A 57,671-nucleotide genomic window follows, 5' to 3' on the forward strand; every position below is an offset into this window, starting at 1 on the left:
TAGAGTTTGAGAAGCGACATTTACTGAGCCTGGAAAGTGTCTAGGGAATCCGGGGCGATTCACATGGTTGGACAAAGCCATGTAGAGCGCTTGAGCACGCTCCGGCTCCAGCTGCATGTGGGGTTGCAGTGGCGATACTTCGTTATTGCGACGGATATCCGCTATCAGCGCATCTCCAAAGGTAGGGTCAGCAGCAGGGTCTACGACATCGGAGAGATCGATACCCCGCATGTAGGCGAGACAAGCGTGGTAGAGGTAAAGGTAAGTCTGCACCATCAAAGGCCGCTCAAGCTTTGTGCGGCCATCTCGTGCCGGATACATGGCACATATGTCTTTGATGCTAGTAGCAGCGTCACTCAGGCGGCGCATCTCGTCTTGCCCCGCCTGAGTTGGCCAGACCTTGTAATGGTCTTCTTCGCGCTGGTAAGGGCCTGGGTTTCGCACCAAAGCATCGAGCATTTGCGGTATGGGGTTTTCTATCAGCTCACGCGCAGCGTGGCGAAAGGCGAGCAGCAAGAGTTGCAACGTGGTGGAGCGCTGCTGGCCATCGATCACTTCAAAGGCAGGCACTCTGCCAAAGCTGTTCGGCACCGGCGTCATCACAATGGAGCCCAAAAAGTGCTTCTGTAATGGCTTCAGTGCCGCAGTAGTCCCGGTTGATGCCAGCGCTTGTTGCTCCAGCACAGCATCTGCTCGGTCTTGGATGTCAATCCACAGAGGGCCGACCTGCTTCTCCAGCGTCCAGACATAACCCCTTTGAAAAATCGGGATCTGATACTGATGCGGTGTGCTGAATAGGCTAGTTACCGTAGCTTTGCTGGGTTGCATGCTGAATTCCTTATCTGCGTTTCAATAATCAGTAGCGTCAGTTGTCCTAGCCGATGTCGAGAGCAGGCAGCGCCCTGACGATTTTTTGAGTCTCCAGGCTGACGGTGACCACGCGCTGGAACAGCTCAAGCGGGTACTTGGGATTCCCCATGGTTTCGACGGCCCAGTCGTTGGCGTCGTTGACGATGCCGCTGGCTTTATCGGTGCGCACCGCTTGGCGCTCCATAACCCAGTCCAGCGCGGCCTTACCGTTGACCACGTAGTCCCAGGCCGCCTCGGGGATGCCCTTGAGGGTGATGCGATGGTTGTAGATGACGGTGGTCTTGTCGCCCTTCTTGGCGAACTTCATCTTCTCTACACGGTAGTCGGCATCGGTAAGCGCGCCCTTGGCCTCGATGGTCAGCGGGTACGGCTCGACGGTTTCGTAGTTCAAGTGGAGGTCGGCCAGGGCGCGGCCAGCTTTGCTGAAAGCCCAGAAGTCAGCGGCATTCTTCACCGCTGGAACGCGCGGTAGCTCCTTGCTCAGATTGTCGGCAAAGCGTTCGCGGTAGTCCGGCGAATGGAGGATGCCGTAGACGTAGTAAAACAAGTCTTCCTTGCTGAACTGCTCGCCGGGGTAGGCAGCCTGGAAGTGGGCCAAGCCGGCATCGGTGATGGCATCGCGGCGGCGTAAACCTCCTTCAACCGGCTCGGCAAACAGGTCGTCTTTTGAGGCTTGAGCAACTTCGTCGTAAAGGTATAGGGGAAAACATTGCGTACCATGATTTGGTTGAAGACTAAAAATCTGATTCACAATTAAAGGCGGCGAACTAGGGCCTTCTCCGCCACTTCCTAGAGTTATTATAAAGTTCTCAATCCCCGCATTCGGGAATATTTTTGGCATTTGATATACGCAGTTATTAAATTGCCTATCAAAATACATCCAGCTTTTAAGGAATGGCCGATAATAAGATTTTACAACGCCTTCAGGTCGGAATATGCCCCGCTTCTGCCGAACCAGGTCTTGCTTAACTTCACGAGTCCAACTTATCTTTGTTGAATTAAAATCCAGAAAATCATCTGGCTCAGGCCATTCTTGCTTCTTCAAGTCCGCACAAGCCATCCTGTAACGATCCACTTCGCTGTTGTAAAACGTGATCATTTCGTCAACAGTATTGATAAGCGAACTTTTAGATGCGTTATATACCCAAGCATCACGATTTGTTTTCACGCCATTTGAGTAATTCTCGAAAAGAGCAATTTCACTAGCGTCATTCTTGGCCCCCAACACAATGTGCAGAGCTAAGCTGTCGTCCCTCTGTTTGAGCCAGTCGCCATGCTCATCTGGGGTAATCTGCTGCCACTGCGCGATGCCGGCCACATTGGTAAAGGCTGCAATTTTCTCCAGCTTTTCCTCTCGACTCAAATAGTCGCCAATGTCGTAAAAGTAAATCTGGCCGTGAGTCTGTGCATCGGGATTCTTGACCAGCAACGAAATAGCAATAGGAGCACGGCTGCCGCTGCCGAAAATCTTGCCGCCTTCCTTCCGAGAGGTTTCGCCACTGGTACGCTGGTTGCCACGAAGATGGAACACATAAAGACTGGAAAATTCATCTACAAGGCACTTGCGCAAACCATCTGCGGTATTGGCCTCCACAAAGCCCGCGTTGGTAACAAAGCCGATGATGCCAGCATCACCAATACGGTCACTGGCCCAGCGAATCGCACGGATATAGCTGTCATACAGGGCGTTTTTGAGAGTTGCTTTTGAGCCAGCCGCATAGGTAGTACGAATGCGCCCATCAAGCGTTGGGTACTGAATATTGGCGTTGTTATCGTTAGCACTCGTCTGGCCAGCCGAATACGGCGGATTGCCCACAATCACCCGAATATCTAGCTCCTTCTGGCGCTTACGCCTAGCGCTGTTGTCCTCCAGCAGCGCGTCTACCAGGTCGTCCTTCTCGTACATCTGGAAGGTGTCAGTCAGGCAGATACCTTCAAACGGGGTGTACTCGTCGATCACTTCGCCATGGTAGGCCGCTTCGATATTGATGGCCGCGATGTAGTAAGCGAGCAGTACCAGCTCGTTGGCGTGAATCTCGTGCCGGTATTTGTGCGGCAGCTCGTCTGGCTTAATCAGGCCCGACTGGATCAGGCGGGTGATGAAAGTTCCGGTGCCGGTGAAGGGATCAATGATGTGGACGCCTTTGCTGCCCAGGGTTTGACCGAACTCCTGTTGCAGCAGGTGGTTGACGCTGTGAAGGATGAAATCCACCACCTCGACTGGGGTGTAAACGATGCCCAAGCGCTCGGTCATCTTGGGGAAGGCGTTGCGGAAGAACTTGTCGTATAGCTCGACGATGATCTTCTGCTTGCCCTGGGCGTTGTTAATACCGGCAGCGCGTTGACGCACACTGGCGTAGAACTTCTCCAGGGTATCGGCTTCTTTGGCCAGGTGGTGTTCGTGAAGCGCGTCTAGTACGCCTTGCATGGCCTTGGACATAGGGTTGTGGCTGGCAAAGCTGTACTCGTCGAACAGCGCATCGAACACCGGCTTGGTTACCAAGTGCTGGGCGAGCATTTCAACAATCTCGCCATCGCTGATGCTGTCGTTGAGGTCGTCACGCAGCTCGGCGGCAAAAGCGTTAAAGGCGGCTTTTTCCTGAGTGTTGGCCGGGTTCTCTAGGATGCCCTGGATACGGTCGATGTGGGTACGGGCGATCTTGGCGATATCATTGGCCCAGTCTTCCCAGTGGTGGCGGTTGCCACACTTGTCGACGATCTTGGCGTAGATGGCCTTCTCGATTTCACCCACTTCGTAGGTCAGCTCGGCCTGCTGAGTCATCTGGCCTTCGGCATCATATTTCGCGCGCTTCTCGCCAATGCCGTACTGGCCTTTGCCGGCCTTACCGTTACTGGTGCCGCTGGATTTCTTTGCCTTCTTCTCAGCTTTGTCGGTGATGGCGATGACTTCCATCTTGCGCGGGTCTGAGCCGATCAGGTCGAGCTTGTTAACCATGGCATCGAAGCTATCGTCGTGCGAGCGCAGTGCCTGGAGTACCTGCCAAACCACCTTGTAGGTCTGGTTGTCGTTGAGGGCTTCGTGAGGCTCCATGCCGGCAGGGATCACCACGGGAAGCACGACATAGCCGCGCTTCTTACCCGGTGCGTTGCGCATCACCCGGCCTACGGACTGCACTACGTCCACCTGGGAGTTGCGGGGGGTGAGGAAGAGCACGGCATCCAGCGCCGGCACGTCCACGCCCTCGGACAGGCAGCGCACGTTGCTGAGGATGCGGCAGGTGTGGGCCGGAGCTTCCTCCTTCAGCCAGTTGAGCTTGGCTTCCTTCTGGCTGGCATTCATTCCGCCATCGACATGTTCAGCCTCGCAGATCAGACGCGAGGCTTCCTCGATTTCCTCAGACTCCTGGTAAGCCTCCACCACCGACTGGAACATGCTGGCGATGTTGATGGAGCTGACTTTGTGCTTGGTGCCCTTGTAGTTGGGCGAGATGACCTGGCAGAAGGCCACGGCGCGCTTCATTGGCTCATCATCGCCAATGAGCTGCTCGTGTAGGCCTTGCTTGGCCAGCGCCTTCCAGCATCCGACGATCTTGGCGGCGTCGTCCACTTTGAGCTGGTTGTCTTCGTCCTTCAGTAAGTCTTGGAGACGGCGACTGATGGCGCTCTCTTCGACGGTGAGTACCAGCACCTTGTAGTCGGTGAGCAGGCCACGCTGAACTGCTTCGGAGAAGTTGATGACGAACAGTTCTTTGCCATATAGCGCTTCGTCATCCATCGAGCAGAGGGTGACTTCGCCGGATTCGGCCTTAACCTTGGCACTGTCACCGTAGATACGTGGCGTAGCGGTCATGTACAGGCGTTTGGCAGCGCGGATGTAATCGGCGTCGTGAACGCGCACGAAGGTGCTTTCGTCATCGTCGTCAAAGGTGGCGCCGGTAGTGCGGTGGGCTTCGTCGCAGATGATCAGATCAAATGCTGCAAGGCCATGTTCGTGCTGGGCGCGGCTGATCACGTCGATGGAGTGGTAGGTGGAGAACACCACGCTCATGTGCTCGGCATCGTGACGCTTGAGCATTTCCGCCGCGAGGCGATCTGCCTTGGTAGTCGCTGGGTAGCGCAGTTCGTGAGCGAAGACCTGCGGGGTATCCTCATCGGCCTTGCGCTTCTTGCCTACGTCGCTGTCGGAGCACACGGCGAAGCTGTGGAGCGGGGTTTCACTTTCCTGCGTCCATTCGGTCAGGGTCTGCGATAGCAACGACAGGCTGGGCACCAGGAACAACACTCGCTTGCCCTTGCCAGCCTGCTGCTCGGCAATTTTCAGGCTGGTAAAGGTCTTGCCGGTGCCACAAGCCATGATCAGCTTGCCGCGCTCGGCCTCTTTGAGGCCTGCTGCAACAGCATTCAAAGCGGTTTTCTGGTGATCCCGAAGCTGCTTGCGGGCCTTGAAAGAAACAGCCTGATTGGGTTGGTATTTGGCCCAGTCGATCTGACTGTCTTCCAGGGCTTGCAGGTCAATCTTGTTGATCGAAAGCTGCTGGCCCTGCAAAGCGTCTTCGGCGTGCTCGCTCCAGTTATTGGTGGTGGCAACGATGATGCGGTGCGAGAACGGCGCCTTGCCCGAGGCGGTGAAGAAGCTATCGATGTCCTTCTTCTGCACGCGGTAGTCCTCGGCATACAGCTTGCACTGGATGGCGTGGTACTCGCCGGTGCCCTGGGTGCGCGCCACCAGGTCGATACCAGTGTCGCGACCGTCCAGCCCCTGCTCCTTGGCCCAATCAGCGTACATCCACACCTTGTCGTACAGGTCACGGTAGGTGGCTTCGTTACGCAGGTAGGCGCAGATCAGCTCTTCGAAGTAGGTGCCTTTTTCACGCTCAGAAGCTGAAGCAGCGCGATAGATGTCGAGCAGGGAGGAGAGGGCGGTCACGAGGAATTCCTTTTGATTACTGCTAGCGCATATCTCTAGCGCTAAATTTCTCCAGTCTATCAATAGGCGTCTTTATGAGCAGCCAAAAGAAAACCCCAGCAGATACGAGATCTACTGGGGTTTGTCTGTGGCCACTAACTTTGGCCGAACCACTTAACTTTGGCCGAATGGGCAAATAACTTTGCCCACCTCCATCCCGGATCAGACGTCCAGGTTGGACACTGCCAGGGCGTTGCTTTCGATGAAGTCGCGGCGCGGCTCCACGGCATCGCCCATCAGGGTGTTGAACAGCTGGTCGGCAGCGATGGCATCCTCGATGGTCACCTTCAGCATGCGGCGCACAGCCGGGTCCATGGTGGTTTCCCACAGCTGGTCCGGGTTCATCTCGCCCAGGCCTTTGTATCGCTGGATGCTGTGCCGCTTGGTGCCTTCGGTCATCAGCCAGTCCAGGGCTTCCTTGAAGCTGCTGACGGGCTTTTTGCGCTCGCCCTTCTGCACGTAGGCGCCTTCTTCCAACAAGCTGTTCAGCTTGGCACCGAGATCGGTGACCGCGCGGTAGTCGTTGCTGGCGAAGAAGTCGCGGTTGAAGGTGACGTAGTTCGACAGGCCGTGGGCGACCATCTCGACTTCGGGCAGCCAGAGGTGGCGCTCGCGGTCTTCACGCAGGCTGACCTTGTAGGTCAGGCCGGACTTCTCGACAGCCTTCAGGCGCGCCTGGAACTGTTCGACCCAGGCTTGCATGGTGGCCTCGTCACCCAGCTTCTCGGCCTCGATGCGCGGCAGATAGATGAAGTGTTCGGTCAGGTCCTGCGGGTAGAGGCGGGACAAGCGGGCAAGGGTACGCATGACGCCACGGTACTCGTTGACCAGTTTCTCCAGCGCTTCACCGGACAGGCCCGGAGCGCCTTCGTTGACGTGTACGCTGGCATCTTCGAGGGCCGATTGGGTCATGTACTCTTCCATGGCCACGTCGTCCTTGATGTACTGCTCCTGCTTGCCCTTCTTGACCTTGTACAGCGGCGGCTGGGCGATGTAGATGTAACCGCGCTCGACCAGTTCCGGCAGCTGACGGAAGAAGAACGTCAGCAGTAGAGTACGGATGTGCGAACCGTCGACGTCAGCATCGGTCATGATGATGATGTTGTGGTAGCGCAGCTTGTCGATGTTGTATTCCTCGCGACCGATGCCGCAGCCCAGCGCGGTGATCAGCGTGCCGACCTCCTGGGACGAGAGCATCTTGTCGAAGCGAGCTTTCTCGACGTTGAGGATCTTGCCCTTGAGCGGCAGGATCGCCTGGGTCCTGCGGTTACGGCCCTGCTTCGCAGAACCGCCCGCGGAGTCACCTTCCACGATGTAGAGTTCGGAGAGGGCGGGGTCCTTCTCCTGGCAGTCGGCGAGTTTGCCCGGCAGGCCGGCGATGTCCAGCGCGCCCTTACGGCGAGTCATTTCACGAGCCTTGCGCGCGGCCTCACGGGCACGGGCGGCATCGATCATCTTGCCGACCACGGCCTTGGCTTCGTTCGGGTTCTCCAGCAGGAAGTCGGCGAAGTACTTGCCCATCTCCTGTTCCACGGCGGTCTTCACCTCCGAGGAAACCAGCTTGTCCTTGGTCTGCGAGCTGAACTTCGGGTCCGGCACCTTCACCGAAATGATTGCGGTCAGACCTTCACGGGCGTCGTCGCCGGTGGTGGCGATCTTGAACTTCTTCGCCAGGCCTTCCTGCTCGATGTAGTTGTTCAGGTGGCGAGTGAGGGCAGAGCGGAAGCCCGCCAGGTGGGTACCACCGTCACGCTGAGGAATGTTGTTGGTGAAGCAGAGGATGTTCTCGTTGAAGCTGTCGTTCCACTGCAGGGCAACTTCGACGCCGACGCCGTCTTCTTCACGCTGGCAATTGAAGTGAAAGACCTGGTTAACCGCCGTCTTGTTGGTGTTCAGGTACTCGACGAAGGCGCGCAGACCACCCTCATACTTGAATAGTTCTTCCTTGCCGGCACGCTCGTCGCGCAGGACGATGCCGACACCGGAGTTCAGGAAGGAAAGCTCGCGGATTCGCTTGGCCAGGATGTCCCAGCTGAAGTGAATGTTGCGGAAGGTATCCGGGGAGGGCTTGAAGTGCACCTCGGTACCCGAACCTTCGGTATCACCCACTGGGCGCAGCGCGAACTGCGGAACACCGTGGTGATAGACCTGCTCCCAGACCTTGCCTTCACGGCGGATGGTCAGGCGCAGCTCATGGGAGAGGGCGTTCACTACCGACACACCTACACCGTGCAGGCCGCCGGAAACCTTGTAGCTGTTGTCGTCGAATTTACCGCCAGCGTGGAGGACGGTCATGATGACCTCGGCCGCGGAAACCCCTTCTTCCTTGTGGATATCCACCGGAATACCGCGACCGTTGTCGCGTACGGTGATGGATTCATCGGTGTGAATGGTGATGCTGATTTCGCTGCAATAGCCCGCCAGCGCTTCGTCGATCGAGTTATCCACGACCTCGAAGACCATGTGGTGCAGGCCGGTGCCGTCGTCGGTATCCCCGATGTACATGCCCGGACGCTTACGTACGGCATCCAGCCCCTTCAGTACCTTGATACTGGAAGAGTCGTAGGTGTTCTCGCTCATTATTCACTCCCGATGGTAGTGTCCTGAGAGACGCGCCCATGTTCCACGTGGAACATCGACACCGGCGTTTCCGTTTGCCAGCCGTCTTTCAATAAGTGTGGGTCGACGCAGGTGATAAATACCTGGCAACCCAGATCTTCGAGAAGTCGGCACAACGACAACCGATGCTTCTCATCCAATTCGGAGGGGAGGTCATCCACCAGGTAGACGCATTGCCCGCGCTTGGCCTGGTTGATCAAGTGCCCCTGGGCGATCCGCAAAGCGCAGACCACCAGTTTCTGTTGGCCGCGGGAAAGAATCTCCGCGGCATTGTGCCCACCCAGACGAATCCTCAGATCCGCCCGTTGCGGTCCTGCCTGGGTGTGTCCGATCTGCTGATCGCGCAGCAGACTGGAAGACAGCACTTCACTCAGGTCGCGTTCCTTGTCCCAGCCCCGGTAGTAGCTGAGCGTCAGGTCATCGATCTGGATCAGCTCGGCCAGGGTCCGCTCGAACTGGGGCTTGAGAGCCTGAATATAGGACCGCCGATATGTGTCGATTTCGTCGCTCGCTGCGCACAATTCACGGTCCCACGCAGCTTGAGAAGCACCGTCCAGTTTACCATGTCGCAGCCACGAGTTCCGCTGCCTCAGGGCCTTCTGCAGTCTTTGCCAGGCGACCATGAAGCGTTGTTCCACGTGGAACACTCCCCAATCGAGAAACTGACGGCGAATTTTCGGTGCACCTTCCAGCAAACGAAAACTGTCCGGATTGATCAGCTGCAGGGGCAACGTCTCAGCTAACTGCGCAGCACTGCGCGCATTCTGCCCGTCGATACGAATCTGGAACTCACCCTGGCGATCTCGTGAAACCCCAAGGCTGCTATCGAAGCCGTTGCCCAGGCGCACCTGTCCGAAAACCGTGCAGGCCGGCTCTTCGTACTGGATGACAGGTTGCAGGCGCATGCTGCGGAAGGAGCGGGCGAGGCCGAGCAGGTAGATGGCTTCCAGCACGCTGGTCTTGCCGCTGCCATTTTCGCCGTAGAGGATGTTGATGCGGGGGGAGGGGGAGAAGGTCACCGGGTGCAGATTGCGCACCGCGGTGACCGAAAGGCGGGTAAGGGACATCGATACGCGTCAGAGGCGCATCGGCATGACGACATAGGCGGAATCGTCGTTGCCTGCTTCCTGCACCAGAGCACTACTGTTGGAGTCGGAGAGAATCATGCGCACCTGTTCGGTCCCCATGACGCCCAGCACGTCCAACAGATAGCTAACGTTGAAGCCGATTTCCAGGTTGCCCCCGTTGTAATCGACCTGTACTTCTTCTTCCGCCTCTTCCTGCTCCGGGTTGTTTGCCTGGATTTTCAGGAGGCCGTTGGAGAGTTGCAGGCGAATGCCGCGGTACTTCTCGTTGGACAGGATCGCGGTACGGCTGAAGGCTTCACGCAGTACCTGGCGATCCCCAATCACCAGCTTGTCGCCCCCCTTGGGCAGTACGCGCTCGTAATCCGGGAACTTGCCGTCCACCAGCTTGGAGGTGAAGGTGAACTCGCCGGTGGTCGCACGGATGTGATGCTGGCCGAGGACGATGGACACTTCGCCGTCCTGCTCGGTGAGCAGGCGAGCCAGTTCGAGGATGCCTTTACGCGGCACGATCACCTGGTGGCGATCCTGAGCCTCCGGCACACCATTGCTCAACGAGCACATGGCCAGACGGTGACCATCGGTCGCAACGGCGCGAAGTGTGCCGCCGCCCACTTCCAGCAGCATGCCATTGAGATAATAGCGAACGTCTTGCTGGGCCATGGCGAAGCTGGTGCGGTCGATCAGCCGACGCAGCTTGCTCTGCACCAGGCTGAAGGTCAGCGAACCGGGGCCTTCTTCCACAGTGGGGAAGTCATTGGCCGGCAGGGTGGAGAGGGTGAAGCGGCTGCGGCCGGCTTTCACCAGGAGCTTCTGCTCGTCGACGCGGATGTCGATCACGGCATCGCTGGGCAGGCTCTTGCAGATATCCATCAGCTTGCGCGCCGGCACGGTGATTTCACCCGGCTCAGCAGCGTCTTCCAGGGTGACGCGACCTACCAGCTCGACTTCCAGGTCGGTGCCGGTCAGCGACAGTTGCTGGCCTTCGACGACCAGCAGGACGTTGGAAAGAACCGGCAGCGTCTGGCGGCGCTCGACAACGCCAGCGACCAGTTGCAGGGGTTTCAACAGAGCTTCGCGTTGAATAGTGAAATGCATGGTCTAGTCCCTTGCCTCGTGAGGCTGCGTCAGGTGGTCAGAGTACGCAGCAGGTTCTTGTAGTCCTCGCGGATATCCGCGTCGGATTCCTTGAGTTGAGCGATCTTACGACAGGCGTGCAGCACCGTGGTGTGATCCCGACCGCCGAAGGCCACGCCGATCTCCGGCAGGCTGTGGTTGGTCAGCTCCTTGGAGAGTGCCATGGCCACCTGACGAGGACGTGCTACCGAGCGCGAGCGGCGCTTCGACAACAGGTCGGCGATCTTGATCTTGTAGTACTCGGCGACGGTGCGCTGGATGTTGTCGATGCTGACCAGCTTGTCCTGCAGGGCCAGCAGGTCCTTCAGCGACTCACGGATCAGCTCGATGGTGATCGGCCGGCCCATGAAGTGGGAGTGGGCGATAACGCGCTTGAGCGCACCTTCCAGCTCACGCACGTTGGAGCGAATACGCTGGGCGATGAAGAACGCGGCGTCGTGCGGCAACTCGACCTTGGCCTGCTCGGCCTTCTTCATCAGGATCGCCACGCGGGTTTCCAGCTCCGGCGGCTCCACGGCCACCGTCAGACCCCAGCCGAAGCGCGACTTCAGGCGCTCTTCCAGACCTTCGATTTCCTTCGGGTAGCGGTCGCTGGTCAGGATGACCTGCTGGCCACCTTCAAGAAGGGCGTTGAAGGTGTGGAAGAACTCTTCCTGGGAACGCTCCTTGCGGGCGAAGAACTGGATATCGTCAATCAGCAGCGCGTCGACCGAACGGTAGAAACGCTTGAACTCATTGATGGCATTCAGTTGGAGGGCTTTGACCATGTCCGCGACGAATCGCTCCGAATGCAGGTACACGACCTTGGCGTTCGGATTCTTCTTCAGCAGATGGTTACCCACAGCGTGCATCAGGTGGGTCTTACCCAGACCGACGCCGCCATAAAGGAAGAGCGGGTTGTAGCCGTGCTTGAGGTTGTCTGCCACCTGCCAGGCCGCCGCGCGGGCCAGCTGGTTGGACTTGCCTTCAACGAAGTTCTCGAAGGTGAAAGTACGGTTGAGATAACTGGTGTGCTTCAGCGCACCTTCTACCTGCACGTTGCGTTCAGTACGCACCGCGGTGGCAGGCATCGCAGCCGCAAGCGGATCGATGCCTGGGCTCGATTCATCGAGATCCGCGATGGACTGCACAGGAGCCGCCTGAACCACCTGCGGTTCGGGCATGACCAGAGCCGCTGGCGCCGCAGCAACAACGGTTGCGGCTACGGCCGCAACGGGAGCTGCCTGCACGGTCACTTGCGGTGTCGGCACCAGAGCCGGTCGTGGTGTGCGACTGCGGCGGCTGCCAATCAACAACGAGATTGCCGGGATCTGGCCGTTACCACGCTCGCTCAACAGCTCGAGCATGCGGCCCATGTACTTTTCGTTGACCCAGTCGAGTACGAAGCGGTTGGGTGCATAGACGCGCAGTTCCTCACCTTCGGCCTCAACCTGCAGCGGTCGAATCCAGGTGTTGAATTGCTGGGACGGCAGCTCGTCGCGCAGAAGCTCCACGCACTGCTGCCAAAGTTCCACGGACACGGATATCCCCCAAAAGAAGTCGCAAAGCGAAACAGACGCCTATTGTATCCCCGCCAGAGCAACTTATCCACAGTTAAGCATGCCGGGATGCAAGCAAAATCAAGGCGTTAATGATTTTACCGGCGGTCGGTTAGACGTGACCTGAACCTTGTGGATAACAGCTTGATGAGGCGGGGGATGACACGGTTGATGGTTCTGTGGAAAAAATCCCTGTGGAAAAAACTACATTCCATACCCAGCTTTCCAACCGCCTCCGCACAAGACACCCACGCCTTCCCGACAGGGTTATCATTCGTTGAAACCCGCTTATCCCTATGCCTCCGATTAGTTATCCACAGGCAGAGGCCTGCCTAAACACAATCACTGCTTCAATCTTTAGAAAAAGAGATTTCCTCCCTTTATATTGATTTTGTATTCAGGCCTGGTTGGAAATTGACCTGACCCTCTGATTTCTCTAGAATCGCCGGTCTCTTTAAACGGGGTCGCTGCGACCTCATGTCGTCAAACCCAGGTACCGAATCATGAAACGTACTTTCCAACCCAGCACCCTCAAGCGCGCTCGCGTCCACGGCTTCCGCGCTCGCATGGCCACCAAGAATGGTCGTCAGGTTCTGTCGCGTCGTCGCGCCAAGGGCCGTAAGCGTCTGACTGTCTGATTTGTCTGACACAGGTGGCGAGTCAAGATTTCAGCCGGGAAAAACGTCTTCTGACAGCCCGGCACTTCACAGCGGTCTTCGACTCCCCCACCTCCAAGGTTCCCGGCAAGCACATCCTGCTGCTGGCGCGCGAAAACGGTCTTGATCATCCCCGCTTAGGGCTGGTGATCGGTAAGAAGAACGTCAAGCTCGCCGTCGAGCGCAATCGCCTCAAACGCCTTCTCCGCGAATCCTTCCGCCATAACCAGCAAAAGCTGGCTGGCCTGGACATCGTGGTAATCGCGCGCAAGGGCCTCGGCGATCTGGAGAACGAAGAGCTGCACCAGCAGTTCGGTAAACTCTGGAAACGCCTGTTGCGTAATCGGCCCAGCCCGGAACCTTCGACAGAATCTCCGGGAGTGACCGACAGTTCCCATGCGTAGACTGGCGCTACTACTGATCCAGTTTTACCGCTACGCCATCAGTCCCATGATGGGCAGGCACTGTCGTTTCTACCCCAGCTGTTCCTGCTACGCGCAGGAAGCCATTGAAACCCATGGCTTCCTGCGTGGTGGTTGGCTGGCCGCTCGTCGCCTTGGCCGCTGCCACCCCTGGCATCCCGGTGGCTACGATCCGGTACCGCCAGACCCTTCCAAGCCCGCCCCTTCCTCGACGGCCGAGTAACCATGGACATCAAACGTTCAATCCTATTCGTCGCCCTGGCAATCGTGTCCTATGCGCTGGTTCTCCAGTGGAACAAGGACTACGGCCAGCCCGAACTGCCGGCGCAGTCCGCGACCTTCAATCAGACTGAAGGCCTGCCGGACACATCCGTGCCCGCCGGCAATGCGGCCAACGCTGACGTACCGACCACGCAGAATGCCCAAGCCGGCCTGCCCAACGAGCAGAAGCCAGCAGCGGCCAGCGAACAGCTGATCCGCGTGAAGACCGATGTCCTGGACGTGACCATCGACCCGCGCGGCGGCGACGTGATCAAGCTCGGCCTGACTCAGTACCCGCTGCGCCAGGACCGCCCGGACGTGCCATTCCCGCTGTTCGAGCGTGACAACCAGCGCACCTACCTGGCCCAGAGCGGCCTGACCGGTGCCAACGGCCCGGATGCTGCCGCCAGCGGTCGTCCACTCTACGCTTCGGCGAAGTCGGCCTACGAACTGGCTGACGGCCAGGACCAGATGGTTGTCGACCTGACTTATGCACAGGACGGCGTCAGCTACATCAAGCGCTTCACCTTCCACCGCGGCCTGAAAGGCGACTGCACCGAGAAGGAAAAGGCACAGAAGAAGCTCGAGTGCATCAACCCCAATGCCTATCAGGTCGGCGTGAGCTACCTGATCGACAACCAGAGCGACAAACCGTGGAGCGCCTCGCTGTTCGCCCAGCTCAAGCGTGATGCCAGCGTCGATCCCTCCTCCACCACGGCTACCGGCGTATCGACCTACCTCGGCGCTGCGGTCTGGACCCCTGAAAAGCCCTACGTGAAGGTGTCCATGAAGGACATGGACAAGGAGCAATTCAAGGAAACCGTCCAGGGTGGCTGGGTAGCCTGGTTGCAACACTACTTCGTCACCGCCTGGGTTCCCGCCAAGGGCGATACCCACAACGTGGTGACCCGCAAGGACGCCCAGGGCAACTACATCGTCGGCTACACCGGTCCGAACCTGACCGTCGCACCGGGTGCCAAGGGCGAAACCAGCATGACCCTGTACGCCGGCCCGAAACTGCAGGCGTACCTGAAGGAACTCTCCCCGGGTCTGGAACTGACCGTTGACTACGGCCCGCTGTGGTTCATCGCTCAGCCGATCTTCTGGCTGCTGCAACATATCCACAACCTCGTGGGTAACTGGGGCTGGTCGATCATCTTCCTGACCATCGTCATCAAACTGGCCTTCTTCCCGCTGTCCGCCGCCAGCTACCGCTCCATGGCTCGCATGCGCGCCGTGTCGCCGAAACTGGCTGCCCTGAAGGAACAGCATGGCGACGATCGCCAGAAGATGTCCCAGGCAATGATGGAGCTGTACAAGAAAGAGAAGATCAATCCGCTGGGCGGCTGCCTGCCGATCCTGGTGCAGATGCCGGTCTTCCTCTCGCTGTACTGGGTACTTCTGGAAAGCGTCGAGATGCGCCAGGCCCCTTGGCTGGGCTGGATCGTCGACCTGTCGGTGAAGGATCCGTTCTTCATCCTGCCAATCATCATGGGCGCGACCATGCTGGTTCAGCAGATGCTCAACCCAACTCCGCCGGACCCCATGCAGGCCAAGGTGATGAAGCTGATGCCAATCATCTTCACCTTCTTCTTCCTGTGGTTCCCGGCGGGTCTGGTCCTGTACTGGGTTGTGAACAACTGCCTGTCCATCGCACAGCAGTGGTACATTACCCGCAGGATCGAAGCGGCAGCGAAGAAGGCTTCTGCCTGATATCGCGCTCGCCACCGATCGACAAGACGCCCCCTCGTGGGGCGTTTTGCTATGTGGATAACTGAGTTTTCCAGAGTGCCACCCGAACAGCCGCGAGACCGCCGACATGAATGCAGCCCGTGAAACCATCGCCGCCGTCGCCACCGCCCAGGGCCGTGGTGGGGTCGGCATCGTCCGCGTCTCCGGTCCCCGCGCTCGCGCCATGGCCATCACCCTGAGCGGCCGTGAGCCCCAACCACGTTACGCGCACTACGGGCCATTCCATGCTGATGACGGTGATGTCATCGACGAGGGCCTGCTGCTGTACTTTCCTGGCCCGAACTCCTTCACCGGTGAAGACGTGCTCGAGCTGCAGGGCCACGGCGGCCCGGTAGTGATGGACATGCTCCTGCGACGCTGCCTGGAGTTGGGTGCGCGCCAGGCCCGCCCTGGCGAGTTCAGCGAGCGCGCCTTCCTCAACGATAAACTCGACCTGGCTCAGGCCGAGGCCATTGCTGATCTGATCGAAGCCAGCTCGGCCCAGGCCGCGCGCAACGCCGTGCGCTCCCTGCAGGGCGAGTTTTCCCGGCGCGTGCACAGCTTGACCGACCAACTGATCGGCCTGCGCATGTACGTCGAAGCCGCCATCGACTTCCCGGAAGAGGAAATCGACTTTCTCGCGGATGGCCACGTCCTCTCCCAGCTCGACGCAGTGCGCGCCGAACTGGCCGCGGTACTGCGCGAAGCCGGCCAGGGCGCGCTGCTGCGCGATGGCATGACGGTGGTGATCGCCGGACGCCCCAATGCCGGTAAATCCAGCCTGCTGAATGCCCTGGCGGGACGCGAAGCGGCCATCGTCACCGATATCGCCGGCACCACCCGCGACGTGCTGCGCGAACATATCCACATCGACGGCATGCCTCTGCACATCATCGACACCGCCGGCCTGCGCAGCACCGATGACCATGTGGAAAAGATCGGCGTGGAACGCGCGCTGAAGGCCATCAGCGAAGCGGACCGCGTGCTGCTGGTGGTCGACTCCACCGCACCGGAAGCTAGCGATCCCTTTGCGTTGTGGCCGGAGTTTCTCGACAGCCGGCCGGACCCGGCGCACGTGACGCTGATTCGCAACAAGGCGGATTTATCCACAGAAAGCATCGGCCTCGAAGAGAGCGCCGATGGCCACGTCACCCTCACCTTGTCCGCCCGCTCGGGCAACGGTCTGGAGCTGCTACGTGAACACCTGAAGGCTTGCATGGGCTTCGAGCAGACCGCGGAGAGTAGCTTCAGCGCCCGCCGCCGGCACCTGGAGGCGTTGCGCCAAGCTGGCGACAGCCTCGAGCACGGCCGCGCACAGCTCACCCAGAGTGGCGCAGGCGAACTGCTGGCGGAAGACCTCCGTCAGGCCCAGCAGGCCCTGGGCGAGATTACCGGTGCCTTTACGCCGGACGACCTACTGGGGCGCATTTTCTCCAGCTTCTGCATCGGCAAATAATCCACAAAGCGGCTTTTCCTCACCGGTGACGGCTCCCCTCCGTCATCGCGCCTTGTGCTGCCCTGGATTTCTCTCCGGATAGGCTATCCACAGCCAATAACCCAGCAGAACTCCCATCGTACGCGGCTTTCAGAGCACCAATGGCGTATTCCACAGGACAAATTTAACTCTGTGGAAAAGTAGCGTACAGTTACGTTAACAAGCCTTGCATCAGTCTGTGTATAAACCCGCCTGTTGATAACATCATGCTTAATCCACAGGCTGAACACCGGAGATCCCCCGTCACCCTACAGAATCGACACAGAGTTGTTAGGCGCTGAAACATAAGCTGTGCACGGCCTGGGGGAGGTTATCCACAGAAAACGGCCTCACCATACATAATCACTATCTTTAAAAAGATTTAAAAAGATTCCTCTCTTTTATTTTTCTATTAGAGGCCGACAGAACCGACTGGCTACTTTTTGTCCAGACGCCTTCAATCGAAAGCCCTTAGCCCCTATACTGTCCGGCTCTCTTCTTTCTCCTTGATCAACAGGCACGAGGTGCGTGGTGGATTTCCCTTCCCGTTTTGACGTGATCGTGATCGGCGGCGGCCATGCCGGCACAGAGGCCGCACTAGCGGCCGCACGCATGGGCGTGAAGACGCTGCTGCTCACCCACAATGTGGAAACCCTTGGCCAGATGAGCTGCAACCCCGCCATCGGTGGGATCGGCAAAAGCCATCTGGTCAAGGAAATCGATGCGCTGGGTGGTGCCATGGCACTGGCCACCGATAAAGGCGGCATCCAGTTCCGCGTGTTGAACAGCCGCAAGGGCCCTGCAGTCCGTGCGACTCGAGCCCAGGCAGACCGCGTCCTCTACAAGGCCGCCGTGCGCGAGATCCTGGAGAACCAGCCGAACCTGTGGATATTCCAGCAGGCCTGTGATGACCTGATCGTCGAACAGGACCAGGTGCGCGGCGTGGTGACCCAGATGGGCCTGAAGATCCATGCCGATAACGTTGTCCTCACTGCAGGTACGTTCCTCGGCGGACTTATCCACATAGGCCTGGAGAACTACTCCGGTGGTCGCGCCGGTGATCCGCCTTCGATCGCGCTGGCCCGCCGCCTGCGCGAACTGCCGCTGCGCGTTGGCCGCCTGAAGACCGGCACCCCGCCGCGCATCGATGGCCGCAGCGTCGATTTCAGTGTGATGACCGAGCAACCAGGGGATACCCCCATTCCGGTCATGTCCTTCCTTGGTTCCAAGGAGATGCATCCGCGCCAGGTGAGCTGCTGGATTACTCACACCAATTCGCGCACCCACGAGATCATCGCGGCCAACCTCGACCGATCGCCCATGTACTCGGGCGTGATCGAAGGGGTCGGCCCCCGCTACTGCCCGTCGATTGAAGACAAGATCCATCGCTTCGCCGACAAGGACAGCCATCAGGTCTTCCTCGAACCCGAAGGCCTCACCACCCATGAGCTGTATCCGAACGGCATTTCCACTTCGCTGCCCTTCGATGTCCAGCTGGATATCGTCCGCTCGATCCGCGGCATGGAGAATGCGCACATCGTTCGCCCGGGCTATGCCATCGAGTACGACTACTTCGACCCGCGCGACCTGAAGTACAGCCTGGAGACCAAGGTCATCGGTGGCCTGTTCTTCGCAGGCCAGATCAACGGCACTACCGGCTACGAAGAGGCGGGTGCCCAGGGTCTGCTCGCTGGTGCCAACGCTGCGCTGCGTTCGCAGGGCCGTGACAGCTGGTGCCCGCGTCGTGACGAGGCCTACATCGGCGTACTGGTTGACGACCTGATCACCCTCGGCACCCAGGAGCCGTACCGCATGTTCACGTCGCGCGCCGAATATCGGCTGATCCTGCGCGAGGACAACGCGGACCTGCGCCTGACCGAGAAAGGCCGCGAACTGGGCCTGATCGATGATGAGCGCTGGGCGGTCTTCGAAGCCAAGCGCGAAGGCATCGAGCATGAAGAGCAACGGCTGAAGAGCACCTGGGTTCGTCCCAACACGCCGCAGGGCGATGCCATTGCCGAGCGCTTCGGCACTCCGCTGGCTCACGAATACAACCTTCTGAATCTGCTGGCTCGCCCAGAAATCGACTACGTCAGCCTGGCCGAAGTGACCGGTGCAGGCGCGGAAGACCCGCAGGTCGCCGAGCAAGTGGAGATCCGCACCAAGTACGCCGGCTACATTGATCGCCAGCAGGAAGAGATCGCTCGCCTGCGCGCCAGCGAAGACACCCGACTGCCTGTGGATATCGACTACCCGTCCATCTCCGGGCTGTCCAAGGAGATCCAGCTGAAGCTGGGCAACGCCCGACCGGAAACCCTCGGTCAGGCCGGCCGCATTCCGGGTGTGACCCCGGCGGCGATCTCCTTGTTGCTGATCCACCTGAAGAAACGCTCATCCGGTCGTCAGCTGGAGCAGAGCGCCTGATGTCCCTGGTCACTGCCCGCCACGCCGAAGCACTCTCGCGTGGCATCCAGACGCTCGGCCTGGATATCGACAAAGCTACTCAGCAGCGCCTGCTGGATTACCTGGCTCTGCTGGCCAAGTGGAACAAGGCCTACAACCTCACCGCCGTGCGCGATGTGGATGAAATGGTCTCCCGTCATCTGCTCGACAGCCTGAGCATCGTCCCGCCATTCGAAGCCGCCGGCGGCGAGCGTTGGCTGGACGTCGGCAGCGGCGGCGGGATGCCCGGTATTCCGCTGGCCATCCTGTTCCCCGGCAAGTCCCTGACCCTGCTCGACAGCAATGGCAAGAAAACTCGCTTTCTCACCCAGGTGAAGCTGGAGCTCAAGCTCGACAACCTGCAGGTTATCCACAGCCGGGTGGAAGCCTTCCAGCCCGAGCTGCCGTTCAACGGCATCGTCTCCCGAGCTTTCAGCAGCCTCGAAGACTTCACGAACTGGACACGCCACCTCGGCGATGCCCAGACCAACTGGCTGGCCATGAAAGGCGTACACCCCAGCGACGAGCTCGCGGCACTCCCGGAAGATTTCCGGGTCGAAGCCGAATGCGCTCTGGCGGTACCGGGTTGCCAAGGCCAGCGCCATCTGCTGATACTGCGCCGCACTGCATGACGGGGAGTGGGGAAAACCATGGCTAAGGTATTCGCGATCGCCAACCAGAAGGGCGGCGTCGGCAAGACCACGACCTGTATCAACCTCGCCGCATCGCTGGTCGCCACCAAGCGACGCGTGCTGCTGATCGACCTCGATCCACAGGGCAACGCCACCACCGGCAGTGGTGTGGATAAGTTGTCGCTGGATCATTCCATTTACGATGTGCTCACCGGCGAAAGCGACCTGGCCCAGGCTATGCAGTTCTCCGAGCACGGCGGCTACCAGCTGCTGCCCGCCAACCGCGACCTTACCGCGGCGGAAGTGGTGCTGCTGGAGATGGACATGAAGGAGCACCGCCTGCGCCATGCGCTGGCGCCGATCCGGGAAAACTACGACTTCATCCTCATCGATTGCCCTCCGTCGTTGTCGATGCTCACGGTCAACGCCCTGTCTGCCGCAGACGGCGTGATCATTCCGATGCAGTGCGAGTACTACGCACTGGAAGGCCTGACCGATCTGATGGACAGCATCCAGCGCATCGCCGAGCGGCTGAACCCGGCGCTGAAGATCGAAGGCCTGCTGCGTACCATGTACGACCCGCGCATCAGCCTGACCAACGATGTCAGCGCGCAGCTGCAGGAACACTTCGGCGACAAGCTCTACACCACCGTGATCCCGCGCAACGTGCGACTGGCCGAGGCACCCAGCTTCGGCATGCCGGCGCTGGTCTACGACAAGCAATCCCGCGGTGCCCTCGCCTATCTGGCGTTGGCTGGCGAGCTGGTGCGCCGTCAGCGCGCCGCCCGTACCACCGCCCCCGCCTAAGAGATTAAGGAACCCGCATGGCCGCCAAGAAACGAGGGCTCGGACGCGGACTGGACGCCCTGCTCAGTGGCTCCAGCGCCGCTACGCTGCAGGAAGAAGCCGTTCAGGTGGACAGCAAGGAGCTGCAACACCTGCCGCTGGATCTGATCCAGCGTGGCAAGTACCAGCCCCGTCGCGACATGGACCCACAGGCCCTGGAAGAACTTGCTCAGTCGATCAAGGTCCAGGGCGTGATGCAGCCCATCGTGGTACGCCCCATCGACAAGGGCCGCTACGAGATCATCGCCGGTGAGCGCCGCTGGCGCGCGAGCCAGCAGGCCGGCCTGGACAAGATCCCGGCCATGGTCCGTGAGGTGCCGGATGAAGCCGCCATCGCCATGGCGCTGATCGAGAACATCCAGCGCGAAGACCTCAATCCCATCGAGGAAGCCGCAGCACTGCAGCGACTGCAGCAGGAATTCCAGCTGACCCAGCAACAGGTCGCCGACGCCGTGGGCAAATCCCGGGTGACCGTGGCCAACCTGCTGCGCCTGATCGCCCTCCCGGAAGAGATCAAGACCCTGCTGTCCCACGGCGACCTGGAAATGGGCCATGCCCGCGCCCTGCTCGGATTGCCCGAGAATCGACAGGTCGAAGGTGCGCGACATGTTGTCGCACGCGGCTTCACCGTGCGTCAGACCGAAGCACTGGTGCGCCAGTGGCTCAACGCCCCGGCGGAACCTGTCAAAACGGTCAGGACCGACCCGGACATCAGCCGCCTGGAACAGCGCCTGGCCGAGCGCCTGGGCGCTCCGGTGCAGATTCGCCATGGACAGAAGGGCAAAGGGCAGTTGGTGATCCGCTACAACTCCCTCGATGAGCTTCAGGGCGTGCTCGCGCACATACGTTGATACGAACGTAGTATGTAGGGCACGTCGGAAATCACTACCTGACAGTTGAATGGGGGGCCCGCGGCCCCCTATACTCTGCGCGCAATTTTGTCGGCACAAAGTATGCCAAGTTGTTGATTTGTGAAGCCGGCACCAGAGGACTGTGAGCTAGAGATGGAACACCGCAAGCCCAATCGTTTGCCCTTCCATCGACAACCGGCGTTTAGCCTGTTGCTCGTCCAACTGGTGGTGTTGCTTGTCGGCGCCGCAACCCTGTGGTTTGCCCGGGGATCGGTGGCAGGTTATTCCGGATTGCTCGGAGGCCTGATTGCGTGGTTGCCGAATCTGTACTTTGCTCGCAAGGCGTTCCGTTACAGCGGCGCCCGTTCCGCCCAGCTGATAGTCCGGTCGTTTTATGCCGGTGAGGCGGGAAAACTGATTTTGACGGCAGTGCTCTTCGCACTGACGTTCGCAGGTGTGAAGCCGCTGGCGCCTCTGGCGCTGTTCGGCCTCTACCTGCTGACCCTCGCGGTCAGCTGGTTTGCACCCCTGCTGATGCGAAACACATTTACAAGACCTTAGAGCGATTGAGGCAAACATGGCAGCAGAAAGCGCTTCGGGTTACATCCAGCACCACTTGCAGAACCTGACCCTGGGTCGTCTGCCAGATGGTTCCTGGGGGTTCGCCCACTCCGCCGAACAAGCCAAGGAAATGGGCTTTTGGGCGTTCCACGTTGACACCCTGGGTTGGTCCGTATTCCTCGGCCTGGTGTTCATCCTTATCTTCCGCATGGCAGCCAAGAAGGCTACCAGCGGTCAACCTGGCGGCCTGCAGAACTTCGTCGAAGTGATGGTGGAGTTCGTCGACGGCAGCGTGAAGGACACCTTCCACGGCCGTAACCCGCTCATCGCGCCGCTGGCGTTGACCGTGTTCGTCTGGATCTTCCTGATGAACCTGATCGACCTGGTGCCCGTGGACTTCCTGCCGCTGGCGGCTCAGGCAGTCACCGGTAACGAGCACCTGTTCTTCCGCGCCGTGGCCACCACCGACCCGAATGCCACCTTCGGCATGTCGATCGCGGTGTTCGCGCTGATCATCTTCTACAGCATCAAGGTCAAGGGCATCGGCGGCTTCCTCGGCGAACTGACCCTGCACCCGTTCAACAGCAAGAACGTCGTGGTTCAGATCATCCTGATCCCGGTGAACTTCCTGCTGGAGTTCGTGACCTTGATCGCCAAGCCGGTATCCCTGGCACTGCGTCTGTTCGGCAACATGTACGCCGGCGAGCTGATCTTCATCCTGATCGCCGTGATGTTCGGTTCCGGCATCCTCTGGCTGGGCGGCATGGGCGTTGTGCTGAACTGGGCGTGGGCCGTGTTCCACATCCTGATCATCACCCTGCAGGCCTTCATCTTCATGATGCTGACCATCGTCTACCTGTCGATGGCCCACGAAGACAGCCACTGATCCAAAGATTCTGTACGCCCTCTCCTTCATCGGAGGGGGTGAAAGAAGAGTTTCACCACCTTAACTTGCTTCACCTTTAACCAACACGACAAAAAAGTCGGGAGGAAAAATGGAAACTGTAGTTGGACTCACTGCTATCGCCGTTGCTCTGCTGATCGGTCTGGGCGCTCTGGGCACCGCCATTGGCTTCGGCCTGCTGGGCGGCAAGTTCCTGGAAGGCGCTGCTCGCCAGCCGGAAATGGTACCGATGCTGCAGGTGAAAATGTTCATCGTCGCCGGTCTGCTCGACGCCGTGACCATGATCGGTGTTGGTATCGCTCTGTTCTTCACCTTCGCTAACCCGTTCATTGCTCAGGTTGCCCAGTAATTTCCGCGCAGCGGAAATCTGTGACTGAACAACGAACGAGCGAGGTATTGGCGTGAACATTAATGCAACTCTGATCGGCCAGGCCATCGCGTTCGCCATCTTCGTCCTGTTCTGCATGAAGTTCGTATGGCCTCCGGTCATCGCGGCTCTGCACGAGCGTCAGAAGAAGATCGCCGACGGCCTGGACGCTGCTAACCGCGCGGCTCGTGACCTGGAACTGGCTCACGAGAAAGCGGGTCAGCAACTGCGCGAAGCCAAGGCTCAGGCAGCCGAGATCATCGAGCAGGCGAAGAAGAGCGCTAACCAGATCGTTGACGAAGCCCGCGAGCAGGCCCGCACCGAAGGCGACCGTATGGTTGCTCAGGCCAAGGCCCAGATCGAACAGGAACTCAACAGCGTCAAAGACGCCCTGCGTGCCCAAGTGGGTGCCCTGGCTGTCTCCGGCGCCGAGAAGATCCTGGGTGCTTCGATCGATGCCAACGCGCAAAAGCAGCTGGTTGATCAACTGGCCGCCGAGATCTAAGCAGAGGGCGATATGGCAGAACTGACCACATTGGCTCGTCCATACGCGAAGGCGGCTTTCGAGTACGCCCAGGCTCATCAGCAATTGGCCGATTGGTCCGCTGCTCTGGGTGTGCTGGCTGCAGTGTCGCGGGACGACACCGTGCGCCAGCTGCTCAAAGAGCCCCAGCTGACCGCCGCAGCCAAGGCTGACGCGCTGATCGACGTGTGTGGCGACAAGCTCAATGCTCCGGCCCAGAACTTCGTCCGGACTGTGGCTGAAAACAAGCGGCTCGACCTGTTGCCGACCATCTTCGAGATGTTCGAGCAACTCAAGGCCGAGCAGGAACAACTGGTCGAGGTCGAGGTCACCAGTGCCTTCGCCCTGGATCAGCAACAGCAAGACAAACTCGCCAAGGCCCTCAGCGCCCGGCTCAGTCGTGAAGTGCGACTACATGCGTCGGAAGACGCGAGCCTGATCGGCGGCGTGGTTATTCGCGCCGGTGACTTGGTAATCGATGGCTCGGTGCGCGGCAAGCTCGCGAAACTGGCCGAAGCGTTGAAATCTTGAGTTTGAAGGGGCAGCGGCATGCAGCAACTCAATCCTTCCGAAATTAGTGAAATCATCAAGGGGCGCATCGAGAAACTCGACGTCGCCTCGCAAGCGCGCAACGAAGGCACCATCGTCAGTGTTTCCGACGGCATCGTGCGCATCTTCGGTCTGGCCGACGTCATGTACGGCGAGATGATCGAATTCCCGGGCGGCGTCTACGGTATGGCGCTGAACCTGGAGCAAGACTCCGTCGGTGCTGTGGTACTGGGTGAATACCAGGACCTCAAAGAAGGCATGAATGCCAAGTGCACCGGCCGCATCCTGGAAGTCCCGGTTGGTCCGGAACTGCTGGGTCGCGTTGTCGACGCCCTGGGTAACCCGATCGATGGCAAAGGCCCGATCGACGCCAAGCTGACCGACGCAGTCGAGAAAGTGGCGCCGGGCGTGATCTGGCGTAAGTCGGTAGACCAGCCGGTGCAGACCGGTTACAAGTCGGTCGACGCCATGATCCCGGTTGGCCGTGGCCAGCGCGAGCTGATCATCGGTGACCGTCAGATCGGTAAATCCGCTCTGGCGATCGATGCCATCATCAACCAGAAGAACAGCGGCATCCGTTGCGTCTACGTAGCCATTGGTCAGAAGCAATCGACCATCGCCAACGTCGTACGCAAGCTGGAAGAAAACGGCGCCCTGGCCAACACCATCGTGGTGGTTGCCAGTGCTTCGGAATCCGCCGCTCTGCAATACCTGGCTCCGTACTCCGGCTGCACCATGGGCGAATACTTCCGCGATCGCGGTGAAGACGCCCTGATCGTGTACGACGACCTGTCCAAGCAGGCCGTAGCCTACCGCCAGATCTCCCTGCTGCTGCGCCGTCCGCCGGGCCGCGAAGCTTATCCGGGCGACGTGTTCTATCTCCACAGCCGTCTGCTGGAGCGCGCTTCCCGCGTTTCCGAAGAGTACGTAGAGAAGTTCACCAACGGTGAAGTGAAAGGCAAGACCGGTTCCCTGACCGCCCTGCCGATCATCGAAACCCAGGCTGGCGACGTTTCCGCGTTCGTTCCGACCAACGTGATCTCCATCACCGACGGTCAGATCTTCCTGGAATCGGCCATGTTCAACTCGGGTATCCGTCCGGCCGTCAACGCCGGTATCTCGGTATCCCGTGTGGGTGGCGCGGCCCAGACCAAGATCATCAAGAAGCTGTCCGGCGGTATCCGTACCGCGCTGGCCCAGTACCGTGAACTGGCGGCCTTCGCCCAGTTCGCTTCGGACCTGGACGACGCGACCCGCAAGCAGCTGGAACATGGTCAGCGCGTTACCGAGCTGATGAAGCAGAAGCAATACGCGCCGATGTCCATCGCCGAGATGTCGCTGTCCCTGTATGCCGCCGAGCGTGGCTTCCTGCAGGACGTCGAGATCGCCAAGGTGGGCGCCTTCGAACAAGCGTTGATCGCTTACTTCCAACGTGAGAACGCCGCTCTGCTGGCGAAGATCAACGAGAAGGGTGACTTCAACGACGAAATCGACGCAGGCATCAAAGCCGGCATCGAGAAGTTCAAGGCCACCCAAACCTGGTAAGCCGCAGCGGGGGTCGGTGACGGCCCCCGCCTGCTAAACCGATAGGTGTGAAATGGCAGGCGCAAAAGAGATTCGCAGCAAGATTGCGAGCATCAAAAGCACGCAAAAAATCACCAATGCCATGGAAAAGGTGGCGGTGAGCAAGATGCGCAAGGCACAAATGCGCATGGCGGCCGGCCGTCCCTACGCGGAGCGCATTCGCCAGGTGATCGGCCATCTGGCCAACGCCAACCCGGAATACCGTCACCCGTTCATGGTCGAGCGTGAAGTCAAGCGCGTCGGCTACATCGTGGTGAGCTCCGACCGTGGCCTGGCCGGCGGCCTGAACATCAACCTGTTCAAGGCTCTGGTCAAGGACATGAGCGGGCAGCGCGATCATGGCGCGGAAATCGACCTCTGCGTGATCGGCTCCAAGGGTGCATCCTTCTTCAAGAGCTATGGCGGCAACGTAGTTGCAGCTATCAGCCACCTGGGCGAAGAGCCGTCGATCAACGATCTGATCGGCAGCGTCAAGGTCATGCTGGATGCCTACCTGGATGGTCGTATCGATCGTCTGTACGTGGTTTCCAACAAGTTCGTCAACACCATGACCCAGAAGCCGACCGTGGAACAGCTGATTCCGCTGGTGGCCGAGGACAATGCCGAGCTGAAGCACCACTGGGACTACCTCTACGAACCCGACGCCAAGGCCCTCCTCGATGGCCTGCTGGTGCGCTACGTGGAATCCCAGGTGTACCAGGCCGTGGTTGAGAACAACGCCTGTGAGCAGGCGGCCCGGATGATTGCAATGAAGAACGCTACCGACAACGCCGGTGATCTGATCAGTGGTTTGCAGCTGATCTACAACAAGGCACGTCAGGCGGCGATCACCCAGGAAATCTCGGAAATCGTCGGCGGCGCTGCCGCGGTGTAAGAACAGGTTCAAAATTCAGAGGAACCAGACATGAGTAGCGGACGTATCGTTCAAATCATCGGCGCCGTGATCGACGTGGAATTCCCGCGCGATGCCGTGCCGAGCATCTACGAGGCCCTGAAAGTTCAGGGCGTCGAAACCACCCTGGAAGTTCAGCAGCAGCTGGGCGACGGCGTGGTTCGTTCCATTGCGATGGGTTCCACCGAAGGCCTCAAGCGTGGCCTGAACGTGGAAAGCACTGGCGCAGCCATCTCCGTCCCGGTCGGCACCAAGACCCTGGGCCGTATCATGGACGTGCTGGGCAACCCGATCGACGAAGCCGGCCCCATCGGCGAAGAAGAGCGCTGGGGTATTCACCGCGACGCTCCGTCCTACGCTGACCAGGCTGGCGGCAACGACCTGCTGGAAACCGGCATCAAGGTTATCGACCTGGTCTGCCCGTTCGCCAAGGGCGGTAAAGTCGGTCTGTTCGGTGGTGCCGGTGTCGGCAAGACCGTAAACATGATGGAACTGATCCGTAACATCGCCATGGAGCACAGCGGTTACTCTGTGTTCGCTGGTGTGGGTGAGCGTACTCGTGAGGGTAACGACTTCTACCACGAGATGAAGGATTCGGGCGTACTGGACAAGGTAGCCCTGGTTTACGGCCAGATGAACGAGCCGCCGGGCAACCGTCTGCGCGTTGCACTGACCGGCCTGACCATGGCCGAGAAGTTCCGTGACGAAGGCCGTGACGTACTGCTGTTCATTGACAACATCTACCGTTACACCCTCGCCGGTACCGAAGTATCCGCACTGCTGGGCCGTATGCCTTCCGCAGTAGGTTACCAGCCGACCCTGGCCGAAGAGATGGGCGTTCTGCAGGAGCGCATCACCTCCACCAAGAAAGGCTCGATCACCTCGATCCAGGCCGTCTACGTTCCCGCGGACGACCTGACCGACCCGAGCCCGGCGACCACCTTCGCCCACCTTGACGCCACCGTCGTACTGTCCCGTGACATCGCCTCGCTGGGTATCTACCCGGCCGTCGACCCGCTGGACTCGACTTCCCGTCAGCTGGACCCGCTGGTCATCGGCCAGGAACACTACGACACCGCTCGTGGCGTGCAGTACGTTCTGCAACGCTACAAGGAGCTGAAGGACATCATCGCGATTCTCGGCATGGACGAACTGTCCGAGTCCGACAAACTGCTGGTGGCCCGTGCTCGTAAGATCCAGCGCTTCCTGTCCCAGCCGTTCTTCGTGGCTGAAGTATTCACCGGCTCGCCGGGCAAATACGTCTCCCTGAAGGACACCATCGCTGGCTTCAAAGGCATCCTCAACGGCGACTACGACCACCTGCCCGAGCAGGCGTTCTACATGGTCGGCGGCATCGAAGAAGCCATCGAGAAAGCGAAGAAGCTGTAATCCGTGCGCCCGGCAACGGGCGCTTACGTGAGGCAAGGGTATGGCTATTACTGTCCACTGCGACATCGTCAGCGCCGAAGCGGAGATCTTCTCCGGTCTGGTAGAGCTGGTCGTAGCGCACGGCGCTCTGGGTGATCTGGGTATCGCTCCGGGCCACGCGCCGCTGATCACCGAGCTCAAGCCGGGCCCGATCCGCCTTGTGAAGCAGGGTGGCGAGCAGGAGGTGTACTACATCTCCGGTGGCTTCCTCGAAGTACAGCCGAACATGGTCAAGGTTCTCGCCGACACCGTGATTCGTGCAAGCGACCTCGACGAAGCGGCTGCCCAGACCGCACTGAAGGAAGCTGAGAAGGCTCTGCAAGGTAAAGGTGCAGAGTTCGACTACAGCTCCGCCGCAGCCCGCCTGGCCGAAGCCGCAGCGCAACTGCGCACGGTCCAGCAGGTTCGCAAGAAGTTCGGCGGCTGATCCGCGTGAAGCCCTCGGGCTTTAGCGAAAATTAGGAAAAGGGTAGCCTTGGCTACCCTTTTTCTTTTTCTACACCCGGGGTTTCCCCGCTCACCAGGACGGTCCCTCATCCATGTCTCTTGAAATCGTCATCCTCGCTGCTGGCCAGGGCACGCGCATGCGCTCGGCCCTGCCGAAAGTCCTGCACCCGGTCGCTGGCAAACCGATGCTCGCCCATGTGATCGATACCGCACGTGGCCTTGGCCCGTCGCGTATTCATGTCGTGATCGGCCATGGTGCAGACCTGGTGCGCGAGCGCCTGCAGGCGGATGACCTGAATTTCGTGATCCAGGAACAACAACTGGGTACTGGCCACGCTGTGGCGCAGGCCGCTCCGTTCCTGAGTGCGGACAAAGTACTGATCCTCTACGGCGATGTGCCGCTGATCGAGCCGCCGACCCTGGAGCGGCTGATGGCCCAGGCCACGCCGGAGCAGCTGGCGCTGCTGACCGTCGAACTGGACGATCCGACCGGCTATGGGCGGATCATTCGCGATGGCGCTGGCGATGTTCAGGCCATCGTCGAGCAGAAGGACGCCTCCCCTGAGCAACGCGCCATCCGCGAAGGCAATACCGGCATCCTCGCCGCACCGCGCGAGCGCCTGCTGGGCTGGCTCTCGCGCCTGTCCAACGCCAACGCCCAGGGCGAGTACTACCTCACCGACGTTATTGCCATGGCAGTCGGTGACGGCCTGCGCGTAGCCACCGCCCAACCCCAGGTGGCGATGGAAACCCAGGGCGCCAACGACCGCCTGCAACTCTCCGAGCTGGAGCGCTTCTTCCAGCTGCGCGTGGCGCGCCGCCTGATGGCCCAGGGCGTAACCCTGATCGACCCGGCGCGCTTCGATGTGCGTGGCGAAGTCAGCGTTGGCCGCGACGTCAGCATCGATATCAACGTGATCCTCGAAGGTCAGGTGGAGATCGAGGACGACGTGCAGATTGGTCCGAATTGCTACATCAAGAACAGCACCCTGCGCCGCGGCGCGATCATCAAGGCCAACTCGCACCTGGAAGGTGCACATGTCGGCCCGGACAGCGACGTGGGCCCGTTCGCCCGCCTGCGCCCGGGCAGCGTGCTGGAGCGCAAGGTGCATGTGGGTAACTTTGTCGAGCTGAAGAATGCCCATCTGCAGGACGGCGTGAAGGTCGGCCACCTGACCTACCTGGGCGACAGCGAAGTCGGTGCGCGGACCAACATCGGCGCGGGAACCATTACCTGCAATTACGATGGCGCGAACAAGTGGCGCACCACCATTGGCGAGGACGTTTTCATCGGCTCCAACAACTCGCTGGTGGCGCCTGTGGATATCGGAACCGGGGCCACGACTGGCGCGGGGTCTACTATCACCGCTGACCTTCCGGCCGATACCCTTGGCGTCGGTCGCGCCAAGCAACGGGTGATCGAGGGCTGGAAGCGCCCGGAAAAGATCAAGAAATCCTGATACACAAAAAGTCGCCCTGTGGGTAAGTTTTTATCCACAGGGCGATTTGTTTTTTTGGTTACTCACAAGCCGTCCCCGCGATCTGCTAGGCGGCTCGTTCTCGCTGGAGTTTCCCGGTCATGCTTGGCGTCGCCATCCTGATCTTTCTGATCACCGATCCGTTCGGCAACATCGCGGTTTTCCTGGCCGCCCTCAAATCCGTGCCTGCCGAACGCCGTCTGAAAGTAGCGCTGCGCGAACTGCTGTTCGCCCTGGGCCTTTTGCTACTGTTCCTTACCCTGGGCGAGCACATCCTCACCGGGCTGGGGCTGTCCAAGGAGGCGACCGGCATCGCCGGCGGCATCATCCTCTTCGTGGTCGCCATGCGCCTGATCTTCCCAACGGCTCAGGGCGTGCTGGGCGACATGCCGGACAACGAACCGTTGTTCGTGCCGCTGGCCACGCCGGCGGTGGCGGGGCCGTCCGCGCTGGCGATGCTGATCACCCTGCGCAGCACCTACACTGGTCCCTTGTGGGAGCTTTACCTGGCGGTGATCCTGGCGTGGGCGGCGACTGCCTTCATCCTGCTGCAGGCGTCTTACCTGCAACGCTTCCTCGGTCCGCGTGGGCTGATGGCCGTTGAGCGTCTGGCCGGCATGCTGCTGATTATGCTCAGCGTGAACATGCTCCTGCAGAACGTGCGCAGCTTCCTGCATATCGCCGCCTGATGCTCTCTCCTTGAGAACCGCCATGATCCTGCGTGTCCTGACTTTTGCGCTCCTCACCACACTGCTAGCCGGCTGTGCCGACAAAGGCCTGCAGATCAATCGCGAGCATGTGTCGAAGAACCAGGACAGCCGTATCCAGTACGTCATCGTCCACTACACCTCGGCCGACCTGCCGCGCTCGCTGGCGCTGCTGACTCATGGCGAAGTGAGTGCGCACTACCTGATTGGCGACAACCCGGCGACCATCTACCAGCTGGTGGACGAGAACCGCCGCGCCTGGCACGCCGGTGCCAGCGAATGGCAGGGTCGTACCTGGCTGAATTCAACCTCCATCGGTATTGAACTGGTGAACCCCGGGTACCGTGATACCCCGAGCGGGAAGATCTGGTATCCGTATCCGGATGCCCAGATCGATGCATTGATTGCCCTGCTGCGAGACATCACCCAGCGTCAGGGCATCACTCCGGAACATATCCTCGGGCACAGTGATATTGCCCCGCAGCGCAAGGTCGATCCGGGGCCGTTGTTCCCCTGGAAGAAGCTGGCCGAGGCAGGCCTGATCCCCTGGCCGAAGCCGGGCGAGCTGGCGCGTCGCCTGGCCGAGCTGAATGGCCAGTTGCCGGCGCCGGGGTGGTTCCAGCAGCAGTTGGCGCGCCACGGTTACGCGGTGCCGCTCGATGGGGTCATGGATGAGGAGACCCGCAACGTCATCGCGGCCTTCCAGATGCGCTTCCGCCCCGACCGCTTCGATGGCGAACCCGACCTGGAAACCGCCGCGCTGCTGCTGGCGGTGCCGACCTCTTAAAGCGGTAGCAACAGATAGAAGCGCGAGCCCTTGCCCTGTTGCGAACGCAGGACGATGCGCCCGCCGTGCAACTGCACGATTTCCCGGCAGAGCGCCAGGCCGAGTCCGACACCGCCTTTCTTGCGGCCCACCTGCACGAAGGGCTCGAAGATGCGCCCTTGCTGGCTGAGCGGGATGCCGTCGCCGCTGTCTTCCACGGCAATCACCACGCGCTCCTCCTGGCAGTGCGCCTGCAGCCGGATCGTGCCGCCTTCGGGGGTGTGGCGCAGTGCGTTGCCGATCAGGTTATCCAGCACGCGCTCAATCTGCGTGCGGTCGATATTGATGGGTGGCAGACCGTCAGCAATCTCCAGTTCGAGCTCAATACGCTTGCGCTCTGCGGGACCGGCAAAGCGCTGGTTCGCCTGGCGCAGCAGATCGCCCACATCGCACAGCTGCAGCTCCAGCTTCTGGGTGCCGCTCTGGTATCGGGAGAAATTCAGCAGGTCGTTGATCAGCCGTACCAGGCGGTGCATCTCCTCGTCCACGGTGCGCACCAGATCCCGCTCGCGGGATTCCTCGGGGAACGTCAGCCGCTCGGCGAGCAGGCCGAAGGCCATGTGCATACCGGTCATGGGAGTGCGAAGCTCGTGGGATGCGCGCAGTACGAAGTCATTGCGCACGCGCTCGAAGGCGCGCTGCTCGGTGACGTCGCGCACTACCATCACTGCACCGATGTTACGACCGTCGTCATGGCTGACCGGCGACATGCCCCAGGTCAGCAGTCGAGTCTCACCGCCCACTTCCACCACCAGGTCTTGCGGAGTTTCTTCCAGCAGGTTGCCGTTCAGGACGCGCTGGACCGCCTGAGTCAGCTCCGGGTTGTTCAGTAGGGTGCCCAACTCCTGGCCCAGTGGGTCGCTTTGGGAAAACAACTGGCGGGTAGCGACCGGGTTGGCATGCTCGATGCGGCCGTGACGGTCGAGGATCACCAGGCCGTCGTCGATGCTGTCGAGTACCGCCAGCAGACGCTTGCGGCCCGAGCCCAGCGCCTCGGTATTGCTCGCTCGATAGAGGCGTAACGCTTCCGCCATCAGGCCGAAGCGGCGGCTCAGGGAGGACATTTCGGCGATGCCGGAGACGGGCAGGGTGACGTCGAAATCGCCCTGGCCGATTTTGTCCGCCGCCTTGGCCAGCGTCTCGATAGGGGCGCCGAAGCGGCGGGCGATGCTGTGCGCGGTGATGAAGCCGACCACCAGGATGGCGATGCCGATCAGGCCGAGCAGGCCGCTGATCAGCAGGGGGCGATCACGGGCCGAGCGCTCATCGGTGCTGATGTTTTCCATCGCGCCCTGGTGCAGCGACAGCAGGCGGTTGCGCAAGACGTCGAGGGTGCGGCTGAGATCGCTGTCCTCCAGTAATGCCGGGCGTCCCGGGCCGGTCGTGTCGCTCGCCTCGACAAACAATCGATGGGCATCGGCGATTTGCGTCATGGCCTGGCGTTCGCCGCTGGTGCGCGCCAGCGCGCGCCCCTGGTCGAGTGCCTGGGCGAAGTGCGTGCGGGCCCGTTCGAGATGTTCCAGGTTGGGCCGGGCGCTGAGTACCTGTTCCAGTTCGTCGCCCAGCGCCTGACGCAGGCGCTGGCTGACCTCGATGGCGTCGAAGTTGCGTTGGATCAGTTGGGCCTGCTCGCGGCCAGTCAGCACCACACTGAACAGCCCGAGCAGCAGCCCCAGTAGCGCTACCGTGATGAGCGCCGAGATGCTGAGGAACAGCCTCGTGCGCAGCGTCATCGGGATCGGCAGGTTCATAGGCTGTACTGTTTGCGCTTGCGATAGAGGGTGGAAGCATCGATTCCCAGGGTCTTGGCCGCCTGGTCGAGCGTGGCGCTGGAGGCCATCACCGCGGCGATGTGGGCTTTCTCCAGCTCTTCCAGGCTCATTGCCTCGCCAATGCGCGGTGCGGAGCTGGTGGCCTGTTCGCCAATGGCGAGCTGTTCGACTCCGATAAGCTCAATATTGCAAATGATGCTCGCGCGTTCGATCACATTGCGCAGTTCTCGCACGTTCCCCGGCCAGTTATAGCGGCGCAGTAGCGCGCGGGCTTCTTCGGTGAATCCACGGGCAGGGCGACCATACTCCTTCACGAAACGGGCGAGGAAGCGTTCGGCCAGTCCGAGGATGTCCTCGACGCGTTCCCGCAGCGGCGGCAGATTCAGCACGATGACATTCAGACGGTAGAGCAGGTCTTCGCGGAAAGTGCCCTGGGCGACCATGCCGGCAAGGTCGCGGTTGGTGGCGGCGAGGATGCGTACATCGGCATTGCGGGTGACCGGGTCGCCGATCCGCTCGTACTCCTTGTCCTGGATAAAGCGCAGCAGTTTTGGCTGCAGGATGAGGGGAAAATCGCCGATCTCGTCGAGGAACAACGTGCCGCCATCCGCCTGGCTGATGCGCCCGAGGGTGTTCTCGGTGGCGCCAGTGAAGGCACCACGGCTGTGGCCGAACAGTTCGCTCTCCATCAACTCGGCAGACAGGGAAGGGCAGTTGATGGTCACGCAGGACTTCTTCGCCCGCTTGCTCCAACCGTGGATCGCCCGGGCCAGCTCACCCTTGCCGGAGCCGGACTCGCCGAGGATGAGGATGTTGGCGTCGGTGGCGGCCACCTGGCGCGCCGTCTCCAGCACGGCGGCCATGGCCGGGCTGTGGGACTCCAGCACATCGCCCTGCTTGCGCACCTCGCCTTCCAGCGCCTCGATGCGGGCGGTGAGCTGGCGTACTTCCAGTTGCTTGGCTGCGGCCAGGCGCAGTTGGTCAGGGCTGCAGGGCTTGACCAGATAATCGGCGGCGCCTGCCTGCATGGCGTCCACGGCGGTGTCGACCGCCGAATGCGCGGTGACTATCACCACGCGCATCCAGGGTGCCTGCACGCGCATTTGCGCCAGCACGTCCAGGCCGTTGTCATCGCCCAGGCGCAGGTCGAGGAAGCACAGGTCGAACACCTGGTGCTGCAACAGGTTCTCGGATTGCTGCGCACTGCTGGCGGTGGCCACGCTGTAGCCCTCGTCCTCCAGGCAGTAGCGGAAAGAGCGCAGGATGGCGGACTCGTCATCGACCAGCAGGATCCGGCCTTGCCGTTCAGGCGTTGCGTCCATTCAGCAATGTCCTCGTTGTGTGATTCGCTGTTGTTGGTTGTGCGATTTTTCTTAGTCCAAGGATTTTCGTGCAAGTTGCAAGAATCTTTCTTATTCCTCGGGCAGGGTGCACAGGCCAGAGTTATTCACAGGCGATTCAACACATTGAATTACAAGATTTTTATCCACAAAAACGCACTGAAACGGCGCTTGCGAATCTAATTTCGCACCATCGTTTGACGGAGACCGCCATGCCTACCCCGAAGATCCTCGCCCTGGTCCTGAGTACCGCGCTGCTCGCTTTGCAGCCTTTTGCCAGCCATGCCGCCGAGGCTGGGCTTTCCGCGCAGCTCGCCGAAGCACGCCAGGAAGGTTCGATCTGGACGGCCATCAACCTCAACCGCGAACTCAAGCCCTACACGATCAAGGTCGATGTGGAGAACGGCCGCGCGCAGTTGACCGGCGCCGTGGCCAGCGAAGAGCAGAAGGCGCTGGCCGGGCAGATCGCCGGCAGCGTCGAAGGCATTACGGCTGTGGATAACCAGTTGGGTGTGGACGCCTCTCTAGCGGACACGCAGAAGGCCGACGCCGCCACGGACGCAGGAGTCGTGCAGCGTTGGGATGACGCCACGCTGGCGGCCAGGGTGAAATCCAAGTTGCTGCTGGAAAAGCGCGGCGAAGGTCTGGACATCAAGGTCACCAGCCGCGCGGGGGCCATTACCCTGGAAGGCACGGCGGCCAGCGACGAGGCCAGCCAGCAAGCCGCGCACCTGGCGGCTCAGACCGAGGGCGTCACTGCTGTGGATAACCGCCTGAAGGTCGATCCGGACGCCGCCTCCACACAGAAACTCGAGAAGTCCGTCGGCGATGCCCAGGCTGCTGTCAGCGACGCCTGGATCACCAGCCAGATCAAGGCCGGCATCCTCGCCGTCCACGCGCTGCAAGGCCTTTCCATCGGCGTTTCCACCCGAGATGGCGTGGTGACCTTGAGTGGGCAGGTGCCCAACGCCGACGAGCGCCAGCAACTGATCGATTCCGCACGCAAGACCCGCGGTGTGCATGCGGTGGACGCTACCGCGCTGAAGGTGGCCGGCCAGGCCGCCTGACTTTCCTGCCCTTCCCAGCGGAGTGGAGGTCATGACCTGCACGACCCAATGAGCCAGCTCAAGCACTCGCAGAAGTGATGGGCTCGCGGGGCGCAGAAGATGCTGGAAGCCGGGATTGCAAAAAGCACGAACTATCCCGACCCATCGTGCAGGATGCGGCAGAGAGAGGTGTTTGCGAAAAATTCAATTTATTGATTTAAAAGGGAAAAATAGATTTATCCGCCTGGCACGCGGCGTGCAATTCCCCTTGCAAGGCAGTGAACAAGACCACTCGCGACGGTGAGAACCCAGAGGCCGGGGGAAGCGTTCCCCGGGTTCGACAGACAGGCCGGCGACGGGCAGGAGAAACGGCATGAACAGCGGAACCTACAGCCCAGTGCAAGTCGCTTGTATCGATGGGTGGAGCCGGATCTTCTTCGCCGCCGCCCTGCTGCTGGTCAGCCAGGTGCAACTGCCGATGCCGGTCTCTCAGGCCTCCAGCGCGCCGGTCACCTATGTCCTGGGCGCCCCCAGCTCTCCCGGCCTTTACCGTGAAGCCTCGCGTTATCCACAGCCTGCCCGTAACCAGGCGCAGGTACTGGCAGCCCCGCAGACTCAGGCCCAGGTTCAGCCGATGGCGCGTGCGCAAGGCGGCTGGGTGTTCTGAATTGATTCGCTGGCAGGCTCCAGGTCTGTCCGACAGGTCCGCAGTGCCCGGATGCGCCCGGGCGGACACCCCTTCCGGAGACTGACTTGTGATCACTCTGGAGCAGGCACCCGAAGCGGTGCCGAACCGACAACGAGAAGAGGAGATACCCCCATGCTTAGCTGGGCACTGACATTCCTGATCATCGCCATCATCGCTGCGGTCCTGGGCTTCGGTGGTATCGCCGGCACCGCTACCAGTATCGCCAAGATCCTGTTCGTCATTTTCCTGGTGCTGTTCATCGTGTCGTTCTTCATGGGCCGTCGGCGAGGTTGACGTCCTCCTGGCCGGAAGAAGTCGAACCAGGAGCGTCATGGAGAGCTCTACCGCAACCGGCCGCTGTCGGCTCTTCTGTTCGTCGCAGGGACCCAGGCCCTGGCCGACGAGGCGGGCGAAGGGGTCAAACGGATCCTGGATGATCCGCTCAAGCGCGATCCGAACGGGTACCGACGCAGAGAGCGGCTGCAAGAGATTCGCGTAGCCAGAAGGCCTACGCAGGGCCAGGGGGCCGGGCTGTTCGGGATGCTTCAGGTCCTGAGTGACCCCGGGGTACAGGGGGTACCTCCGCAGCAGCGGGCCGGGTCAGGCAAAAAAGCCTGCGGAGCCGGCGCGGGATTCTCGCGCAGGCTCCGGAGCGCCTCATTTCATAGCGCAGTCGATCAGGGCTTGAAGTTGGCCGCGTCGCGCGCCCAGCCATCGAGCACCGGTTTCAGATCCGCGAGGGACAAGTGGGTGCTGGTGTTCTCCAGTGTCTTGCCCGCGCCCTTGCGCACCACCTGGGCGACCGGTTTGCTGGTCGCGCCATCCAGCGCCTCGAATTCCACGTAGACCTCGGTGTCCTGGTCACGAGTGCCGACCGCCGTGGTCGTTGCCGCCACCACCAGCGCAATCGGGATCACCTCATAGGCTTTCAGGCCCTCGGTGGAGATGTTCACCCCGGTAATCGCGGTACGCAGCACCAGGGTGTCCCGGTCGGCCTGCTGGACGATGCGGTAGCGGCTACCGAGTTGCAGTTCGACCTGCTGCTTGAGGTAGTCGGGGATTTCGTTGAGGGTCTTCTGGTCGATGTTCTCGGTGGGCTTGGGCGGCGGGTAATACACCGGCCGCTCGACCAGTACCGAGCTGTAGTTCTGCAATTTCAGGTTCGGGTCGACCCAGCGCAGCACGGGTTGGCCGCTGGGCGAAGTGGCTGGTTTGAGGTGCGAATAGTCGCCGAGGAAGCCCGAATACTGCGAGGCATCCGGTTTCTGGCTGGAACAGCCGGCCAGCGCCAGGGCGGTGGCGAAGAGCAGGGTGGGTACTACGTAGCGTCGCGTCATGGAGCGTCCTTATTCAGAGTGTCACCGCGTTGTGCTTTCACCACATTGAACAACCCGTTGCTTACCCGGCTGCTGCGGCGGCGGCAGGGTATCCGCACGCTCGCTCGAAGCCGGTTGAACTTCACTGACGTCAGTCAATTCGGAGTGTCGTTGAAAGGTCTTACAATCACTCGCCGATTCTCGTCGGTCGATTTACTTCGGCCTTCCGAGGAGCTGCGACCGCAACAATGAAGAGCGGAATCCGGTGACTTATCCACAGCACCCGCATTCCCGCCAGCCTTGCAGCCGAAGGGCCCTTAGCTCGCCCCCGGCCATCCATGACGGTTTCCTCAGCGCGACCGTACATCCGGTAACAAGAAGCCGCGACCCTCGTGTCCCAGGCTTTCCATCCGCTCGATCCAGGCCATTGACGGCCAATTTTCACCAAGCCTAGACGGCTTTGTAGAGCGCTGCGTGACAGGCGTTGAGGAATCTGTGTCATGCAGAAAATCAAGGGTCGAACGACCTGGAACCAAGGTTTCAGATGCCATTTCCCATGCCGATTGTGCATGGGGTAGGCGTTTCCGGCATTAGACGGGGAAGGGGGGGGTCGGAATCATGCGCCCCCTTTTTCGCTGGCCGTCGGTATCCCGATGGTTTGGCGACCCCGACTTCCACAAGAATCAAGGGTGACTCACTATGGGCAGAGCCAAGCTTAGCCTCGCCTGGCAGATCCTCATCGGCCTGGTACTCGGAATCGCACTGGGCGCCGCGCTCAACCACTTCAGCGCGGAAAAGGCCTGGTGGATCAGTAATATCCTCCAGCCGGCGGGCGACATCTTCATCCGCCTGATCAAGATGATCGTGGTCCCGATCGTCATCTCCTCGCTCATCGTCGGCATCGCCGGCATGGGGGACGCGAAGAAACTCGGCCGCATCGGCCTGAAGACCATTCTCTATTTTGAAATCATCACCACCGTCGCCATCGTGGTCGGCCTGCTGCTGGCGAATATCTTCCAGCCCGGCGCCGGCATCGACATGAGCACCCTGGGCACTGTGGATATCTCCCAGTACGCGCAGACCGCCAAGGAAGTCGAGCACCACCACGCGTTCATCGAGACCATTCTCAACCTGATCCCGTCGAACATCTTCGCGGCCATGGCCCGCGGCGAGATGCTGCCGATCATCTTCTTCTCGGTGATGTTCGGCCTGGGGCTTTCCTCGCTGCCGGCGCAGACCCGCGAGCCGCTGGTGACGATGTTCCAGGGCGTGGCCGAGGCCATGTTCCGCGTCACCCACATGATCATGCGCTACGCCCCCATCGGCGTGTTCGCGCTGATTGCCGTGACGGTCGCCAATTTCGGCTTCGCCTCGCTGCTGCCGCTGGCCAAGCTGGTGGTGCTGGTGTACTTCGCCATCGCCTTCTTCGCCTTCATGGTGCTCGGCCTGGTGGCGCGCCTGTTCGGCTTCTCGATCATCAAGCTGATGCGCATCTTCAAAGACGAGTTGGTCCTGGCCTATTCCACCGCCAGCTCCGAGACCGTGCTGCCGCGCATCATCGAGAAGATGGAGGCGTATGGCGCGCCCAAGGCGGTGAGCAGCTTCGTGGTGCCCACCGGCTACTCGTTCAACCTAGATGGCTCGACCCTGTACCAGAGCATCGCGGCGATCTTCATCGCCCAGCTCTATGGCATCGACCTGTCCATCGGCCAGCAACTGATGCTGGTGCTGACCCTGATGGTCACCTCCAAGGGCATCGCCGGCGTACCGGGGGTTTCCTTCGTGGTGCTGCTGGCGACCCTGGGCAGCGTGGGCATTCCGCTGGAAGGCCTGGCCTTCATCGCTGGTGTCGACCGCATCATGGACATGGCGCGCACCGCGCTGAACGTGATTGGCAACGCGCTGGCCGTGCTGGTGATCTCCAAGTGGGAAGGCGTGTACGACGCGCAGAAGGGCGCCCGCTATTGGGAAGCCATGCGCAACGGTCGTGTCGAAGCATTCCTTGAAGGGGAAAGCCCGGACGGCAAGCAAAGCCCCGTCGCTCACTGACCCGCAAGGGTTATCCACAAGGCCCCGGCACCGTCCGGGGCCTTGTCGTTTCTGGCGTCGGAGGCACCGCTGCCGCTATCATCGCGGCCATTCCAAGGGGGACATCGCATGCTCAACGGCCTGTGGCTGGGCTTTTTCATCGTCGCGGCGGTCACCGCGCTTTCCCGCTGGCTGCTGGGTGGCGAGGCCACCGTGTTCGCCGCCATGGTGGAAAGCCTGTTCGCCATGGCCAAGCTGTCGGTCGAAGTCATGGTGCTGCTGTTCGGCACCCTGACCCTGTGGCTGGGCTTCCTGCGCATCGCCGAGAAGGCCGGCCTGGTGGAGAAGCTTGCCGTGCTGCTTGGCCCGCTGTTTCGCCGCCTGATGCCCGAAGTACCCGCCGGCCACCCGGCCATCGGCCTGATTACCCTGAACTTCGCCGCCAACGGCCTCGGCCTGGACAACGCCGCCACCCCCATCGGCCTCAAGGCCATGAAGGCGCTGCAGGAGCTCAACCCCAGCAGCACCACCGCGAGCAACGCGCAGATCCTCTTCCTGGTGCTCAACGCCTCGTCGCTGACCCTGCTGCCGGTGACCATCTTCATGTACCGCGCCCAGCAGGGCGCGGTGGACCCGACCCTGGTGTTCCTGCCAATCCTGCTGGCCACCAGCGCCTCCACGCTGGTGGGTTTGCTCAGCGTGGCAGTGATGCAGCGCCTGCGCCTGTGGGACCCGGTGGTGCTCGCGTACCTGATTCCGGGCGCGCTGGCGCTGGGCGCCTTCATGGCGCTGCTGGCGGGGCTGTCCGCCACCGCGCTGGCGCAGCTGTCCTCGTTGCTGGGCAACCTGACGCTGTTCGGCATCATCATGCTGTTCCTCATCGTCGGCTGGCTGAAGAAGGTGCCGGTGTACGAAACCTTCGTCGAAGGCGCGAAGGAAGGCTTCGACGTCGCCAAGAGCCTGCTGCCGTACCTGGTGGCGATGCTCTGCGCGGTCGGCGTGCTGCGCGCCTCGGGTGCCCTGGAGATGGCGCTGGACGGCATCCGCTGGGTGGTCGAAGGGGCAGGCTGGGACACCCGCTTCGTCGATGCGCTGCCCACCGCGCTGGTCAAGCCGTTCTCCGGCAGCGCGGCGCGGGCGATGCTGCTGGAAACCATGCAATCCCATGGCGTGGACAGCTTCCCCGCGCTGGTGGCGGCCACCGTGCAGGGCAGCACCGAGACCACCTTCTACGTGCTCGCCGTGTACTTCGGCGCCGTCGGTATCCAGCGCGCCCGCCATGCCGTGGGCTGTGCGCTGCTGGCCGACCTGTGCGGCGTGCTGGCGTCGATTGGCGTCTGCTACTGGTTCTTCGCCTGAAGGTTCTTGCCGTGGGCGGCCTTGTGCGCCGCCTGCGCCTGGAACAGCAGCCACTCGCGCTGGATCACGCTGTAGGGCACGAACACGCTCAGGCGTGACATGCCGGCCAGTTCCGGGCGGTTTGCCGGCGGCCGGAAACCCGCCTGGAAGCCGATGTTGATCCCCAGCACGCTGCCATCGCTGGCGATCAGCGGCCCGCCAGACATGCCCTTGGCGATGGCCGCATCGTGCACGCCATAGCGTTCGCCGCTGGCGGAGCCGTCATCGACGAAAGGGACTGGCCAGACCTTGCCGGTGGCGCTCATCGGGATCAGCAGTGAGCTGCTGCCCAGCGCCGTCACCGCCTCGCCCGCGCGGAACTGCCGCCATTGCGGCAGCGCGCCATCGGCCTTGTGGGCAATGAACAGCAGGTCACAGCCGGTACTGCAGCGGTAGGCCTGGTGGCGGAGGAATGGCGTGTGGGCGGCGGTCACGGCGTAGTCGGCATTCCATTGCACCGCCGAGGCGACGACCAGGCCGGGAATCGGCGGGCCGGAAAGTACCGTGAAGTAGCGTTTCGTCAGGCGGCCATCGGTTTCCGGTGAGACCCAGCCGTTGCAGCCGGCCAGGGAAACCAGCATCAAAATTCCCCACAGATTCTTCATGTGAAAGCTCTCCCTTTTTTGTGGGAAAAGCTAACTTCTAATCAGGGAAATTTCTTATATAAAAATAAGATTCTTACTTGCGATATTTCATCGGGAATTATCTTGAATGATGAAAGTTTCCTACAGTTAATTGTGTAGGAAAGTAAGTCGAGAAGGAGTCAAACAACTTCTCTATTAATTTTAATATATTTAGATAAGTGAGAAGTTGATCGCCAAATGCGACCTCCAGACGAACGGCATCGAAGCTTTCACCAAGCTTTCAATTTCAGTAAATATGGGCCTTTCAGGCATTTTCCGATTGTCGGGCCGAGTCTTTTACACATAGGGTTACAAATAAGTCACCCATCCAGGGGCTGCCTGCCGTGGATGGGGATCATCGATTTCCCTTCTGGGAAGTCCCCCGTGTATCAGCCCTGAGTGATGTTCTTATGGCCTCGAACAACTCCAAAGCCAAAGCCGTCTTCCGCGTGGTAAGTGGCAACTTCCTCGAGATGTATGACTTCATGGTGTATGGCTTCTACGCCACCGCCATTGCCAAGACCTTCTTTCCCGGCGACGACCCCTTCGCCTCCCTGATGCTGTCGCTGGCGACCTTCGGCGCCGGCTTCCTGATGCGCCCGCTGGGTGCCATCTTCCTCGGCGCCTACATCGACCGTCACGGTCGTCGCCAGGGCCTGATCATCACCCTCGGCCTGATGGCCATGGGCACGCTGCTGATCGCCTTCGTCCCCGGCTACGGCACGCTGGGTGTTGCAGCGCCCCTGCTGGTGCTGCTCGGCCGGCTGCTGCAAGGTTTCTCTGCTGGCGTGGAGCTGGGCGGCGTTTCGGTCTACCTCGCGGAAATCGCCACCCCCGGCAAGCGCGGCTTTTTCGTCAGTTGGCAGTCAGCGAGCCAACAGGTCGCGGTGGTCTTCGCCGGTCTCCTGGGCGTCATCCTCAACCACTGGCTCACTCCGCAGGACATGGGCGAGTGGGGCTGGCGTGTGCCCTTCTTTGTTGGCTGCCTGATCGTCCCGGCGCTGTTCATCATCCGCCGCTCGCTGGAGGAAACCGCCGAGTTCCAGCAGCGCAAGCATCGTCCGACCCTGGGCCAGGTGCTGCGCTCCATCGGCCAGAACCTCGGACTGGTACTGGCCGGTACCGCCCTGGTGGTGATGACCACCGTGTCCTTCTACCTGATCACCGCCTACACCCCGACCTTCGGCAAGAACGAACTGCACCTGTCGGACTTCGACAGCCTGCTGGTCACCATGTGTGTGGGCCTGTCCAACTTCATCTGGCTGCCGCTGATGGGCGCCGTGTCCGACCGCATCGGGCGCAAGCCGCTGCTGCTGGCGGCTACCGTGCTGGCGCTGGTCACTGCCTATCCGATGCTCTCCTGGCTGGTGGCCGAGCCAAGCTTCGCGCGCCTGCTGGAGGTGGAGCTGTGGCTGTCCTTCCTCTACGGCAGCTACAACGGCGCCATGGTCGTCGCGCTCACCGAGATCATGCCGGCGGATGTCCGCACCACCGGCTTCTCCCTGGCCTACAGCCTGGCGACCGCGACTTTCGGCGGCTTCACCCCGGCGGTTTGCACCTGGCTTATCCACACCCTGGACAACAAGGCCGCGCCGGGCATCTGGCTCAGCGGTGCGGCGGCGCTCGGTCTGCTCGCCACCCTGGTGCTGTTCCGCAAGGGCGCCCGTGCAGGCGCCGGAGCCCTGGCCGCCAGCGCCTGAGGCGGGCTGCGACGTTCTGCCCCAGCATGGTTCCGGGCGGCATTGACTTAAGTCAGGCTCGCCCGGCACCCGCGGGAGAAGGATAGGGTCATCCCAATCCCTCTTCGCCAGCGGAGAACGCGTCATGATCACCCACACCACAGCCGAGCTCGCAGCCCTCGGGGCTGTCGGCGCCGATCACTGGATAGAAACCCTTGATGACGGCAGCCATGTGCTGATCCGCCCGTTGCGCTCGGAAGATCGCGAGCGCGAACGCCTGTTCCTCGAGCGCCTGTCCCCCATGACCCGCAAGTTCCGCTTCCACGGTGAGGTGAAGATCGACGATAGCCTGCTCGATCGCCTGATGGATGTGGACTACCAGACCACCATGGCCTTCATTGCGCTGACCCATGTGGATGGTGAACTGCGCGAAGTGGGTATCAGCCGTTACGCGGCTGTGGATAACCAGCAGTGCGAATGCGCGGTGACCGTCGCCGACGAGTTCAAGCAGTTGGGCCTGGGCCTCGCGCTGATGCGCCATTTGATCGACGTGGCCAAACGCAACGGTTTCCACCAGATGTATTCGATCGACTCGTCCATGGACCGTGACATGCGTGACATGGCGCGCGACCTGGGCTTCCGCGCCCAGGTCGACCCAGACGATTCCTGCCAGGTGATCCGCCGCCTCGCGCTCTGAAGCCTGAAGACGCGCCGACGGGGTTTCAGCCCCGTCGGCGCCACAGCGCCAACCCCAGCAAGACAGCCAGCATCAAGGCGCCCAGCGCCGCCAGCGGATAGACCATGTCGTCATCCAGCAGCGGCTTCTCGATGCGCAGATACCCCTCGTCCTTGAACAATTGCTTCGCGACATCATTGGCGTGGGCCAGGCTGACCTTCGCCAGACGCTTGTCCTCGTCCGGGAATTTGCCGTCGTCGAAGTCCGCCAGCGCACCCCAGTAATAGTCCGCCAGCGTCGAATTGCCCGGTGTGCTCCAGGCCAGCTGTGCACGCGCCACACGCTGGATACGGGCGAATCGTTGTGCGTCCAGGCCGTCGTGACGGATCTTGTCCACCAGGCCCTGCAGTGCCTTCCGGGCTGTCTCCTGGTCTTCCCGCTCGACATCGGCGTTAAGGCTGATGAATCCCTGGTTGGCCCACGCCGTACGCTCGCTCCAGGGGCCGTAGGAAAGCTCGCGGTGAACGCGCAGTTCCGAATACAGCGCGTCGTTCAGGTACGCCTGCAACAGGTCCAGCGTGGCGCCGTCAGCGCCTTCCGGCTCGAGGAAAATCCAGTGCAGTACCGCGCTTTCGCCGAACAGGCCGGTGGTCAGGCTGCGTTGGCGCTCTGCGGAGCTCTTCATCTTAGGCAGGTCGCGGCGTTCCGGTGTGTCGTGGTCGACCAGGCCGCCATAGGTGCGGCTCAGGTACACCGGCAGGCGCGGATCGAGGTCACCGACGATGATCAGGGTCATGTTGCTGGGGACGTACCAGTCCTTGCGCAGTTGCTCCAGCTGGGCCTGGGTGAGGTTATCCACAGGTGCGCGCTCAGGGCAGGACAGCCCCAGTTCCACCGCCAACTGTTCCTGCCCGGCGCGGCTGACGTTCTGGTGGTCCAGCCAGCGCTGCAGGTGCGAGTAGTGGCCGCCGTCCTCGCGCACCAGCACCTGCTTGGCGGAGTCGATCTTGCCGGCGTCGAGCTGGGTACGGGTGATGATCTCCAGCAGCAGGTCCAGCACCTGGCGCTGGGTCGCGGCGGGAGATTCGACCACGAAGGCGGTATCACCCTCGCTGGTGTAGGCGTTCCACTGGCCGCCCAGCGCCTGCATGCGCGCTTCCAGGTCGGCCTCGTCGCCGCCATCCAGGCCGCTGAAGAACAGGTGTTCCATCAGGTGCGGGAGCTGCCGGTCACGGCAGCTGAAGTCGCTGAAGCCGACGCCGACGATCAGCCGGATCGACACATGGCCCTTCTCGCGAGTGGGCTTGAACAGCACCCCCATACCGTTCTCCAGCTGATAGGCCTCGACCGTCTGGCGCTGGTCCGCATGGGACCAGGCGCTGAGCAGCAGGGACAACAGGGGGACGAACAACCAACGCATGAGCGGTGTGCCTGAACGCAAAGCCGTGAGGATAACGGATTGGCCGGCGCGAACCCACCGTGTTCAACCTTTGTCGGGTGGCATCTTCGGTCATGGGCACTGGCTTGCAAGGTCACTGTGGCTGCCTGACCACGCCACTACGCTCAGATCATCTAACCTGAGTGATGGACCCGTCGTCGTTCCGCGCGGAGCGATCTGGAGGCTGCATGCGTGTCCTGATTACCGGCGCCGCGGGAATTCTCGGGCAAAGCCTGCTCAATGAGCTTGCCGTCCAGCACCTGGACTGGACGCTCATTGCCGCCGATATCCAGCGGATCAAGTCCCAGGGGCTGCGACCGAACATCGAACCAGTGGCGCTGGACCTGAGCGTGGCGGCGAACACTCGGGCTTGCGTGGAGCACTGGCGGCCCGATGCGATCGTACACCTGGCCGCGGTGGTCAACCCGCCGCGCGAGATGACCGCGCACAAACGCCATTCGATCGAGGTCGGCGGCACCCGTGCATTGATCGAGGCGGCGCGGGACACCGGCGTCCAGCAACTGATCGTCACCAGTTCCGGTGCCGCTTATGGCTTCCACCGCGACAACGCCGAGTGGATCGACGAATCGCATCCGCTGCGCGGCCACCCCCATCTGCTGCATGCCCGCTGCAAGCAGGAGATCGAGCAATTGCTGGCCACTGCTCGGGAACGTTATCCACAGCTCAAGCAACTGATCCTGCGCCCTGGGACCATCCTCGGCCGGCGTGTGCATAACCCCTTGGCCGAACTCTTTGCCCGCCCCACGCTGGTGGGGGTATTGGGGCACCGCAGCCGCTTCGTGTTCATCTGGGACCAGGACGTGGTGAACGTGATCCGTCAGGGGCTGGAACGTGGCAGCGAGGGTATCTACAACCTCGCCGGGGACGGCGCGTTGTCCTTGCGCGAGATCGCCGGCCTTCTCGACAAACCCTATAGAACCATGCCGGCGAGCCTGATGCGCGTGGGCCTGGGCCTGCTCAAGCCACTGGGATTGTCGCGTTTCGGCCCCGAACAGGTGGATTACCTGCGCTACCGACCGGTGCTGGACAACCGGCGGCTCAAGGAGGAGTTCGGCTATCAGCCGCGCTATTCCAGCCGCGAGGCGTTCATGGCCTATCTGGCCGCGCGAGGGCCGCACGGCTGACGCCCTCCACTGTGGAAAGGCTGTAGATAAGTCTGTTGAAAAGCCTGCGGGCCGGCTCTGCATCCGGCCCCGGAGACGCCTTGGCTAATCGCCCGCCTGCCGCCGCCGCTGGCGATACTCGCCTGGCGTCAGTCCCGTCCAGTGGCGGAAGGCGCGGAAGAACACGCTGGGCTCGGAATAGCCGAGCAGGGCGGCGATGTCCGTGGCCGGCAGGTTGCCTTCGCCGAGATAGCGCTCAGCCAGTTGTCGGCGGGTATCGGCCAGCAACTGTTGATAACTACTGCCTTCCTCCGCCAGTCGGCGCTGCAGCGTGCGTTCGCTCAGGCCCAGTTCGCTGGCCACGGCGGCGCGGCCGGGTTCGCCGCGAGTCAGCTGCTCGCTGAGCAGCGTGACCACCCGGCCACTGATACTGGCGCTGGGCAGCCGCGCCAGCAGGCCTTCGGCGTGCTGGCGCAGCAGATCGCGCAGCGACGGGTTGGCCTGCGGCAGAGGCGCATCGATGAGTGCCCGAGGCAAGCCGAGGGCGTAATCCTCGGCCCCGAACTGCAGCGGGCAACCAAAGGCTTTCTCGTACTCCGCGAGACTTTCCGGTGGGCTGTGCATGAAGCGACAACCGGCCAGTTGCAAGCCGCCGAGCAGAGCCCGGAGCTGGCGCGACCAGAACGCCAGCAGCGTCAGGGCGCGTGCGCGGGTGGCGAGTGGTTCGGGGCTCAGCGGGCGATAGGTAACCCAGATGATCTCGGTTTGGGCCTCGATGGCCACCTGGCCGCCTTCGCCCACCAGGCGCTGGTAGCGCATCCCGGATTCGAGGGCGTCGCCCATCGTGGTGCTCGATTGCAGCAGGTAGCCCAGTGCGCTGAAGGAGGCCGGCGAGAGCGCGCGGCCCATGGCCAGGCCGGGCTCGTCATGCTTCAGATCGGTCTGAATCACCCGCCACATCAACTCCTGCTGCGCGAAATCGATTCGCCCATCGGGGTCGCTGAGCTGGGATTCCTGGATGCCACTGGCGGCGAGCAGTGCATCACGGTTCAGGCCGAGACGCACAGCCGCGAGAAGGATGGCCTGGGTCAGGCTGGCGCTGACCGAGGGAGGACGTTGGGATTGAGTGCATGCTTCCATGGCGGCGGATTCTGCCCGAACCCTGGGCGTGGTGACATCAGGACTTTATAGAGGGCGGCGAATGTTCCGACGAAGCGTTCGCCAAACCCCCAGGCCATCAACCCGTCGCGCTGGAGCCGGGGGGAGCCGGCCGCTGATGTTCCTGCACGGCCTCGACTTCGCGTTCGACGAAGCCCTCGTCCTCCACAGGTTCATCGATTGCCGAACTGCTGGCATCGGGGTTGTCGAGAACAGCATAGGCGATGGCGCAGAACAGTGAATTCAGGCGTTTCATGTCACTGATCAGGTCCAGGTGCAGCGAGCTGGTCTCGATGCTCTGCACCACCTGCTGGCGCAGGCGGTCGACGTGGGAATGGGCGAAGCGCCGCTCCTGCAGGCGGAAGCGCTGCTTGGCGCGGCGCAGGCGCTTGGCGCCTTCCTGGTCGCCATTGAGAAACACCGACAGGGACAGGCGCAGGTTGGCCACCAACTGGCCGTGCAGCACGGTGATCTCCTCCAGCCCGTTGTCGGAGAAGGAGTGGCTGCGCGAAGTCTTCTTGTCCTGCACGGCGCCAAGCATGTGTTCGATGATGTCGCCGGCCTGCTCAAGGTTGATCGCCAGCTCGATGACCTCCGCCCAGCGGCGGCTATCGGCCTCGCTCAGGTCTTCGCGGGGCATGCGCGCCAGGTACAGCTTGATCGCGGTGTAGAGCGCGTCGACGTCGTCGTCCTGCTTGCGGATCTCCTTGCTCAGCAGTGGATCGCCGCTGTGGATAACCTGCATCAGGTTGTTCAGCATCTGCTCGACGATATCGCCCATTCGCAGGGTCTCGCGCACCGCGTTGACCAGCGCCAGGCTCGGCGTGTCCAGCGCTGCCGGGTCGAGGTGGCGCGGGCGCACCGTGTCTTCGGGCGAATGGCGGTCCGGCATGACGCGTGTGCAGAAGGCAGCCATCTGCCCGGTCAGCGGCAGGCAGGCGAGGCAGCGGGTGGCGTTGTAGAGCACATGGAAGGCAATCACCAGTTCGGCGGCGCTGAACTGCCAGTGGTCGATCCAGTCGGCCAGCGGACCCACCAAAGGCAGCACCAGGGCGCAGCCGGCGACCTTGAACAGCAGGCTGCCCAACGCTACGCGACGGCCGGCGGCGTTCTGCGAGGAGGCGCTGATCATCGCCAGGATACCGCTACCCAGGTTGGCGCCGACCACCAGGCAGAGCGCCACCTTCAGCGAAATCACCTTGGACGCCGCCAGCGTCGCGGTGAGCAGCACGGCGGCGAGGCTGGAGTAGGAAATCATCGCGAACAGCGCGCCGGTGAGGGCATCCAGCATCACGTCGCCGGTGAGGCTGGAGAACAACACCTTCACGCCCTTGGCCTGGGTCATCGGCTCGGCGGCGGCGACGATCAGTTGCAGCGCGAGGATGATCAGCCCCAGGCCGATGAACACCCTGCCCAATTGGCCGAGGCGGGTCTGCTTGCGGCCAAGGAAGAAGATCACCCCGAAGAAGATCAGCAGCGGCGACAGCCACGACAGGTCGAGGGTCAGCACCCGCGCCATCAGCGCCGTGCCGACGTCCGCGCCGAGCATGATCGCCAGCGCGGGCGCCAGGGCCATCAGCCCGGTGGCGACGAAGGAGGTGGCCAGCAGCGCCGTGGCGTTGCTGCTCTGCACCAGCGCGGTGACGCCGATGCCGGCGGCGAAGGCCAACGGGCGCTTCTGCACGCTGCGGCTGAGGATTTTTCGCAGGTTGCTGCCGTAGACCCTGAGGATGCCGGTGCGGACGATGTGTGTGCCCCACACCAACAGGGCGACGGCAGAGAGCAGATCGAGCAGTTTGAGCATGTCGGGCCCCCTTGCACGCAAATGGGCCCGTGGGCGGAGCGTCCGTCGACGAACCCTGTAACGACCTCGCCCGCGGCTCCGTACAGACAGCGCGGAGGGCCGAGAAGGACACGGCAACGCTCAGGCGATTGTCACAAGACTGTCATGGTAGACCCTCGTTTTTCCCTGAGGGTTCGCCAAATCTCTGATTTGCCGGGAATCCTGTCTGTCAGTAAAGCCGATCAACCGCGGATGCGACGGGCTTTGCGTCGGTTATTTCGCACGGAATGGCAGGCGGATATGTTTAGACTGCCTAACCATTTGCTGAAAGAACCGTTCACCGACATAAATGCACAACAGGCCGAGGAGCAGCAGGCCGAGGAGTAGTCCCATGCGTTGGTCGTTCCCCTTCCTGGTTGCGCTGGTCGTGGCCGGTTGCGGCGACAAGTCCGCCTTGCCGTTCGCCGCCGGCACGGGGCCGAAACCGCAACTGCCGGAGCCGCAGAGCAGCCTGCTGCCCACCGTCAACATCGCCACCGCCACCGGTTGGCCCGTCGGGCAAATGCCTCGTGCAGCCGAGGGGCTGGAGGTGCAGCGCTTCGCCGACCAGCTCGAACACCCGCGCTGGCTCTATGTGCTGCCCAACGGCGATGTGCTGGTGGCGGAAAGTTCCGCACCACCCGGGGATGAATCCGGCGGCTTGAAGGATTGGGTCGCCGGCAAGGTCATGGCCAAGGCCGGCGCCCAGGTACCCAGCGCCAACCGCATCACTCTGCTGCGCGATGCTGACGGCGACGGTGTGCCGGAGCAACGCAGCGTGTTGCTGCAAGGGCTGTTCTCGCCTTTCGGCATGGCCCTTGTGGATAACTGGCTGTACGTCGCCAACACCGACGCGGTGGTGCGTTTCCCGTACAGGGCTGGCGATACCACGATCAGCGCCAGGGCCGAGAAGGTCGTGGACCTGCCGGGCGGGCCGATCAACCACCACTGGACCAAGAACATCCTCGCCAGCCCCGATGGCCGCTACCTCTACGCCACCGTCGGCTCCAACAGCAACGTCGGCGAGAATGGCCTGGATGCCGAGCAGAACCGTGCGGCGATCCTGCAGATCGACCTGTCCAGCCGCAACGTCCGCGTATTCGCCTCCGGCCTGCGCAACCCTAACGGTCTGGGCTGGGAGCCGAACAGCGGCGCCCTGTGGACAGCCGTGAACGAGCGTGACGAACTGGGCAACGACCTGGTGCCCGACTACATGACCTCGGTGAAGGACGGCGGTTTCTACGGCTGGCCCTGGAGCTACTTCGGCCAGCATGTGGATAAACGCGTGGAGCCGCCGCGCCCGGAGATGGTCGCGAAGGCCCTGGTGCCCGACTACGCCCTCGGTGCGCATACCGCCTCCCTCGGCCTTGCCTTCTATCAGGGCAGCCTGCTGCCGGAGCGCTATCGTGGCGGGGTGTTCATCGGCCAGCACGGTTCGTGGAACCGCAAGCCGCGCAGTGGTTACCAGGTGGTGTTCATCCCCTTCGGCGGTGGCAAACCCAATGGCCAGCCGGTGACGGTGCTGGATGGCTTCATCAACGACAACGATGAAGCCATGGGGCGTCCGGTTGGCGTCGCTGTGGATAAGTTCGGTGGCCTGCTGGTGGCCGACGATGTGGGTAACACCGTGTGGCGGCTGCGCCCGGCTACCCTGAAGTGATTCGATAAGGAGACAGCATGGTCATCGCTCGACGCATTGCCCTGATAACCCTACTGCTGGCGCTGGGCGCCTGCAGCAGCCTGTTCGGCACGCGCGACCCGCTGAACATCGATCTGGTCGGCCTGGAGCCGGCGACCGGGCAGGGCATGGAGGCGCGCTTCACGGTGAAGCTGCGGGTGCAGAACCCCAATGACCAGGCCATCGACTACAACGGCATCGCCCTGGACCTGTCGGTCAATGGCCAGCCGCTGGCCAGCGGGGTGAGTGACGCCAGTGGGCAGGTGCCGCGCTTTGGCGAAAAAGTGATCAGCGTGCCGGTGAGCATCTCGGCGTTCTCCGCCTTCCGCCAGGCCTGGGGCCTGTCCGGTGGGCCGCCGCGCCAGGGCATGCCTTACGAGATCAACGGCAAGCTGGCTGGCGGGCTGTTCGGCACCGTGCGCTTCAACGACAAGGGCGTGCTGAACTGGCCGGAGCCGGTCGCACGCCCTTGAGGTGGTGCAGGGATGTTGTGGATAAACCGGGCTGTGGATAGCCCGGTTTTTTATTGCCTGGCTGTTATCCACTGCCGGTCGATAGGGCCTGTGAACTACTGCCCCGGAATATCCTTGCGCAGTTTCACCGGGTCTTCCTTCTTGCCGCGCGCGGTGCGCATGCGGATGTTCAGCGCTTCGACCGCCAGCGAGAAAGCCATGGCGAAGTAGACGTAGCCCTTGGGCACATGGACTTCGAAAGCCTCGGCGATCAGCACGGTGCCGACCACGATCAGGAACGACAGCGCGAGCATCTTCAGCGACGGGTGCTTGTCGATGAAGTCGCTGATGGCGCCAGCGCAGAGCATCATCACCAGCACCGCGACGACAATGGCCGCGACCATCACCGGCACGTTGGAGACCATGCCCACGGCGGTGATCACCGAGTCCAGCGAGAACACGATGTCGATGATGGCGATCTGGATGATGGTGCCGATGAAGCCGCCCATCACGCTCTTCGGCTCGCCCTCGGTTTCATCCTCGCCTTCCAGCCCGTGGAAGATCTCGCTGCTGCTTTTCCACAGGAGGAACAGGCCGCCGAAGAACAGGATCAGGTCGCGCCCGGAGATGCCCTGGCCGAACACCTGGAACAGGTCGGCGGTGAGGCGCATGACCCAGGTGATCGAGAGCAGCAGCAGGATGCGCGTGACCATCGCCAGCGCCAGCCCGAAGAAGCGCGTGCGCGGCTGCATGTGCTTGGGCATGCGGCCGACCAGGATGGAAATCATGATGATGTTGTCGATGCCCAGGACGATCTCCAGGGCAGTCAGGGTGAAGAACGCAATCCAGATTTCAGGGCTGGTGAGCCATTCCATTTAATCGGTACTCGAAGTCAGTCGTTAAGCTGTTCATTTATTGAACAGGGGGAACAGGCCCAGCAGCAGGGCTGCGGCGAGGATCGCCAGGCACACCAGCACGGCCCACTTGAGGGTGAAGCGCTGGTGGTCGCCGAAGTCCACCTTGGCCAGGCCCACCAGCAGGTAGGTGGAAGGCACCAGCGGGCTGAGCAGGTGGACCGGCTGGCCGACGATGGAGGCACGGGCCATTTCCACCGGGGTGATGCCGTACTGCGCGGCGGCCTGGGAGAGTACCGGGAGCACGCCGTAGTAGAAAGCGTCATTCGACATGAAGAAGGTGAACGGCATGCTCACCAGTGCCGTGATGGTCGCCAGGTACGGCCCCAGCGCCGGCGGAATGACCGCCAGCAGGCTCTTGGACATGGCTTCGACCATGCCCGTTCCGGAAAGAATCCCGGTGAAGACCCCGGCGGCGAAGATCAGCGAGACCACCGCCAGGACGTTCTCGGCGTGGGCGCCGATGCGCTTCTTCTGCTCGAGAATGCAGGGATAGTTCACGATCATCGCGATACCGAAGGCGATCATGAAGAGAACCGGCATCGGTAGCAGGCCGCCGATCAGCGTGCCCATCAGGATCACCGTGAGCACGGCGTTGAACCACAGCAGCTTCGGCCGGCGCGCCTCCGGGTACTGCGAGACGCTGACCTCGGCCATGGCCGCGTGATCGGTGGGCAGGTGCAGTTCGCCCAGGCGGGCGCGCTCGCGTTTGCCGTAGACCCAGGCCAGGGCGAAGATCGCCGCGATACCGGCGAGCATGGCCGGGATCATCGGCACGAAGATGTCCGCCGGGTCCACGTGCAGCGCGCTGGCCGCGCGGGCGGTAGGGCCGCCCCAGGGGGTCATGTTCAGCACGCCGCTGGAGAGCATGATCAGGCAGGCCATCAGCAGCGGGCTCATGCCCAGGCGGCTGTAGAGCGGCAGCACGGCGGCCACGCAGATCATGTAGGTGGTCGAGCCGTCGCCATCCAGCGAGACGATCATCGCCAGCGCGGCGGTGCCCATCGACACCTTCAGCGGGTCGCCCTTCACCAGCTTGAGGATGCGCCGCACCGCCGGGTCGAACAGCCCGGAGTCGATCATGATGGCGAAGTAGAGGATGGCGAACATCAGCATCACGCCGGTCGGCGCCAGGGTGCGGATGCCGTCCAGCATCATCGGCCCCAGGCCCTTGGCGAAGCCGCCGAGCAGGGCGAAGGTGATCGGCACCAGGATCAGCGCAATCAGCGCCGACAGCCGCTTGGTCATGATCAGGAACATGAAGGTCGCCACCATGGCGAAGGCGAGGAAAGTCAGCATGGGGATAACTCCGGGTCTACGCGGGGGATTCAGCAGCGGCTGTGGATAAGCACGTGCGGTGCGGACGGAGTCGGGGCGGGTCGAGACAGGAAACGGGGCATGGGCGATCACCGATTGTTGTTTTTGTACGCTGCGCGAGCGCAGGTCCGGCCGGGACGACCGAGGCGGCGATGCTAGGGGGTCAAGCTTTCAGCAGGCTTTCGCAGGGGATGACCGCTGATCAGGACGGCTTTTGCAGGAGCGAGCTTGCTCGCGAACCCATGCAGACCTTGTGGGTAAGTTGCAGGCCCGCGCCCTGGGCTAGCCTGCAAGGCGGCTCCGACTTCTCGTCATGCGTAGGAGCGGACTTTGTCCGCGATTGGTCCGCAACGCGCTGGAAGCCATCGCGGACGGAGTCCGCTCCTACGCGCGGTCTATCTTCATACGGATGCCTGGATGAGCCCCATCACCAGCAGCAGGCTGGCGCCCGCCAGCAGCGTTTGCAGGGTGATGATCCCGGCCATCAGCCCGCTTTCGCCACCCAGCTGGCGGGTCAGCACATAGGCGGTTGGGGCTGTGGGTAAAGCGAAGAACAGCACCAGCAGCGCGCTTTCCAGCGTCGGCAGGGCCAGCAGGCGGGCGATGGCGAAGGCCAGCAGCGGCATGGCCAGCAGGCGGATCGCGCAGTTCCAGCCCAGCGCCGAGGCCTCCGCGCGCAACTCCTGCGGCTGTAGCGCAGCGCCCACGCAGAGCAGGCCCAGCGGCAGGCTGGCCACCGCCAGCAGGTTGAACAGCCGGTCCGTGCCGCCGGGCAGGCCGATGCCCGACAGATTGAGCAACGCACCCGCCACACAGGCGAGGATCAGCGGGTTCCTCACGATGGGCAGCAGCAGCAAACGCAGGCTGATGCCGCGCTCGGCGGTCAGCGCCCATACCGACATCACGTTCACCGTCGGCACCATCAGCGCCAGCATCAGCGCCGCCAGGGTCAGCCCCGGCTTGCCGTACAGGCTGCCGACCGCGGCGAGCCCCAGGTAGGTGTTGAAGCGCAGCACGCCCTGGGCAATGGCGCCGAAGCGTGCGGCATTCCAGCCACGCAGACGCTTGACGATCAGCAGGACGGTCCAGGCGATGCCGAGGCCTAGCAACACCGCCAGCGCCTGACGGGCGAGGCCGGGGTCGTTCAGCGGTGCGCTGGCCAGGCTGCTGGCCAGCAGCGCAGGGAACAGGATGAAGTAGTTGAGCCGCTCCGCCGCGGGCCAGAAGGCCTCGCCGGGAAAGCCTTTGCGGCGCAGCACGAAGCCGCCGACGATCAATGCGAACAACGGCCAGAGGGCCTGGAACAGAGCGGTCACGGCAACCCCGCGAGGGTGGTGGGAGCGGGCATCTTGCCGAGGGCGTGCGGGGAAGGGCAAGGCGTGTGGATAAGTTTTTACCCTGCCCGGAGCGGTTTTCCACAGCCGCCAGCGCTGTGGAAAACCTTGCCCACAGACTCAGCGGCGGAAGCCGCCTCCGCCAAAATGCCCGCCGCCAAAGTGGCTACCACCGAATCCGCCGCCGCCCCACTGCCGCTGGGTCTGATTGAAGCGTTGCTGGCCGACCTGGCGCGACTGGTACTGCTGGTCCAGTTGGCTACGCACGTTGGCCTGGTTCTGCTGCACCGGTTGCCAGCCGTTGTTGGTGTGTTGCTGCCAGCCGCCATCCTGGGTGTGTTGATAGACGTTGCCGTCGTGGCCGGCGTAGACGTCGCCATTCTTCCAGGCCACGGCGTTGCCGGTGCGCCGGTTGTAGCTGACGCCCTGGTTCTGCTTGTCGTAGCTGCCGCGTCCGTCGTCCACGTCACCGGAGACCCCGCGCTCGGCGATGGTGGTGCGACCGGTCTGGGCGTTGTGCTTGATGCCCTGCTGGCCGGCCTTGAAGTCGCCGCTGTCGGCGTCGTAGGCCACGCCGCTGCGACCCGCACCGGAGATACCGGTGGACGCATTGGAGAAGGAACCCCGACGGCCCGCGGCACCCTGATCGGTGTACGGATTGAACGCCGCCCCCTGGGCACCCTGGAAGTGCGTGCCGGTGCGCGGGTTGTAGCCGACCGCCGAGCTGCCCTGCCACTGGGTGCCGGTCCAGCCGTTGTAGCCGTAGGCGTGGGTGACCGTGCCCTGGCCCCAGCGGCCATAGAAGTTGGCCTGGTTGACGTTGGTGTAGCTCCAGCCGCCGTGCGGGTAGGAACCCCAGTACGGGCCCCAGTAAGGCTCTGGCGCGCCCCAGTAAGCGCCGGCGGCATAGCCGAAGGCGAAGCCGGTCAGCGCGCCCACGGCGAAGCCGGCGCCGTAGCCGTAGGTGGGCGGATAGCCGTAGTACACGGTGCTGCTGACGTAGGCCGGATAGGTGTAGCCGGTGCCATAGACCACCGTGCCGTCGCCGTTCACCACCACGCCCAGGTAACCGGGGGTGTAGCCCGCCACCACGGTCTGCGGGGTGACCGAGTAGATATGCACGTAGGTCACGTAATACACCGGCGAGCTGGGCGGGATGCCGTAGATCGCCGCCGGCACTTCGGTTGCCACCTGCCAGGGGCCGGTGGGGCTGGGGGCGACGAACCAGACACCGTTGGTGACGGCGAAGTACTGGTTGGAAGCGACCTCGATGACCGGCGTCGGGGTGTTCACCGCATAGCGCAGCTCGGTGCCGCTGATGGGCTGGAAGCTGGGCGCGCCGTCGTAGCTGACCTTCATGGTCGCCTTGCTGCGCGAGACGGAGGCGGTCTGCGGAATGCTCGCGGCAATGGCGGCTTCCTTGGCCTGCGGGGTGCCGGGCACCGAGACCAGGACGTTGGCCTTCGGGTCCTTGGGCGAAATCTTCGCGAAGTCGGCGGGCAGGTCCTTGCCCTCGACGAACTGCCACGGGCCCTTCTCGCCGGGGCCGCTGAACCAGCGGCCGGACAGCAGCACGTACCAGGTGTTGTGGGTCGGATCGACGAACACCGCATGGTCGGCGTTGTGCATCGTCAGCAGGCTGACGCCGTCCACCGGCTGCATCTGCGCGGTGCCGTCGCTGACGATCAGTTCGGTGGGCCGAGTCGCCACCAGGATGGCCGGTGCCTTGCCTGGCGCCTTGCCGTCCTTGGGCAGCAACGCATCCACCGGGCCGGTCTTTTCCGCCACCTGTTGCGCGCTGACCAGGGCCTTGGGCGGCTGGCTCAGCACCAGCCAGGCGCCGTCCAGCGCCTGCGCGGTGTACCAGTTGCCGGCGGCGTTGAGGTATTGGTTGCCCTGGGCGTCACGCAGGATCAGCGCGCGGCTGTTGAGCACGCGCTGAAAGTCGCTGCTGGGCAGAGCCTGCCAGTTCGGCTGGCCGTCGATCATCACCAGCACGGTCGGGGTATTGGCGAAGACGATCTGCGGCGCGTCGTTCTTCACTTCCACGTGGCGCAGCTTGTCCAACTGCTGGTTCACCGCGTAGCTGGCCTGCAGTTCATCGAGGGAGA

47 protein-coding genes and 1 pseudogene (1 of these 48 running past the window's edge) are annotated in these 57,671 nt (G+C 62.1%); 31 read left to right on the plus strand and 17 right to left on the minus strand.

All coding sequences use genetic code 11. The features are described 5' to 3' along the window. The 6 genes and pseudogenes from CTR55_RS25205 to dnaA all read right to left on the minus strand — a co-directional run. Positions 1–828 (minus strand): DUF262 domain-containing protein (locus CTR55_RS25205; protein WP_296290403.1); only part of this gene is annotated, 828 nt, incomplete at its 3' end. 46 nt (positions 829–874) lie between these two features. Further along, positions 875–5,758: a type ISP restriction/modification enzyme gene (locus CTR55_RS25210; protein ID WP_296290405.1), complete on the minus strand. Its 4,884-nt coding sequence runs from the start codon at positions 5,756–5,758 to the stop codon at positions 875–877. A gap of 201 nt (positions 5,759–5,959) precedes the next feature. Beyond that, a complete protein-coding gene (gene gyrB / locus CTR55_RS25215; RefSeq protein WP_296290407.1) occupies positions 5,960–8,377 on the minus strand; it encodes a DNA topoisomerase (ATP-hydrolyzing) subunit B in 2,418 nt (805 codons plus the stop codon). Positions 8,378–8,380: 3 nt separating this feature from the next. Continuing rightward, positions 8,381–9,483 (minus strand): annotated as a pseudogene (gene recF, locus CTR55_RS25220) (DNA replication/repair protein RecF). A 9-nt stretch (positions 9,484–9,492) separates the two neighbouring features. Then, complete coding sequence (gene dnaN, locus CTR55_RS25225; protein WP_296290408.1) at positions 9,493–10,599, minus strand: DNA polymerase III subunit beta; 1,107 nt, start codon at positions 10,597–10,599, stop codon at positions 9,493–9,495. A 29-nt stretch (positions 10,600–10,628) separates the two neighbouring features. Continuing rightward, complete coding sequence (dnaA, locus tag CTR55_RS25230; protein ID WP_296290410.1) at positions 10,629–12,158, minus strand: chromosomal replication initiator protein DnaA; 1,530 nt, start codon at positions 12,156–12,158, stop codon at positions 10,629–10,631. A gap of 521 nt (positions 12,159–12,679) precedes the next feature. Here dnaA and rpmH point away from each other — a divergent pair. The 21 genes from rpmH to CTR55_RS25335 all read left to right on the plus strand — a co-directional run bounded on the left by rpmH (position 12,680) and on the right by CTR55_RS25335 (position 31,718). Beyond that, positions 12,680–12,814, plus strand: a complete 135-nt coding sequence (gene rpmH / locus CTR55_RS25235; RefSeq protein ID WP_003100258.1) for a 50S ribosomal protein L34 — start codon at positions 12,680–12,682, stop codon at positions 12,812–12,814. 14 nt (positions 12,815–12,828) lie between these two features. After that, positions 12,829–13,236, plus strand: coding sequence for a ribonuclease P protein component (rnpA, locus tag CTR55_RS25240; RefSeq protein ID WP_296290413.1), 408 nt, complete (start codon positions 12,829–12,831; stop codon positions 13,234–13,236). Then, entirely contained in the window at positions 13,229–13,477 is a 249-nt protein-coding gene (gene yidD, locus CTR55_RS25245) for a membrane protein insertion efficiency factor YidD (protein WP_015479779.1), read from the plus strand. Before rnpA ends, yidD begins: the two co-directional genes overlap by 8 nt. Positions 13,478–13,479: 2 nt before the next feature. Beyond that, positions 13,480–15,228 (plus strand): membrane protein insertase YidC, encoded by a 1,749-nt coding sequence (gene yidC, locus CTR55_RS25250; protein ID WP_296290415.1) that lies wholly within the window; start codon positions 13,480–13,482, stop codon positions 15,226–15,228. Between the two features lie 106 nt (positions 15,229–15,334). After that, the gene (gene mnmE / locus CTR55_RS25255) at positions 15,335–16,702 is read left to right on the plus strand and encodes a tRNA uridine-5-carboxymethylaminomethyl(34) synthesis GTPase MnmE (RefSeq protein WP_296290417.1); all 1,368 of its coding nucleotides are present in this window, start codon (positions 15,335–15,337) and stop codon (positions 16,700–16,702) included. A gap of 549 nt (positions 16,703–17,251) precedes the next feature. Beyond that, positions 17,252–19,144 (plus strand): tRNA uridine-5-carboxymethylaminomethyl(34) synthesis enzyme MnmG, encoded by a 1,893-nt coding sequence (gene mnmG, locus CTR55_RS25260; protein WP_296290419.1) that lies wholly within the window; start codon positions 17,252–17,254, stop codon positions 19,142–19,144. After that, positions 19,144–19,794: a 16S rRNA (guanine(527)-N(7))-methyltransferase RsmG gene (gene rsmG / locus CTR55_RS25265; protein WP_296290421.1), complete on the plus strand. Its 651-nt coding sequence runs from the start codon at positions 19,144–19,146 to the stop codon at positions 19,792–19,794. The genes mnmG and rsmG overlap by 1 nt, the downstream gene beginning before the upstream one ends. 18 nt (positions 19,795–19,812) lie before the next feature. Beyond that, positions 19,813–20,601, plus strand: a complete 789-nt coding sequence (locus CTR55_RS25270; protein WP_296290422.1) for a ParA family protein — start codon at positions 19,813–19,815, stop codon at positions 20,599–20,601. A gap of 17 nt (positions 20,602–20,618) precedes the next feature. Beyond that, positions 20,619–21,491 (plus strand): ParB/RepB/Spo0J family partition protein, encoded by an 873-nt coding sequence (locus CTR55_RS25275; RefSeq protein ID WP_296290425.1) that lies wholly within the window; start codon positions 20,619–20,621, stop codon positions 21,489–21,491. Between the two features lie 153 nt (positions 21,492–21,644). Beyond that, positions 21,645–22,052 (plus strand): F0F1 ATP synthase subunit I, encoded by a 408-nt coding sequence (locus tag CTR55_RS25280; protein WP_296290427.1) that lies wholly within the window; start codon positions 21,645–21,647, stop codon positions 22,050–22,052. Between the two features lie 16 nt (positions 22,053–22,068). After that, on the plus strand, positions 22,069–22,938 hold the full coding sequence (atpB, locus tag CTR55_RS25285) for a F0F1 ATP synthase subunit A (RefSeq protein ID WP_296290429.1): 870 nt from the start codon (positions 22,069–22,071) through the stop codon (positions 22,936–22,938). Positions 22,939–23,047: 109 nt separating this feature from the next. After that, positions 23,048–23,305 carry a F0F1 ATP synthase subunit C gene (gene atpE / locus CTR55_RS25290; protein WP_003457994.1) on the plus strand — a complete coding sequence of 86 codons (258 nt, stop codon included), beginning with the start codon at positions 23,048–23,050 and terminating at the stop codon, positions 23,303–23,305. 52 nt (positions 23,306–23,357) lie between these two features. After that, the gene (locus tag CTR55_RS25295; protein ID WP_296290431.1) at positions 23,358–23,828 is read left to right on the plus strand and encodes a F0F1 ATP synthase subunit B; all 471 of its coding nucleotides are present in this window, start codon (positions 23,358–23,360) and stop codon (positions 23,826–23,828) included. A 12-nt stretch (positions 23,829–23,840) separates the two neighbouring features. Then, positions 23,841–24,377, plus strand: a complete 537-nt coding sequence (locus CTR55_RS25300; RefSeq protein WP_296290434.1) for a F0F1 ATP synthase subunit delta — start codon at positions 23,841–23,843, stop codon at positions 24,375–24,377. A gap of 18 nt (positions 24,378–24,395) precedes the next feature. Further along, positions 24,396–25,940, plus strand: a complete 1,545-nt coding sequence (gene atpA, locus CTR55_RS25305; RefSeq protein ID WP_296290435.1) for a F0F1 ATP synthase subunit alpha — start codon at positions 24,396–24,398, stop codon at positions 25,938–25,940. 52 nt (positions 25,941–25,992) lie between these two features. Beyond that, the gene (gene atpG / locus CTR55_RS25310; protein ID WP_296290437.1) at positions 25,993–26,853 is read left to right on the plus strand and encodes a F0F1 ATP synthase subunit gamma; all 861 of its coding nucleotides are present in this window, start codon (positions 25,993–25,995) and stop codon (positions 26,851–26,853) included. A 30-nt stretch (positions 26,854–26,883) separates the two neighbouring features. Continuing rightward, entirely contained in the window at positions 26,884–28,260 is a 1,377-nt protein-coding gene (gene atpD, locus CTR55_RS25315; protein WP_296290438.1) for a F0F1 ATP synthase subunit beta, read from the plus strand. Between the two features lie 40 nt (positions 28,261–28,300). Further along, the gene (locus CTR55_RS25320) at positions 28,301–28,726 is read left to right on the plus strand and encodes a F0F1 ATP synthase subunit epsilon (RefSeq protein ID WP_296290439.1); all 426 of its coding nucleotides are present in this window, start codon (positions 28,301–28,303) and stop codon (positions 28,724–28,726) included. A 112-nt stretch (positions 28,727–28,838) separates the two neighbouring features. Next, positions 28,839–30,206, plus strand: coding sequence for a bifunctional UDP-N-acetylglucosamine diphosphorylase/glucosamine-1-phosphate N-acetyltransferase GlmU (glmU, locus tag CTR55_RS25325; protein WP_296290440.1), 1,368 nt, complete (start codon positions 28,839–28,841; stop codon positions 30,204–30,206). 119 nt (positions 30,207–30,325) lie between these two features. Further along, entirely contained in the window at positions 30,326–30,913 is a 588-nt protein-coding gene (locus CTR55_RS25330) for a MarC family protein (RefSeq protein WP_296290441.1), read from the plus strand. A gap of 22 nt (positions 30,914–30,935) precedes the next feature. Further along, the gene (locus tag CTR55_RS25335) at positions 30,936–31,718 is read left to right on the plus strand and encodes an N-acetylmuramoyl-L-alanine amidase (RefSeq protein WP_296290442.1); all 783 of its coding nucleotides are present in this window, start codon (positions 30,936–30,938) and stop codon (positions 31,716–31,718) included. Here CTR55_RS25335 and CTR55_RS25340 read toward each other — a convergent pair. Next, positions 31,715–33,508, minus strand: coding sequence for an ATP-binding protein (locus CTR55_RS25340; RefSeq protein WP_296290443.1), 1,794 nt, complete (start codon positions 33,506–33,508; stop codon positions 31,715–31,717). The two genes, CTR55_RS25335 and CTR55_RS25340, sit on opposite strands and share 4 nt — an antisense overlap. Further along, positions 33,505–34,851: a sigma-54-dependent response regulator transcription factor AlgB gene (gene algB / locus CTR55_RS25345; protein WP_296290444.1), complete on the minus strand. Its 1,347-nt coding sequence runs from the start codon at positions 34,849–34,851 to the stop codon at positions 33,505–33,507. Before algB ends, CTR55_RS25340 begins: the two co-directional genes overlap by 4 nt. Before the next feature lie 230 nt (positions 34,852–35,081). Between algB and CTR55_RS25350 the strand changes: the two genes are divergently transcribed. From CTR55_RS25350 to CTR55_RS25360, 3 genes are all read left to right on the plus strand, one after another. Further along, entirely contained in the window at positions 35,082–35,936 is an 855-nt protein-coding gene (locus CTR55_RS25350) for a BON domain-containing protein (RefSeq protein ID WP_296290445.1), read from the plus strand. A 352-nt stretch (positions 35,937–36,288) separates the two neighbouring features. Then, entirely contained in the window at positions 36,289–36,582 is a 294-nt protein-coding gene (locus tag CTR55_RS25355) for a hypothetical protein (protein ID WP_296290446.1), read from the plus strand. Between the two features lie 153 nt (positions 36,583–36,735). Beyond that, positions 36,736–36,897 carry a DUF1328 domain-containing protein gene (locus CTR55_RS25360; RefSeq protein WP_296290447.1) on the plus strand — a complete coding sequence of 54 codons (162 nt, stop codon included), beginning with the start codon at positions 36,736–36,738 and terminating at the stop codon, positions 36,895–36,897. Positions 36,898–37,280: 383 nt separating this feature from the next. On the opposite strand, the gene CTR55_RS25365 is transcribed toward CTR55_RS25360, so the two are convergent. Further along, on the minus strand, positions 37,281–37,940 hold the full coding sequence (locus CTR55_RS25365) for a DUF3313 domain-containing protein (protein ID WP_296290448.1): 660 nt from the start codon (positions 37,938–37,940) through the stop codon (positions 37,281–37,283). A gap of 678 nt (positions 37,941–38,618) precedes the next feature. On the opposite strand from CTR55_RS25365, the gene gltP reads away from it, so the two are divergent. Both gltP and CTR55_RS25375 read left to right on the plus strand, forming a co-directional pair. After that, positions 38,619–39,968, plus strand: coding sequence for a glutamate/aspartate:proton symporter GltP (gene gltP, locus CTR55_RS25370; RefSeq protein ID WP_296290449.1), 1,350 nt, complete (start codon positions 38,619–38,621; stop codon positions 39,966–39,968). Positions 39,969–40,076: 108 nt separating this feature from the next. Beyond that, positions 40,077–41,306, plus strand: a complete 1,230-nt coding sequence (locus CTR55_RS25375) for a spore maturation protein (protein ID WP_296290450.1) — start codon at positions 40,077–40,079, stop codon at positions 41,304–41,306. Here the strand turns inward: CTR55_RS25375 and CTR55_RS25380 are convergent. Next, positions 41,288–41,950: a S1C family serine protease gene (locus CTR55_RS25380; RefSeq protein ID WP_296290451.1), complete on the minus strand. Its 663-nt coding sequence runs from the start codon at positions 41,948–41,950 to the stop codon at positions 41,288–41,290. The genes CTR55_RS25375 and CTR55_RS25380 overlap by 19 nt on opposite strands. A gap of 428 nt (positions 41,951–42,378) precedes the next feature. Here CTR55_RS25380 and CTR55_RS25385 point away from each other — a divergent pair, with 428 nt between their 5' ends. Both CTR55_RS25385 and CTR55_RS25390 read left to right on the plus strand, forming a co-directional pair. Further along, on the plus strand, positions 42,379–43,668 hold the full coding sequence (locus CTR55_RS25385) for an MFS transporter (protein ID WP_296290452.1): 1,290 nt from the start codon (positions 42,379–42,381) through the stop codon (positions 43,666–43,668). Positions 43,669–43,792: 124 nt separating this feature from the next. Beyond that, positions 43,793–44,344: a GNAT family N-acetyltransferase gene (locus CTR55_RS25390; RefSeq protein ID WP_296290453.1), complete on the plus strand. Its 552-nt coding sequence runs from the start codon at positions 43,793–43,795 to the stop codon at positions 44,342–44,344. A 25-nt stretch (positions 44,345–44,369) separates the two neighbouring features. Here the strand turns inward: CTR55_RS25390 and CTR55_RS25395 are convergent, their stop codons facing one another. After that, the gene (locus CTR55_RS25395) at positions 44,370–45,743 is read right to left on the minus strand and encodes a pitrilysin family protein (protein WP_296290454.1); all 1,374 of its coding nucleotides are present in this window, start codon (positions 45,741–45,743) and stop codon (positions 44,370–44,372) included. A gap of 206 nt (positions 45,744–45,949) precedes the next feature. Between CTR55_RS25395 and CTR55_RS25400 the strand changes: the two genes are divergently transcribed. Beyond that, positions 45,950–46,906, plus strand: coding sequence for an NAD-dependent epimerase/dehydratase family protein (locus tag CTR55_RS25400; RefSeq protein WP_296290455.1), 957 nt, complete (start codon positions 45,950–45,952; stop codon positions 46,904–46,906). Positions 46,907–46,990: 84 nt separating this feature from the next. Here CTR55_RS25400 and CTR55_RS25405 read toward each other — a convergent pair whose 3' ends face one another. Both CTR55_RS25405 and CTR55_RS25410 read right to left on the minus strand, forming a co-directional pair. Continuing rightward, positions 46,991–48,025 carry an AraC family transcriptional regulator gene (locus CTR55_RS25405; RefSeq protein ID WP_296290456.1) on the minus strand — a complete coding sequence of 345 codons (1,035 nt, stop codon included), beginning with the start codon at positions 48,023–48,025 and terminating at the stop codon, positions 46,991–46,993. A gap of 97 nt (positions 48,026–48,122) precedes the next feature. Next, positions 48,123–49,847, minus strand: a complete 1,725-nt coding sequence (locus CTR55_RS25410; protein ID WP_296290457.1) for a Na/Pi cotransporter family protein — start codon at positions 49,845–49,847, stop codon at positions 48,123–48,125. A 370-nt stretch (positions 49,848–50,217) separates the two neighbouring features. Here CTR55_RS25410 and CTR55_RS25415 point away from each other — a divergent pair, with 370 nt between their 5' ends. Both CTR55_RS25415 and CTR55_RS25420 read left to right on the plus strand, forming a co-directional pair. After that, a complete protein-coding gene (locus CTR55_RS25415) occupies positions 50,218–51,525 on the plus strand; it encodes a sorbosone dehydrogenase family protein (RefSeq protein WP_296290458.1) in 1,308 nt (435 codons plus the stop codon). Between the two features lie 17 nt (positions 51,526–51,542). Then, complete coding sequence (locus tag CTR55_RS25420; RefSeq protein ID WP_296290459.1) at positions 51,543–52,016, plus strand: LEA type 2 family protein; 474 nt, start codon at positions 51,543–51,545, stop codon at positions 52,014–52,016. A 95-nt stretch (positions 52,017–52,111) separates the two neighbouring features. Here the strand turns inward: CTR55_RS25420 and CTR55_RS25425 are convergent, their stop codons facing one another. The 4 genes from CTR55_RS25425 to CTR55_RS25440 form a co-directional block, all read right to left on the minus strand. Next, positions 52,112–52,870 carry a TerC family protein gene (locus tag CTR55_RS25425; RefSeq protein WP_296290460.1) on the minus strand — a complete coding sequence of 253 codons (759 nt, stop codon included), beginning with the start codon at positions 52,868–52,870 and terminating at the stop codon, positions 52,112–52,114. A gap of 33 nt (positions 52,871–52,903) precedes the next feature. Further along, on the minus strand, positions 52,904–54,208 hold the full coding sequence (locus CTR55_RS25430; protein ID WP_296290461.1) for a CitMHS family transporter: 1,305 nt from the start codon (positions 54,206–54,208) through the stop codon (positions 52,904–52,906). A 419-nt stretch (positions 54,209–54,627) separates the two neighbouring features. Next, entirely contained in the window at positions 54,628–55,602 is a 975-nt protein-coding gene (locus tag CTR55_RS25435; RefSeq protein ID WP_296290462.1) for an AEC family transporter, read from the minus strand. Positions 55,603–55,680: 78 nt separating this feature from the next. Next, on the minus strand, positions 55,681–57,671 hold the 3' portion of the coding sequence (locus CTR55_RS25440; RefSeq protein ID WP_296290463.1) for a carbohydrate-binding family V/XII. It continues 406 nt past the right edge of the window; the window shows 1,991 of its 2,397 coding nt (coding positions 407–2,397); the start codon falls outside the window, past its right edge; the stop codon is at positions 55,681–55,683.

It is taken from the genome of Pseudomonas sp., assembly GCF_002796985.1.
Classification (GTDB): Bacteria; Pseudomonadota; Gammaproteobacteria; order Pseudomonadales; family Pseudomonadaceae; genus Pseudomonas.

Excerpts from the sequence above, each read along its gene's own strand:
- atpB (WP_296290429.1), top strand. The coding sequence starts at position 22,069 with ATGGCAGCAGAAAGCGCTTCGGGTTACATCCAGCACCACTTGCAGAAC.
- CTR55_RS25355 (WP_296290446.1), top strand. The coding sequence starts at position 36,289 with ATGAACAGCGGAACCTACAGCCCAGTGCAAGTCGCTTGTATCGATGGG.
- dnaN (WP_296290408.1), bottom strand. The coding sequence starts at position 10,599 with ATGCATTTCACTATTCAACGCGAAGCTCTGTTGAAACCCCTGCAACTG.
- yidD (WP_015479779.1), top strand. The coding sequence starts at position 13,229 with ATGCGTAGACTGGCGCTACTACTGATCCAGTTTTACCGCTACGCCATC.
- CTR55_RS25430 (WP_296290461.1), bottom strand. The coding sequence starts at position 54,208 with ATGCTGACTTTCCTCGCCTTCGCCATGGTGGCGACCTTCATGTTCCTG.
- algB (WP_296290444.1), bottom strand. The coding sequence starts at position 34,851 with ATGGACGCAACGCCTGAACGGCAAGGCCGGATCCTGCTGGTCGATGAC.
- yidC (WP_296290415.1), top strand. The coding sequence starts at position 13,480 with ATGGACATCAAACGTTCAATCCTATTCGTCGCCCTGGCAATCGTGTCC.
- CTR55_RS25275 (WP_296290425.1), top strand. The coding sequence starts at position 20,619 with ATGGCCGCCAAGAAACGAGGGCTCGGACGCGGACTGGACGCCCTGCTC.
- CTR55_RS25365 (WP_296290448.1), bottom strand. The coding sequence starts at position 37,940 with ATGACGCGACGCTACGTAGTACCCACCCTGCTCTTCGCCACCGCCCTG.
- CTR55_RS25320 (WP_296290439.1), top strand. The coding sequence starts at position 28,301 with ATGGCTATTACTGTCCACTGCGACATCGTCAGCGCCGAAGCGGAGATC.
- CTR55_RS25395 (WP_296290454.1), bottom strand. The coding sequence starts at position 45,743 with ATGCGTTGGTTGTTCGTCCCCCTGTTGTCCCTGCTGCTCAGCGCCTGG.
- CTR55_RS25420 (WP_296290459.1), top strand. The coding sequence starts at position 51,543 with ATGGTCATCGCTCGACGCATTGCCCTGATAACCCTACTGCTGGCGCTG.
- mnmE (WP_296290417.1), top strand. The coding sequence starts at position 15,335 with ATGAATGCAGCCCGTGAAACCATCGCCGCCGTCGCCACCGCCCAGGGC.
- CTR55_RS25330 (WP_296290441.1), top strand. The coding sequence starts at position 30,326 with ATGCTTGGCGTCGCCATCCTGATCTTTCTGATCACCGATCCGTTCGGC.
- CTR55_RS25335 (WP_296290442.1), top strand. The coding sequence starts at position 30,936 with ATGATCCTGCGTGTCCTGACTTTTGCGCTCCTCACCACACTGCTAGCC.
- atpA (WP_296290435.1), top strand. The coding sequence starts at position 24,396 with ATGCAGCAACTCAATCCTTCCGAAATTAGTGAAATCATCAAGGGGCGC.
- CTR55_RS25340 (WP_296290443.1), bottom strand. The coding sequence starts at position 33,508 with ATGAACCTGCCGATCCCGATGACGCTGCGCACGAGGCTGTTCCTCAGC.
- rsmG (WP_296290421.1), top strand. The coding sequence starts at position 19,144 with ATGTCCCTGGTCACTGCCCGCCACGCCGAAGCACTCTCGCGTGGCATC.
- CTR55_RS25360 (WP_296290447.1), top strand. The coding sequence starts at position 36,736 with ATGCTTAGCTGGGCACTGACATTCCTGATCATCGCCATCATCGCTGCG.
- atpG (WP_296290437.1), top strand. The coding sequence starts at position 25,993 with ATGGCAGGCGCAAAAGAGATTCGCAGCAAGATTGCGAGCATCAAAAGC.
- CTR55_RS25400 (WP_296290455.1), top strand. The coding sequence starts at position 45,950 with ATGCGTGTCCTGATTACCGGCGCCGCGGGAATTCTCGGGCAAAGCCTG.
- CTR55_RS25350 (WP_296290445.1), top strand. The coding sequence starts at position 35,082 with ATGCCTACCCCGAAGATCCTCGCCCTGGTCCTGAGTACCGCGCTGCTC.
- CTR55_RS25405 (WP_296290456.1), bottom strand. The coding sequence starts at position 48,025 with ATGGAAGCATGCACTCAATCCCAACGTCCTCCCTCGGTCAGCGCCAGC.
- CTR55_RS25425 (WP_296290460.1), bottom strand. The coding sequence starts at position 52,870 with ATGGAATGGCTCACCAGCCCTGAAATCTGGATTGCGTTCTTCACCCTG.
- glmU (WP_296290440.1), top strand. The coding sequence starts at position 28,839 with ATGTCTCTTGAAATCGTCATCCTCGCTGCTGGCCAGGGCACGCGCATG.
- CTR55_RS25415 (WP_296290458.1), top strand. The coding sequence starts at position 50,218 with ATGCGTTGGTCGTTCCCCTTCCTGGTTGCGCTGGTCGTGGCCGGTTGC.
- CTR55_RS25410 (WP_296290457.1), bottom strand. The coding sequence starts at position 49,847 with ATGCTCAAACTGCTCGATCTGCTCTCTGCCGTCGCCCTGTTGGTGTGG.
- atpE (WP_003457994.1), top strand. The coding sequence starts at position 23,048 with ATGGAAACTGTAGTTGGACTCACTGCTATCGCCGTTGCTCTGCTGATC.
- CTR55_RS25385 (WP_296290452.1), top strand. The coding sequence starts at position 42,379 with ATGGCCTCGAACAACTCCAAAGCCAAAGCCGTCTTCCGCGTGGTAAGT.
- gyrB (WP_296290407.1), bottom strand. The coding sequence starts at position 8,377 with ATGAGCGAGAACACCTACGACTCTTCCAGTATCAAGGTACTGAAGGGG.
- atpD (WP_296290438.1), top strand. The coding sequence starts at position 26,884 with ATGAGTAGCGGACGTATCGTTCAAATCATCGGCGCCGTGATCGACGTG.
- CTR55_RS25380 (WP_296290451.1), bottom strand. The coding sequence starts at position 41,950 with ATGAAGAATCTGTGGGGAATTTTGATGCTGGTTTCCCTGGCCGGCTGC.
- CTR55_RS25300 (WP_296290434.1), top strand. The coding sequence starts at position 23,841 with ATGGCAGAACTGACCACATTGGCTCGTCCATACGCGAAGGCGGCTTTC.
- CTR55_RS25375 (WP_296290450.1), top strand. The coding sequence starts at position 40,077 with ATGCTCAACGGCCTGTGGCTGGGCTTTTTCATCGTCGCGGCGGTCACC.
- CTR55_RS25280 (WP_296290427.1), top strand. The coding sequence starts at position 21,645 with ATGGAACACCGCAAGCCCAATCGTTTGCCCTTCCATCGACAACCGGCG.
- CTR55_RS25390 (WP_296290453.1), top strand. The coding sequence starts at position 43,793 with ATGATCACCCACACCACAGCCGAGCTCGCAGCCCTCGGGGCTGTCGGC.
- gltP (WP_296290449.1), top strand. The coding sequence starts at position 38,619 with ATGGGCAGAGCCAAGCTTAGCCTCGCCTGGCAGATCCTCATCGGCCTG.
- CTR55_RS25270 (WP_296290422.1), top strand. The coding sequence starts at position 19,813 with ATGGCTAAGGTATTCGCGATCGCCAACCAGAAGGGCGGCGTCGGCAAG.
- rpmH (WP_003100258.1), top strand. The coding sequence starts at position 12,680 with ATGAAACGTACTTTCCAACCCAGCACCCTCAAGCGCGCTCGCGTCCAC.